Raw genomic sequence first — 57671 nt, forward strand, 5'->3', positions numbered from 1 at the left:
CTTTGCACATACAGTTGCAATCGCAGCTGTTAAAGTTGTTTTACCATGGTCGACGTGACCAATTGTGCCCACGTTAACGTGTGGCTTATTACGTTCAAACTTAGCCTTAGCCATGAGATCTTCCTTTTTAAACTACTCATGCAGGATCACTGCATGAGCACTTGGGTTTAACTATGAATTAGTTTGGGCTTATAGTAATCGAAAGATTACTCGTCGTCACCTTTTTTACCGCCAGACTGGAACTTAGAAATGATGCCTTCAGCCACGTTACGTGGAGTTTCAGCATATTTAGCAAATTCCATAGAGTAAGTCGCACGACCTTGAGACATAGAACGCATATGAGTTGCGTAACCAAACATCTCAGCCAATGGAACTTCAGCACGAATGGCTTTAGTACCACCAGGAAGATCGTCCATACCTTGAACCATACCACGACGACGGTTTAAGTCACCCATGATATCGCCCATGTAGTCTTCTGGAGTTTCTACTTCAACTTTCATGATTGGTTCAAGCAAGATTGGATCTGCTTTCATGAAACCATCACGGAATGCGTAAGAACCTGCCATTTTGAACGATAATTCGTCAGAATCGACATCATGGTAAGAACCGTCGAACAATGTCGCTTTGATGCCCACTACTGGATAACCAGCAAGTACACCATTCTTCATACGTTCTTGGATACCCTTGTCAACCGCGCCAAAGAATTCTTTAGGTACTACACCACCTACAACTTCTTCAACGAATTCGTAGTCTTTACCAGCGTCTTCAGCAAGCGGTTCTAGACGTACGTATACGTGACCGAACTTACCTTTACCACCAGTTTGACGTACGAATTTACCTTCTTGTTCAACTGACTTTTTGATCGTTTCACGGTAAGAAACCATTGGTTTACCAATGTTGGCTTCAACACCGAATTCACGCTTCATACGGTCAACAATGATGTCAAGGTGAAGTTCACCCATACCAGCAATAATGGTTTGACCTGATTCTTCATCAGTACGTACGCGGAATGATGGATCTTCTTTCGCCAAACGACCTAAAGCAACTGACATTTTTTCTTGGTCAGCTTTAGTTTTAGGCTCAACTGCAAGTGCAATTACTGGCTCAGGGAATTCCATACGCTCTAGTGTAATTACGTGGTTTTCATCACATAATGTATCACCAGTCGTTGTGTCTTTAAGACCTACACATGCCGCGATGTCGCCCGCACGAATTTCTTCGATATCTTTACGGTCATTCGCATGCATCTGTACGATACGGCCAACACGCTCACGCTTCATTTTTACTGGGTTATAACACGGGCTACCCGCTTTAAGAACACCTGAGTAAACACGAACGAAAGTCAAGTTACCTACGAATTTGTCATTCATAATTTTGAATGCAAGTGCAGAGAACGGAGCTTCGTCAGACGCTTCACGAGAACCTTCAGATTCGTCTTTGTCGTCAAGGATACCCTTGATCGCTTCAACGTCAGTCGGTGCTGGCAAGAATTCAATTACAGCATCCAACATACGTTGAACACCTTTGTTTTTGAATGCCGAACCACAAAGCATCGGTTGAATTTCGTTTGCCAATGTACGCTTACGGATACCAGCAACGATTTCTTCTTTAGTCAGCTCTTCGCCTTCTAGGTACTTGTCCATGAGTTCTTCTGATGCTTCCGCAGCAGCTTCAACCATGTTAGTACGCCATTCTTCAGCAGTAGCAACTAAGTCAGCAGGGATGTCGCCATATTCGAATTGCATACCTTGAGATGCTTCATCCCAAATGATTGCTTTCATTTCGATTAGGTCAACAACACCCTGGAAGTTTTCTTCTGCGCCGATTGGAACAACGATTGGCACTGGATTACCGCCAAGACGTGTTTTAACTTGTTCAACTGCACGGAAGAAGTTCGCGCCAGTACGGTCCATTTTGTTAACGAACGCAATACGTGGAACTTTATATTTATTTGCTTGACGCCATACCGTTTCTGACTGAGGCTGAACACCACCTACAGCACAGTAAACCATGCACGCACCGTCAAGAACACGCATAGAACGCTCAACTTCAATCGTGAAGTCAACGTGTCCCGGGGTGTCAATTACGTTAATACGGTGTTGTTCGAACTGGTTCGCCATACCTTTCCAGAAGCATGTTACAGCTGCTGAGGTAATGGTAATACCGCGTTCTTGCTCTTGTTCCATCCAGTCCGTAGTTGCCGAACCTTCGTGAGTTTCACCAAGTTTATGGCTCTCACCTGTGTAGAACAAAATACGTTCAGAAGTGGTTGTCTTACCTGCGTCAATGTGCGCAGAAATACCAATGTTACGGTAACGAGAAATTGGGGTTTGACGTGCCATGATTTCTAGCATTCCTAAATTTTGTTGTTTAAAACAGGACGCTTTAAGCTGCATAGCAACTTAAAGCGCTTTGGTGACAAAACCATGACGGTTTTAGCACTTTCCTGAATAGGGCCTGTTTTATCTGCTTAGAAACGGTAGTGAGAGAATGCTTTGTTGGCTTCAGCCATACGGTGCACATCTTCACGTTTCTTAACCGCAGCGCCTTTGCCTTCAGATGCATCAAGCAACTCGCCAGCAAGACGTAAAGCCATAGTTTTTTCAGAACGCTTAGCAGCAGCATCTACTAACCAACGCATAGCTAGGGCAGTACGACGGGATGGGCGTACTTCCATAGGTACTTGGTATGTAGCACCACCAACACGGCGTGCTTTTACTTCGACCATAGGACGAACTTTTTCAAGAGTAGTCTCGAAAAATTCAACTGGGTCTACTTTAGATTTTTCTTGAACGCGGTCTAAAGCACCGTAAACGATACTTTCAGCAATAGATTTTTTACCATCTTGCATTACGTGGTTCATGAATTTAGCGATTGTTTGGCTGCTGAACTTAGGATCCGGAAGGATTTCACGAGCAGCGACTACGCGACGTCTTGGCATTTTAAACTACCTATAAAGATGACACTTCAGGTTTATCCAGCATGAGCACAAAGTGTCATGTGCATTCGCTGGCCTTACTACACGTCGCTTGAATTTCACAAAATTAAATGCAGAAATCAGACAAGCGAGACGATAAAGGATTGCGGTTCTACGTTCTTAAAATTTAATTCTCGACGAATTATTTCTTAGGACGTTTAGTACCGTATTTAGAACGAGACTGGTTACGATCTTTAACACCAGCACAATCTAAAGAACCACGAACGGTATGGTAACGTACACCTGGTAAGTCTTTAACACGACCACCACGGATAAGAACAACACTATGCTCTTGCAGGTTATGGCCTTCACCACCGATGTAGCTAGAAACTTCAAAACCTGAAGTTAAGCGAACACGGCAAACTTTACGCATTGCTGAGTTAGGTTTTTTAGGTGTAGTTGTGTAAACACGTGTACAAACACCACGGCGCTGTGGACAAGCCTTCAACGCAGGAACTTTAGATTTTTCAACTAAAGTCGTACGACCCTTACGGATCAACTGATTTGTTGTTGCCATTTGGCAATTCTCCCGTTAATAAAAAGCCCCAAAAACATACTGCTTTTTGAGGGCATGCAATTGTAATTCAAGATGTAAAATTGGTCAACCTGCTCAGGTCGACCAAATATAATAACAACTATACGCTATGCTGCTATTTTCTCTCAGAATTCATTTACTTTTTCGGATTCTTCGCAGTTTTTTTTGTAACATCTTGAGCTTTAGATGTTGTTGAGGCTGTTTCAGATGCAGAATCAGGATCCTCCTGCCCCTCTAGCCCCTCATTTTCCACGGTCTCCGATTCATTTTCAGCAGTATTATCTGCTTGTATCTCTGCTTCCACGTCAGGATCAAAAGAAGTTTTGGTTAAAGCAGGCTGTTGCGATTGTTTATCTGCCACAGGTTCAACCAATTCATCACTGAGGGCATCTAGACCTTCACTGACTTTTTCATCTTTTTTCACTTCAGCTTCTTCAGAACTGAGATCATTCTTTTCTTTCTTAACCAGTTTGACCTGAGTAATTGTATCATTGCCTTCAATTGCAATATCCTGATCCAGAATTGGCTCGTCTTTTGGCGCCTCGATCGACTGAGATGAACTGTCTAATAATTTAGGTGCAGCCTGTTGCAATAAATTGACTGCTTTTTCATAGGCCGCATAGGGAGACAATTGCGAATCTTGATGCTGAATCAGATATTGTCGAGCATGTGAGAAAGCTTCTTGAGCTTTCTGATTTACATCATCAACAAAACGGTGACTATAAACTGCTCCGATTCCAGCACTTGCCAATGGTGTCAATTTCGTTAATTTTTCTAAAATAGAAATTTTTGGCAGATTGTTCACCCATTCCCATTTCGCCTCGCCTTCATGGTTGTTTAACCATTGCTTTATGGCAGTCATATCATTATCAGAACCTAGCATGGTCTGAAGCTGGGAAATATCGTGGGTTTTAATCGTATTACTCAGCGCTTTTAAGCCCAATAATAAGGTCTGCTTTTCAGCAATCAGGCCAAGGTCTAGCTGTCTAAAAATATGTTGTACGATTTCCTGATCATCTTCTTTGCTCAGGTCAAAACCATAAGAGCGACCGACCTGATAAATGGTACGTAGCGCCATTAACAAAGAAGCCGGAATATCAATCGCTGTACCAAGCACCCCAGAAGCACCGCTGATTGCACCCTGTACCGTTGCAATCCATTTGTTTTGCTCACCCAAAGCCTGTGAAATTCGTTTAGAACGATTGACATCCTGAGTCAACTCTTCCAAGTCTTTTGCTCCCGCTTCATTCAGAATGGCATCGACCGAACTGCTCTGGTTACTAAACTGGTTAAGGCGGTCATAAAAATAGTCTGATACTTTCTCCGTCAGTTCAGGAGAAACAAAATGTGCCACGTTATTGACGGTATTAAAACGGTGTCCTAGAAGTTGGCGAGATACATTTGGCAGATGTTCACGAAGCATTTGCTGTGGATTATCATATTTTTTAGCCGAAAAAACGCTTTTTGTCTTCGCCGAACCGTCAATCACCTGACCGGAATTTGACGGCTTAAGTGCTTTCGTCACCGAGTCTGGTGCAACATGATTCAATAAATCCAATCCGGTTGAACTGAACTTTTTCGCCACTCCAAAGGCATTCGAAATCAGACCATTAGATTGTTTATTATTAGCATTTACCATTTTTTACCTCAGCATTCACGTGCTTGTATTTGATATAAATACTAGGTGTAGTCAGCATTTATCTCAACTTTATTCTGTGTCATTTAGTAAAATCCCTACATGCCGACTCACAAACCCAACCGACTGTCACACGGCATAACATTTGCCATAAGATTTCAAAAGTCTTTCTGCTATCATGTTCTCCATCATGAAATAAGGCTAGAGGCCGGATTTGGCGATTTTATATAGCCCATTTTCTGCCACTGGACGTAGAGCTAAACTATAAGGATCTGTAGATGAAACGTGTTGTCATCACTGGCATGGGTATTAACTCGTGTATTGGTAATACATTAGAGGATGTAAACCATTCTTTACAAAATGGGATTTCAGGAACACGTTTTAATCCGACTTATGCTGAACTCAATTTCAAAAGCCATGTGAGTGCTGCGGCCGAACAGGATTTCGACGGTATTGACCGTAAACTCAAACGCTTTATGGGCGTATGCGCAATGTATGCCTACAATTCGGCACTTGCTGCAGTTGAACATGCCGGTTTAAAACAAGAAGATCTGGCAAATAATCCACGCTATGGTATTGCCGGTGGCTCAGGTGGTGGTTCAACTGCCTCAGTGGTTGAAATGAAAGAACTTCTAGATACCAAAGGTGCGCGTAAAATTGGTCCTTTCTTTGTACCACGCAATATGACCAACACCATTACTGCAAACGTCGGTGTCGCTTTTAAACTACAAGGCGTAGCACATACCATTACCAGTGCATGTGCAACCTCTGCCGATGCCATTGGTTATGCTTATAACCTGATTCAACTGGGCAAACAAGATTTGATGCTGGCTGGTGGCGGTGAAGAAGATCACTGGTCACAAAGCTTATTGTTTGATGCGATGGGTGCGCTTTGCTCTAAATACAACGACACGCCTGAAACTGCATCTCGTCCGTACTCTGCTGACCGTGACGGCTTCGTGATTGCCGGTGGTGGCGGTTTTGTGGTGCTTGAGTCACTTGAGCATGCACAAGCACGTGGTGCAAACATCTTGGCTGAAGTGGTGGGCTATGCGGCCAACTCGGATGGTGCAGATATGGTTGCACCAAGTGGCGAAGGGGCTACACGTTGTATCCTGATGGCACTTGAAGAAGCCAAACAACATGGTGTTGAATCGATTGATTATGTGAATACTCATGGTACATCTACACCTGCTGGTGACGTGACCGAGCTTCAAGCAATGGCACGTGCATTTGGTGAAGATAAAGTTCCACCACTGAGCTCAACCAAGTCTATGACTGGTCACAGCCTGGGTGCTGCTGGCGTTCAGGAAGCAATTTACTCGATCCTGATGATGCAAAATGACTTTATTGCTCCAAACATTAACGTGACCGAGCTGGATGAAGGCGCAAAACCATTTGATATCGTGCTTGAAAAACGTGACGCAAAATTGAATACTGTGATGAGTAACAGTTTCGGTTTCGGCGGCGTAAATGCTTGTCTCATCTTCAAAAAATGGGAAGGCTAAGCCGCCCATTTTAGGGTGACTTGATGGATGCTCCTTCTGATGCTTTCCTTTGGGTAAAAGCATTACATATTATTGCTGTGGTGTGCTGGTTTGCTGCGTTGTTCTACTTGCCACGGCTGTATGTTTACCATGCTATGAGCGAAGATGCCGTAAGCCACGCGCGTTTTCAGGTGATGGAACGCAAGCTGTATCGTGGCATCATGTGGCCTGCCATGCTGGCCACCCTCATTACAGCGCACTTTCTGGTCGATTGGGGTGATGCAACACGTCACTATCATGAAGCTGTATGGTTTTACCTGAAAGTGGGTCTGGTGGGTTTATTGGTGATTTATCATCTGGTATGTGGCCATTACCGCAAAAAACTGATGGAAAATGCCCATTACAAGTCACACAAGTTCTGGCGTTATTTTAATGAAATGCCAACCCTGATCTTATTTGCTGTGGTAATTTTGGTCGTGGTGAAACCGACCTTCTAATTCATAGAGTAAAAATAAAAAAATCCCTGATTCGTCGGGGATTTTTTATGTTTGCCTTCTAGATTTTCACACAGCTATCCTGCTTCAGATTCAGTTCAGACAATTTCTGTTGAGAAAATGGCAGTGCTATACATAACTTTCCATCTTGCTGAAAATAACGTCGCCCTGCTGCATTTTGATTCAATAGCTCTATCTCTATACTGCCTGAATTGACTGCATTAAAAGTCATAATTTTATTGTTTAAGACATGATTCATCACAATATATTTTTCAAAGTTGGGCTTACTGATCTGCGCTAGAACATGTCCAATCGCATTTTTTAGTCGCCATTTAGACAATGAAGAAGGCTCACTTGTCGTAAACCGCTCTTGCAGTTCAACATACGGTGTTTCCGAAAGCATCCAGTACACCTCATATTGTGCTGCAATTGCATTAAAGGTGGTATTGGGTAAATACAGCCATTTTAGCTGTACAGGGCTGATTTCAGAGGCATGTGCCAGATATTGGGTCAGCAAATAATGTCCCATTAATTCATTTTGCAGACTTGCTTTTAAACCCAATTGACCTGAATCCAGATTGTTAAGCATGACTGGATTGCTTTCATTTTTTTGCTCGATCCGAATCAGATCAATCATTTGACTGAGCCAATTCTGCAGCAGCATTTTTTCAACCAAAGACAAGCGGTTCCGGCTAAAGTCTAAAACCTGATGAAATTGCTGTGCATAATCCTGCACTTTAGAGTCTGAATTAAGCTGGATGTGAACCAGTTTCAGCAACTGTAAGTTTTGAATATAGCGATAATCAGGCCCGCCTGCCTGCGGCGGAATCACCAATGAAATATAATCCTGGTGTTCCAATAAATCTGAAAACCGTTGTAAAGGAATACGCTCACGTTCCAGTAAAGCGTGTAGCAATTTTTTATGTTCTACCACCAATACAGAAAACTGCTCAGCTGAATTAGCCAAACGCATTTGCAGATTTTCAAGAAGTTCTTTTTCCTGTTCAGAAAAACCAGCTCGGCTCAGCTGGCGGTTTAATCCTGAGTCACTCTGCAAATTTTCAGCAGCATTCTGATCTCGAATATAATTTGCCCATTCCCGATGGTAACGATAACGACCCAGTGCCTGAGGGTGAACCTCATCTTTGGCAGCAATTCCCAATAAGTAAAAATATGAGTGTTGCTGAACATTCGCCCTATAGATTAAATCTGGCTGAATAAACTTTTTTGCCGTATCCGTTAAAGGCTGATCTGTACGCAGCCATTTTGCAGTGAATACCAACAGAATGGCTATTCCCACAAGAATGCCAAGCGACCATAACCCCAGCCTGTTTTTACTCCATCCCCTCATATAGATCCTTATTTTTAATTATAAATTTTTCTTCAATTCTAAGGGCACAGGACAAAGTTCACAAATGATTCATCACACCATAAAAAAATCCCCGATCAGGCGGGGATTTTTTAAGCTATTTTATTGTGTTTCTAATGCAGCTTTTCTCGCGGCTGCGACACGCGGCCGATACAGTACATAATAAGTCACTGCCAAAATAATCAACCATAATGGACTGATTTTTAATGCATTGAATGTATCTGGCTCCAAACTTAAAATGACCAGAGCGAAAGCCAGAAAAGTTAGTACGATATAGCTCATCCATACCCCACCCGGCATTTTAAAGGTGGAGTTGGCATGCTGTTCAGGGCGTAATTTACGGTAGCGTAAATAACACACCATAATTAAGCTCCAAATACTAATAAACAAAATCACGCACAGCGACGTCGCTAAAGTAAAAGCTTCCAAGGTATTGGGCACAAAGTACTGCAAAGCTGCACCAGCCATAATAAAGGCACATGAGAACATTAAACCCTTGGCTGGTACAGAACGTTTCGATAGATGCGCCAAAGCGGCAGGTGCCTGTTGACCACGCGCCAATCCGAAAAGCATACGACTGGTGGAGAATACACCACTATTCATGGAAGACATGACGGATGACAGGACCACCAGATTCATGATGATCGCCGCCGCACCAATACCGGCATGCATGAACAAGCTGACAAAAGGACTTTGATCCGCAGGAATTTTAGCCCATGGAGTCACTGACATCACTACAAACAATGACAACACATAGAACAAGATAATACGCGTTGGAATCGCATTGACGGCTTTGGGTAAATTTTTCTCAGGATCTTTGGTTTCAGCTGCCATCGTACCGAGCAATTCCACACCCACAAAGGCGAATAAGGCAATCTGGAAGCCTGCCAGGAAGCCATCCGCACCTTTGGGGAACATACCACCCGACCAGACATGGCTAAAGCTTGCAGTACTGCCATCTGGTGCCTGAAACTGGTTCAACACCATAAAGCCGCCAATAAAGATCAGGCCTAAAATGGCTAAAATCTTAATCAGGGCAAACCAGAATTCAATTTCACCAAACAGTTTGACCGTCAGCAAGTTCAAACCCAGAACCAGCAATACACAGCCGACACTGATCAATGCCTGCCCGATGGGGGTAAAGGCCACACCCTCAGGCAACCAGAAACTTAGATAATTAATAATCGCTGCTAAATCGGCAATCCCGACCAGAACCCAACCGAGCCAATAAGACCAGCCAATATAATAGGCCGCGCCCGGACCTATGAGGTCGCGCGCCATATCAATAAATGATTTGTAATGTAAATTAGCCAACAATATCTCACCCAATGCGCGCATCAGGAAAAAAAACATAAAGCCAATAATCATATAAATAAATAAAATTGAAGGGCCGGCCAAAGAGATAGTTTTACCCGATCCCATAAATAAACCGGTACCAATTGCACCACCAATGGCAATTAACTGCAGATGCCGATTGGAGAGCTTGCGTTGTAGCTCATGTTGCGACGGCGCTGCGTCATCTTTAGCGGATGTTGTATTCATGTTTAGTTCCTTTTTTGCATCAGACCCTTGCCCATCTGATCGGATTTCTTCCTGAAATCCTGAATGCAGATGAAGTTCCATTTAAAAAGCTAAATGACCGGATCTAATGTCCTTACAAAATTAAGTTGGGAGATATAAAAATCAAAACAACTCAAGCCTGTGCTGCAATCACTGCAATTTCAATCAGCCAGTCAGGATTGACCAGATCTGCCTGAATGGTGGCACGTGCCGGAGTTCCCTGTCCTTGCAACCAGTGAATCCAGATCTGGTTCACGGTTTGAAAATCTTCAAGATTTTTCACAAATAGTTGTGCCGACAGCAATCGGCTTTTGTCTGTTCCTGCCAGCTTGAGCAACTGATCAATTTTCGTCAGCACTTCCTGCGTTTGACCGCTAATATCCTGACGGGTGCTATCCGGCACCTGCCCTGATAAATACACGGTCTGGTTGTGAATGGTGACAGCACTCATGACCTGATTGCTGTTAATACGCTGGATATCGGTGTGTTCCATCATCATATGTCCTCTCAATTTCTTCCGTTGTTTGGTCAATATTTAGTTTTAGCTTTCGATCCGAACCGGTACACGAGCCGTAATCGCACACATCAATTCATAGCCTACGGTTCCTGAACCGGCCGCGACCTCATCAATTGATAAAATTTCACCTTGCGAAGATTTCCCCCAAAGCACCACTTCACTCCCCACAGTCGCCTGAGGGACAGCGGTCAGATCGACTGTAAGCATATCCATACTGACCCGACCAAGAACTTGAGTTCGCACTGAATCCACCAGAACTGGTGTACCTGTGGCTGAAATGCGCTGATACCCATCGGCATATCCACACGCCACCACACCAATGCGCATCGCCTGCTCCGCAACGAAGTTAGAACCATAACCCACACTTTCATCAGCCTGAATATACTGAAGCGCAATGATTTCACTGCGCAGGCTCATGCAGGGCTGCAGATTCCAGTCATCAATAGTATGGTCAGGATAGTCAGGCGAACTGCCATACAGCATGATGCCACTACGCACAATGTCGGATTGAATGTGGTGATGATGGCGCAGGATGGCTGCACTATTACTGACAGAAGTTTTTCCGGCTAAAGACCCAGTGATTTGCGTGAACATTGAATATTGATAATCAATGCCGTTCTGGCCAAAGCGCTGACCATCTGCATCGGAAAAATGCGTCATATGGCTAACTGAGCGCACATTGCTCAGTGCCTGGACTTGCTTAAAAATATCCGTATATTCGTGGGCCTGAAAACCCAAACGGTTCATACCGCTGTTAAGTTTTAAGTACACATCAAATTTTGCGTCTGGATTGATCTGCTGAAACTGCGTTAACCAGGTGATTTGATGCTGGCTATGTAGACTAAAACTTAAATCTAATGCAGCACAGACGTCTAAATCGTCTACAGCAAAAATTCCTTCGAGCAGTAAAATTTTGCCCTGCCAACCGAGCGCACGCAGACGCTGCGCTTCAGCCAAATCCAGCAAGGCAAAACCATCGGCTGATTGAAATGCTGAATAGACTCGCTCAATACCATGACCATAGGCATTGGCTTTAACCACAGCATAGACTTCTGCATTTGGCGCTGCGGCTTTGGCGATCTTCAGGTTATGCTGCAATGCATCTAAGTGCACTACAGCTTGAATTGGGCGTGGCATAGCTTCTTCCTTGAAACAGCAATTTAGGCCGCGTGTGAATAACGTCCGAGTGAAAGTCCTTCAGTGCTGATTTCGGTTTTATGATTCAACACAATGTCACTGATTAACTTGCCCGAACCACAGGCCATGGTCCAACCCAGGGTGCCATGTCCAGTATTCAGGAACAGATTTTTAAAACGCGTTACACCAATAATCGGGGTACTGTCTGGGGTCATTGGACGTAAACCGGTCCAGAAACTCGCTTCTGCCAGATCCCCGCCTGGGAATAATTCCTGAGTGACCATTTCCAGAGTGGCACGGCGATTGTCTTTCAAATTGTGGTTAAATCCACTTAGTTCGGCCATACCGCCAACACGGATCCGCTGGTCAAAACGCGTGATGGCAATTTTATAGGTTTCATCCAGCACCGTAGATTGTGGTGCAAAGTTGGCATCAACAATTGGAATGGTCAGTGAATAGCCTTTGACTGGATAAACCGGCAAATCCAGATTCAAAGGTTTTAAGAAATCACGCGAATAACTACCGAATGCCAATACATATTTATCAGCCGTCAGCACTTCACCATTGACCACCACCCCCTTAATTTCATCGCCTTCAATCACCAAACGCTCAACATTTTGGTTAAATTTAAACTGCACGCCCAATTCTTTGGCAACATTGGCTAAGGCATTGGTAAATAAATAACAGTCGCCTGTCTCATCATTGGGTAAATGCAAGCCGCCCACCAGTTTATCCTGGGCATGCGCCAGGGCTGGCTCAACTTTGGCCAGATCAGCGCCCAACAACAATTCATGCGGTACGCCGCATTCTCGCAATACCGCAATATCACGTTGCACCATCTCTAATTGCGCTTCGTTACGAAAGACTTGCAAAGTACCTTTAGAACGGTGTTCATAACTGATCCCGGTTTCTTTACGTAATTCACGTAAACAGTCACGGCTATATTCAGCCACACGGGTCATACGTTCTTTGTTAATCGCATAGCTGGCTGGATTACAGTTTTTCAGCATTTGTGCCATCCAGTTCAACTGCCACATACTGCCATCTAAATTAATGGCTAAAGGTGCATGATGCTGGAACATCCATTTCACTGCTTTAAATGGAATGCCCGGTGCTGCCCATGGCGTCGAATAGCCCGGAGAAATTTGTCCGGCATTGCCAAAACTGGTTTCTTCAGCCGGCCCGGTTTGACGGTCGAGCACTGTAACTTCTACACCCTGCTGCGCCAGATAATAGGCACTCGCCACACCGATTACACCACTGCCTAAGACCAAAACGCGCATCTTACTACCCTCAAATTTTTCTAGTTGATTTAACTAGTATATTTTTGGATCAATAGTGAATTTAACTATATTGAGATGATATATTTAGTGAAATAAACATTTTTTTCGGGCAGAATTAAAAAAAAGAGGGAAATATTGATGCGTAAATTAGACCGCATTGATCGCATGATTCTGGATATCTTGCAACGCGATGGCCGGATTGCCATTAGTGAGCTGGCAGCACGTGTGAACCTGTCAACCACACCCTGTTCAGAACGGGTAAAACGGCTGGAGCGCGAAGGCATTATCATGGGTTATTACGCGCGCTTAAATCCGGAACTGCTAGAACGCAATTTGCTGGTCTTTCTGGAGATTAAGCTTTCTGCAAAATCGGGTGATGTATTTGATCAGGTGGCGCGGAATCTGACCGAAATTCCAGAAGTACTGGAATGTCATTTGATTTCCGGTGACTTTGATTATCTGGTCAAGGCACGTCTCAAAGAGATGAGTGCCTATCGGCGTCTGTTAGGCGATTTGCTAAAAAAATTACCTGCTTCTGCTTCCTCACATAGTTATGTGGTCATGGAGGAAGTAAAAGAAAGTCTCTATCTGGATCTTGGCGGGTAATTATTTTTATCTTTCAACATTCAGCGCTCAAGCTGTTTCCAAAAAAATAATGCCCCAAATAGGGCATTATGGTGAACAAGATATTTAGATATTTATTTTCGACTTAAAAATCAGGCCGGAATACGCAATACCTGTCCCGGGAAAATATCATCAGCATCTTTGAGCAATGGGCGATTGGCCTCAAAGATCTTATTGTACTGATTGGCATCACCATAAAATTCTTTCGAGATTTTTGACAAGCTATCCCCCGATTTTACCGTATAGAATTTGCTTTCCGGTTCAGGGCTGCTGACCGTAAGCTGATCATCCACTTTGGCCACATGATCAATATTCCCCACCGCCAGAATAATTTTTTCACGATCGGCCTGACTTTGCACCTGACCTCTGACCGTGGCCAGATCCGAGGTTGAATTATAACTGATGGATAAACCAGTGATCGGAAGACCCAGACCTTTTACATGACCAAGTAATTTATTTGCGACTTCTTGGGCAGAAGGCTCTGCGGGCTGTGCTGCTGCGGCTGGAGTAGTATTTGCTGGTGCGGCCTGCGGCTCTGCGGCAGCTGTATTTTTCTTACCGATACCTTTTACAAAATCAAAAAGACCCATATGGAACTCCATTCTTGTCGTTAATGTCATATCACTCTTATTTTTATAATGAAAATAGCCAAGGCATAGTTAGTCATTGGTGACAGAAAGGTAATCGATTGTAAAATTTCCATTTAGGTGAAAAGCAGACACAAAAAAACCACCGAGAGGGTGGTCTTTATGCTCAGCAAAGCTGAAATCGGCGATTAACCCAGTTTCTTAGAAACATAGTCAATTGCAGATTGAACAGTTGTGATTTCGTTAGAATCTTCATCAGGAATCGTGATGTCGAAATCATTTTCGAAAGACATAACCAGTTCAACTAGATCTAGAGAATCTGCACCTAAGTCATCCATGAAAGACGCTTCGTTTTTAATCTCTTCGATTTTGATACCAAGTTGTTCTGCAACTGCTTGCTTAACACGTTGTTCGATATCGCTCACAGGAATTCTCCTCATTGCTTGTGGCGTTTTTAATGCCGTTAGTTTAATTGAATCTAAAAAATTTGGAAAGTTTATACTTGAGCTTAGCTCATGTATAAGCCCCCATTTACATGCATAACTGTACCAGTAATGTAACTGGCTTTGTCTGAAGCCAGGAAACTTACAGCATTTGCGATATCTTGTGGGTTACCCAAACGGTTTAACGCCACTTGCTCAGTCATTTTTTTACGAATTTCTTCGCTTAACTGTTCCGTCATTTCAGTTGCAATAAAGCCTGGTGCGACCGAGTTAACCGTAATCTGACGGCTACCCATTTCTTTGGCCAAACTACGACTGAAGGCTTCAATTCCGGCTTTGGCAGCAGAATAGTTGGCCTGCCCCGGGTTGGCAAAGTGTGCCACCACAGAGCTGATGTTGATGATGCGTCCGAAACGTGCCTTGGTCATGCCTTTCAGCACACGTTTAGACAGACGGTAAACGGCTTTCAGGTGAATATTTAAAATATCATCCCAGTCATCTTCAGACATGCGAAGCAATAAGTTGTCTTTGGTAATACCGGCATTATTAACCAACGCCAGCACTGGACCATAGTTCTGTTCGATCTCCGTCACCAGTGCATCAATCGCAGCACCATCACGTACATCTAAAACTTTGCCCGCACCATTTTCAGCAAACTGTGCAGATAATTTTTCAGCGCCCGCTTCAGAGGTCGCAGTACCCACGACAAAATAACCATCCTGAATCAACTGTTGTGCGATCGCAGCACCAATACCACGACTTGCACCTGTTACCAAGGCAACTTTCGGTTCCTGTGTCATGCAATTTTCCCTTCTGCCGTCAATACGGTGTTCAATGCATCTTCCAGACGAGATTTGCTATCCAGTGGAAGTGCTTTTTCGATATTCGGTAGGCGTTTCGCCAAGTTACTCAATACATTGCCCGGACCACATTCAACGATGTACTGAATGCCTTCATCTTGAAGGAATTGCAGGGTTTTGGTCCATTGTACTGATTCATAAAGTTGCGCTGTTAAAGCCTGACGCAATGCAGGGACATCAGCCGCAGCTTCAGCGCCTACATTTTGTAATACAGGAATGCATGGCAGCTCAATGGCGGTTTGTTCCAATGCAGGCGCAAACTGTTCTGCCGCAGGTTTCATCAGTGAACAATGCGATGGAACCGATACCGGCAATGCAATCGCCTTAGCGCTATTTTCTTTGGCCAGTGCCATCACTGCTTCAACGCGATCTTTATTGCCTGCAACCACAACCTGCCCTTGGGCATTGTAGTTTGCCGCTTCAACAGAACCTTCACCTGCTGCAGTTGCCTGTGCACACAGCTCAATCACTTTGGCATCATCCAGACCTAAAATAGCAGCCATTGCACCGACACCCTGAGGTACAGCCGTCTGCATCAGTTTACCGCGCAGGTTGACCAGTTTGACTGCATCACCCAGGCTTAGGCTACCCGCTGCCACCAGCGCGCTGTACTCACCCAGTGAATGGCCTGCCAGATATTTCGGTGCCACACCACCAGATTCCAGCCACACGCGCCACAAGGCAATACTTGCAGTCAGCAATACCGGCTGGGTAAATTCAGTTTGATTTAAGTTTTCGCCAGTTTGCGCAATCTGCCACAAATCGAAGCCGACAGCTTCAGAGGCTTCTGCAAATGTCTCGCGAATAGCAGAAAACTGCTCTGCAAGTTCAGCCAGCATGCCGGCTTTTTGTGAGCCTTGACCTGGAAATACAAATGCAGTTTTCGTTGCTTGTGCTGCTTGTTCGAGTTGTGTCGCAGACATAATAAAATCCTTTCATTCAAGAGGTGTCATCTTCAGTTGTAGCAAGAAGACTGGCCAATAAAGCCACCTAAATCATTGTGGAGCGCAATTTAGCATGTAATTTTGCTGGCGGTAATTGCCAAATACAACAAAAAACCGATGCAAGCAAAAATCAAGGACAAAAAAAAGGGAGCTAAATGCTCCCATTTTTTTCTACTAAGCTTGACGCTTAATACATCATCAATTATTCAGCAGATGCTTTAGCGAATAATTGACGACCACGGTAGATACCATCTTTAGATACGTGGTGACGACGGTGAGTCTCGCCAGTAGCTTGGTCTACAGTTAATGCATTCTCGGTTAAAGCGTCATGTGAACGGCGCATGTCACGGCGAGAGCGACTTTTACGGTTTTGCTGAACGGCCATGATGGCTCCTTACAAAGATCGAAAAAATGGATCAGAACAAATTCGATTGTCTTATACACAAGAGTATAACACAAAAATTAGTTAAGTTTACCCTTCAGAGCTGCCAAAACATCAAACGGATTATCTCGTTTTTCTTCGACAACTTCTTCTATGGCAGGCTGATGCTTATGTTCGCAAAACTCATGTTTAGGCGACAACGGCACCAACAATAACAGTTCATCTTCTATCAGCGCGAGCAAATCAGCGGTCGCAGGTGCATCATAGTCACCTTTGGTCGTTGCTTCACTTTCACCTAGGACGATGAAATCAGCATCCTCATCCAAGCGCTCTATCAGTGACTCATCATCCACAAGTGCCAAATGGAACGATGAAACCAGTTCAATCTCTACAGTTTCCAGACAACGCTGGCATTCCATAGGAACTTTTGTTTCAACGTGACCATCTAGCCATGCAATACGATGATAGGCATCCATTGATAGCTTACAGTCTATGTTAATCAATTGATCATCAATTGATCCAACAGCTTCACGAGCGATACGAACAAAGCGGGATAAAGGCAGTTGACCTGACCATTTAAAGCCCTGTTCAGCCCATTTAAACGGCTCAATCTGTGCCGGAAAGGTATTTGCTGACATAATTAAGGCGGCAATTCTACAAATTCATCAGTACTCTGTCAAAGATTAAGATACAATTTTGTACTTATTTCGACAGACCATTTGGGTAACTCAAGTCATGCATCTGTTGCAGCCGCAAACAGAAGTGAATGTTTCATCACTCGTTAGCACAATTCCAAGCCTTGATTCTGACAGTTCAACACAACAAGTGCAACTCTCGCCATGGACGAATTTATCGTCAGAAGCGCAGCAGGTGGACTGGCTCATCTTACACTTTAATCACTGGTTTTCCCATTTAAATGTGACTTTAGTCCGTGGCGAATTTGAACCTGAATATTTTCCTGCCGATGCCGATACTCCTGCCCGGATTCAGTTTGCACATGGATTCTTTAATAGTGCCTTGCATGAAATCAGCCATTGGACAATTGCCGGGGATAAACGCCGGGAACTTCCGGATCTTGGCTACTGGTATGCCCCGGATGGGCGTACAGCCGAGCAACAAGCGCTGTTTGAACAGGTAGAAATTAAACCGCAGGCAATCGAGTGGATGTTTGCCCAGGCCTTTGGGCGTAAATTCCGGGTATCGCTGGATAACCTGACTGGTGACGGTGGTGACGGAACCCGCTTTAAAGATCATGTCTATGCACAAGTGCAGGCTTATTTTCGTGGTGAGGCAAAATTGCCACGGGATGCTCAACGCTTTATTCAAGGTATCTGTGCCTGTACCAGAGGTGGCAAAAGTTTACAATCTGATGAATTTATACGTGAAATGCTTGATTAAATTACACAAATCTACCTTTTTGGTGATTGCCAGACGCTGCCTGAGCGCCACATAATAAGCCATCAGCCCAAGCTTGGAGTAGCCTCTATGCTGCATTTACGCGTACACCCCGATAACCCGCAACCGCGCTTAATCAGTCAGGCGGTAGAACGAATCCGTGCTGGCGATGTGGTGGTCTATCCCACGGATGCTGCCTATGCGATTGGTTGCCAGATTGGGAATAAAAGTGCCATGGAACGCATTGCACAGATTCGCGGACTTGGCCCAAAACATCAATATGCAATTTTGTGCTGTGATTTATCCGATATTGCCACCTATGCCAAAGTGGACAATGCCATGTATCGCTTACTCAAAAACAATACACCAGCAGTCACCACTTTTATTTTACCGGCCACCAGTGAAGTGCCGAAACGCTTGATGCATCCCAAAAAGAAAACCATTGGCCTGCGCATTCCGAGCAATCCGGTGTGTCAGATGCTGCTCAAAGAACTGGGTGAGCCTCTCTTGACCTCTACCCTGATTTTGCCGGACCAGACCGATCCGCTGGATGATCCTTTTGAGATTGAAATGCAATTGGGCAAACGCATTGATGTGTTTATCGATAGCGGTTTAGGTACATTAAGCACCACCTCGATTATTGATTTATCTGGTGATCATCCAGAAATTATTCGTCGTGGCGTGGGTGATGTCAGCGCATTTGAATAAAGAATGCCATCTTATTTCCAGCCGACTGCAGGAGTCAGTCTATGGATTTATTTTATATCCTGCTGAATCAGCATGAATTCTCTGCCCAATATTGTATCTATGCAGAACTGCCTTGGACACTTCAATCCAGGGCCATCATGATCGAAGCATATCCTTCGCCCAGTCCCACTCTAAACATTGATGCTACTGAATATCAGTTTTTCATGAATTTGGCTTTGCTTCGACAGCTATTACAGATCTATTCAAGCCAGAACCTATGCCTGGCAGAGACTTGCCAACGTATGATTGAGTTTGCACTGAGTGAATATCCTTCCTCACCGCGCTGAAGTTCTTAGCACTCAGATAGGTATTAATCATATCGCAGGATACTAAAACAGATACTAAAACATGGATATGGTCATAGCTTCCACCCGTAACACATTGACTCTTTGCCCCGCTTATCTGGCTGTTTTTTTGGGGCCTTCTTTTAAATTGCAAATAAATTCCATTATTTTTTCAAGTTTTTATGCCTTTGACTCCTTATTTAATTTATTTAGAGTTACTTTTCCAGTACAATGACGGCACTTAATTCTATGCTTTTTCTTTCGATGAGATACCGAAGATCAAGCCTTTGCATGCCTTTGAAAATTCGCGTGGCCTATAATTGTAATGACTCAAATTATCCATAACACAATGGAATCTGCTCCGCACATTCGGGTTCTGGATGAATGGCAGGATACTATTCCAGAGGATCTGTATATTCCTCCCGCCGCATTTGAAATCTTGTTAGAACATTTTGAAGGCCCACTCGACTTTTTAATTTACCTGATTCAAAAAAACGGTTTTGACCTGTTGCAAGTCGATATCGCGCCGATTGCAGCGCAATATTTATCCTATATGGATGCAATGAAATCCCTGAATATTGAGCTGACCGCAGATTATATGGTGATGGCTGCTTTATTGGCAGATCTCAAATCGCGTCTGTTATTGCCTAAACCGAAAAGCCTGTCTGCGATTGAGCAAGATCCAAAACAAGAACTGATCGACCGTTTAGAAAATTATTTAAGAATTAAACAGGCAGCAGAACGTCTGGGGCAAATGCCTATTCTGGAACGTGATACATTCCTGACCCATGTCAGTCTGGGCGACGTTCAGCAGAATAATGAAGGCTATTCGATCGATTTACTGCGTGATGCCTTGTTGTGTATTTTTAACCGTCCTGAACCGGTGATTCATCAGGTGCAACAGGAACCGGTACTGCTCGAAGAACGGATTGCCTATATTGAAAGCTGTCTGGAATCTGGCGAAGTCTTATCTTTTGCCGATTTACTCAAACCGAGTCAGGGACGCATGGGGATGGTGGTGACCTTTATGGCAGTGCTGGAGCTGACCCGGCAACAAAAAATTCAGATTATTGCTACAGGTATTGAAGCCCCGCTCGCAGTTCAAGGAGCCAGTCAATGACACTAGAGCTAAATACGCTGTTTTCTGCAGAAGATAATCTGCATGAGGTGTTGATGCAGCTTGAGGCGATTATTTTCGCCAGCGACTCTGCGGTTTCACTGGCGCGTCTGAAAGAGGCTTTTCAGGATCGCTATAGCAAACAGGAATTACGTCAGTATTTACAACAACTTTCCATGTTAATGCATGGCCGTTCGATTGAACTGATTGAAACAGCACAAGGTTATCGTTTTCAAGTGCGTGCAAAATATCGTAATATTATTGCACAGACCTGGCCTGAGCGACCAACTCGCTTGTCGCCGGCCTTACTTGAAACACTTGCAGTGATTGCTTATCACCAGCCGGTGACCCGAGCCGATATTGAACAAATTCGTGGTGTGACGAATAACAGTCAGATTTTGCGTACGCTGTTTGACTGGAACTGGATTAAAGAATCCGGATTTCGTGAACTCCCTGGAAGACCTGCGTTGTTAATGACAACGCCACAATTTTTAAATGCGTTTGGCTTGAATTCTTTAGGCCAATTGCCTCCCCTGCAGGATGCCAAGGAAGCTTTTATGGCCCTCGATGCAAATGCACCGAAGTCATAAATAGGTGAACTGTTGATAATTATTTCTAAGGTTATGCTGTCATGAGTGAAAAATTGCAAAAGGTGCTTGCACGCGTTGGTTTGGGTTCTCGCCGTTATATGGAAGAAGTCATTGCCGCGGGTCGTGTAAGCGTCAATGGGCAAATTGCCCAAGTGGGTGAACGAATCGAACCAGGTGATGAGCTTCGCATCGATGGTCGTAAAGTTGCATTTCAGATTGAAGACGAAATTCGTCGTCGTGTGATTATCTATTATAAGCCTGAAGGCGAAATCTGCTCACGTAGCGATCCTGAAAACCGCCCGACCGTGTTTGAACAGTTGCCTGCGATTCCGGGCGATCGCTGGGTGATGGTCGGCCGTCTGGATATTAACTCGACCGGTCTGTTACTGTTCACCAATGATGGCGAACTTGCCAACCGCTTGATGCATCCATCCAATGAAATCGAACGTGAATACGCAGTTCGTGTCATGGGTGAAGTGACACCACAAATCAAAAACACCATGCTTAAAGGCGTGGTATTAGATGACGGCCCAGCAAAATTCGAATCGTTCTCTGAACTCGGCGGTGATGGTATTAACCGTTGGTTCCAGGTCGTAGTAAAAGAAGGGCGTAACCGTGAAGTACGTCGTATCTTCGAATCACAAGGTCTGAAAGTGAGCCGTCTGCTGCGTACCCGCTACGGTACTGTGATTCTGCCACGCGAACTGCGTACCGGTCGCTGGATTGAACTGGATAAAAACGATATCGACAACCTGACCAAAGCTGTGGAACTGAAACCACGTCAAGGTACAGGCCTGTTTGGTATGGCGAAACGTCGTAACGAGCGTATGCAGGATAAACCGATGGCTGCACGCCGTGGCGGTTTCTTGCGTCAGCAACGTCGTGACAGTGATGAACAACCACAGAATAACCCTGGCCGCGAGCGTCGTGATGACAATGCTTATGGTCGTCGTGACAGAAATGAAAACCAAAATGGTACGCAGTTTGTACGTCGTGACAACCGTGATGGCAATACTCAATTTCCTCGCCGCGAAACTCGTCCAGATCAAGCTTTTGGTCGCCGTGAAGAGCGTGATGAAAATGCGCCGCGTCGTCCATACGGTGTCAATAAAGGCTTTAAAAAGTTTTAATTGATATAAACAAAAAAAGTCAGGCAATTGCCTGACTTTTTTATGCATTATGTATCAGGCACTTTGTGGAATCCCTTGTGGAATGGCACTGAGTAAACGCTTGGTATATTCATGCTGTGGTGACTGATACAATTCATCTGAATTGGCAATTTCCACCAGTTCCCCATGATTCATCACCATGATCTGATCTGAAATATACTTCACCACCGATAAATCATGTGAAATGAAAATATAACTGAGTCCAAATTCATCCTGCAAATCTTGCAGTAAATTCAAGACCTGTGCCTGTACTGAAACATCCAGCGCCGAGACCGACTCATCACAGATCAAAATTTCAGGCTTCAAAGTCAGACAACGTGCAATTGCAATACGCTGACGCTGACCACCGGAAAACTCATGCGGATAGCGATAAAAAGCCTGAGCAGGCAAGCTGACCCGCTCCAACAGATCCAAAGCCATTTGCTTGCGCTCTGCATCATCCTGACCAATTTTATGAATCTGCATCGGTTCCATCAGGATTTGCCCCACGGTAAAACGCGGATTTAAAGAGGCATAAGGATTCTGGAAAATGATCTGGATTTTACGTTGATACTGGTTAAATTCCTTTTCAGACATGGCCAAAATGTCTCGCCCCTGAAACAGCGCTTTACCGCCTGTTGCCTGTTGTAAACGCATCAACAACAAGCCAATGGTGGTTTTGCCCGAACCGGATTCTCCGACCAGCCCCAAGGTTTTACCTTTGGCCAGCTGAAAAGAAACTCCTTTCACCGCCTGAAATTCATCTTTGCCAAACAGACCTTTGCGGCTATAAAAAGATTTTTTCAGATCACGTACATCCAGAATAATTTCTTCTCCGCCCTTGAGTCCGCGTGAGCGTTGCGGAAGTTGAGTATTCAGGTGGATATCGTCCAGCCAGGTTGAACCATCCTGTTTCATAAAATCACTGATCATTGGCAAACGTAACGGACGTTGCGACAATTGTGGACGGCAATGCAATAAAGCCCGGGTATACATATCCTGAGGTCGATCCAGTACGTCCTGAACCAAACCTTGTTCACGAATTTCACCATGTCGCATCACAATCACCTGATCGGCAATTTCCCCCACCAAAGCCAGATCATGGGTAATGAACAGCATCGACATCTGACGGCGCTGACGCAGAGATTCCAGCAAGTCCAGAATCTGCTTTTGAATGGTGACATCCAGGGCTGTGGTCGGTTCATCCGCAATCAACAGCTTGGGTTCACAGGCAATGGCCATGGCAATCATGACCCGCTGCTGCTGCCCCCCCGAAAGCTGCCCCGGATAAGCATCGATTTTAGTTTCTGGCGCAGGGATCCCTACTTCTTTGAGCAATTCCAGAGTACGTTGCCGCGCCTGCTTTTTATTCATACCCAAATGGAGTTGCAGGATTTCTGCAATCTGCATGCCTACCGTAAATACCGGATTGAGCGAGGACATCGGCTCCTGAAAAATCATGGCAATATCTTTACCACACATCTGGCGCATGTCACGGGTTTTGAGCTTAAGCAGATTTTTCCCTTCAAAGATAATCCGGCTGTCTTCGGAAATACGCGCGCTTTCCGTCGGGAGCAAGCCCATGGTCGCCAGTGAAGTAACCGACTTGCCACTGCCAGATTCTCCCACAAGCGCCACAGTTGTATTGGCAGGAATGTCAAAAGAAACCCCTTTCACGGTTTCGATATATTGTTTATTTTCACCTTTAAAACTGACACGCAGATTTTCCACGCGAAGTAACGCAGGTGCTGTACTTGGATTGATTTCAGACATGGTTGCGCTCCTATTTCAGTTTCGGATCTAATGCATCACGGAGTGCATCAGTAAACATCGAGAAAGCCGTCACCAGTATTGCCATGGCAATCGAGGCTGCGGCCAGTTGCCACCATTTCCCTAAAATCAGCTCGCTTTGCGCTTCATTCAGCATGCTTCCCCAAGACACTACTCCGATTGGCACGCCAAAACCGAGGAAGCTGAGAATCACTTCAGATTTGATAAAAGCCACCACCAGAATGGACATTTGTACCAAGGCAATATGACTGACATTCGGAAAAATATGTACAAACATACGCCGTAAATTACTCACCCCAATCGCCTTGGCAGCCAGTACATATTCACGCGCCGTATGTTTCATGTACTCGGCACGAACCAGACGAAAAACCCCAGTCCAGCCGGTCAGACCTAAAATCAGGATGATTGATAAAATCCCTTTCTGTTGCAACACCGCAGCAATTGCCAGAACCAGCAGTAAATAAGGAATTGAAGTAAAGACATTATAAAACCAGTTGAGGAGATCATCGACCCAGCCACCAAAATAACCGGCAAGTGCACCAAGTACGGTGCCAATGATCACAGCGACCAAAGCCGCAACCAGTCCGACCAGAATCGAGGTTTCCGCACCTTTAATGGTTTTCTGTAAAACATCCTGTCCCCATTTATCCGCACCAAAGATCAGACTCTGTTTTAATTCGCTGTCCTGATCCATCAGCTGACCACCGAGCTGCTGGTTAATGACGCGCATGTCTTCTGCCAGCGGATCTGTTACACCATAATAATCAATGCTGCCCCCCATCCTTTGCTCAGCAGCAATTTCAGCATTGAGTTCTGCAATCACCTCTTTTAAAGGATCGACTGGATTGACCGGTAAAACGACCAATTCTGCTTCCTGTTCTTCACCGGAAACAGCCGGCATAGGCGCTGCACTGATAAAACTTGGCGGTGCATAACTGACCGCCACTTCTTTATTCCAGTCCTTGGCAATAAAACCGCTCATGGAAAGCAAAAGTAGCAGCAGATAAAACAGCACCACCAATAAGGAGAACATGGCAATCCGGTCACGTTTCAAACGGCGCATGGCCAGTTGCCATAATCCTGTCGAAGTAGACTCAGGCACGGCTTGAGCGTGTTGCTCTTTTTTAAATATCGCACTCAGCATAATTCACCTACTTCAACTGTACGCGTGGATCGACCCATTTATAGATCAGATCGGCAATCAAGTTGAATATCATGGTCGCAGCGGCAACATAGACCGTAATCGCTTTAATCACCGGGAAATCCGAACGCTCTACGGCAATAATCACTTCACGGCCAATCCCCGGAATACCAAAAAAACGCTCAATCAGGAAAGCACCGATCAGCAGTGCCGGAAGCCCGGCCATCACGTCGGTAATAATCGGAATCGAGGCATTGCGTAGCACATGCACGCCCAGAATCCGGCTTTCGCCCAGACCTTTGGCCCGTGCAGTACGCACATAGTCCTGATTGACTTCATCCAGTACGAAACTGCGGTACAGACGTAAGGTCGGGGCAATACTCACCACCAGCATAATCAGTACAGGCAACAAGGCGTATTTGAAAAGATTGTCAGCGAAATTATCACTCCAGCCCTGCACCGGAAACCAGCTCAGCTCATAAGCGAGGAAGTACTGAAACACAATGATATAGACCAGAATACTGATCGACATACCGATGGTACACAGCATCATGATCATGCGATCGGTCAGACTGCCGCGAACTGACGCCACACCCAAGGCCAAAATGATGGAAATAATGGTTTGCAAAATGGTCAGTGGAATCAGAATGGTCAGTGAGGGTCCCAGACGCGTACTAATAATTTGCGCCACCGACTCGCCGGTACTCCAGCTCACCCCATAATCAAAGGTTAAAATCTGCTTGATGAAAATCCACAGTTGCACATAATACGGTTGATCCACCCCAAGCTGTTGCCGGATGTTTTCAATCTGTTCTGCATTGGCCATTTTACCGGCGAGGATATAGGCAGGATCGCCCCCCACCCAGTTAAACAGCAGGAAGATCAGCAAAATCACCCCGAGCATGGTGGGGATCATTTGCCAGAGCCGTCGAATAATATATGCCAGCATCGCTTGCCTTCCTTAATTTTTTCCAGAGATTTCATTAAAGAAAGCTTTGCTGTCTGGATCACGACCCAGAAAGTCTTTCACCATCTGCTCGCCATGTTTTTGTCCGCCTTGCGCCAAGACCGTATTGCGATAATGCGCACCGACTTTTTTATCCATCAACTGATCGCCAAAGGCAGAGAGCATATCTAGCGCAATCACCTCGGACCACATATAGCTGTAATAACCTGCCTGATAGCCGCCCATCACATGCCCGAACTGTCCCGGGAACTGCTGACCGGGTACATAACCCAAGGCAGTTTTGCTTTCCATCTCTTGCCATAATTTTAATGGGTCGGTCTTGAGGGCATCTTTACTGTGTAAGGCCATATCGTACTGCGCATATAAAGTCTGACGCGCATAATGCAGACCGCGACCATAGTTTTTTACGTCTTTGAGACGCTCAGTCATGGCAGCATCGACACGTGGACAAGCCGGTTCACAATAATCGGCCACTTTTGATAAGGTTTCCAGACGGCGTGCCCACTCTTCATACATCTGTGAAGGTGCTTCCACCAAGTCACGCTCTACCGATGTACCAGACTGTTCGGAATAGCGGGTTTTCGATAAAATCCCGTGTAAGGCATGCCCCATTTCATGCACAAAGGTTTCCAGCTCGTTGCTGTTCAAACCTTTGCGGTTGAAGTTGGTGACCAGTACCGACACCGGACGACGCTGATTCAGGGTACTGCCACCATAGGCGCCCCAGACGGCCGCATGTCCATATTTACCTTCACGGGGGTATTTATCGACATATAATCCGCCCAAGAATTCACCTGAGGCAGTGTCATGTACCGCATAATATTCCACTTCATTGTGCCAGGCCTTGACTTTCATCGGCCTGAAATCAATCCCGTACAGTTCTGATGACACAGCAAATAACCATTTTTGTGCTGCTTCGGTCGGGAAGTAATCGCGCAGTTTTTCCTGATCGACCTTATATTTGGCCTGACGCAGTTTTTCACTCCAATAGCCCTGATTCCAGCGAGTAATATCTGCTTTCTCTCGTGGAACTTTTAAAGTCTCGGCTTTGAACTGGCGTAACTCCTCTACATCTTGCTTCTCTAAAGGTGCAACTTTGCTATATACATCCTCTAGAAAAGAATTCACCGCTTCAGGGGTTTTTGCCATACGAAATTCAAGGGCTGAATGTGCATAGCTTTCTTTATCAAAAAGTTGAGCCATCTCATAACGCAGATCAATGGCTTTTTTCATAAATTGCAGGTTTTGCTCTGTCCCACGGCGGGTATAAGCTGTCTGGTAGCGTTTGCGTGCTTCATCACTTTCTGCCAGCTCCATAAATGGCTGGTATTCCGGATAGTCAAAGCCAAGCAGATAATTGCCTTTTTCATTTTTCTTTAACCCCGCCATATAGCTGTCTGGCAGACCTTTCATTTCTGCTGGGGTAAATTCGCCTTTATGCGGATTATCACGTACATTTTTGGCGAAATCCTGAGACAGCTTGGTCGATTCTTCGATGATGTCTTTCAGGCGCTTTTGTTTTTCTGTACTGAGTTGTACCCCGGTTTTTTCAAACTGCTCCAGAATATCTTGCAAGAATTTTTGATCAATCGGATCGCTGGCCTTCAGTTTCTTGAACTGGGCATACAGTTTCGGATTCTGGTACAGCGTGGTCTGGTACTTGCTGATTTTCAGCTCACAGTCATCTGCTGCCTGACGCAATGCAGGGTCTGGATCGACATTACTATACAATCCGACTGCTGCACCAAAATCCCGGGCTTTGGCATGCAATTCATCCCATTCAGCCAGATAAGGCCCTGCCTTGGCCTTATTTTTAATTTTCTGATTTTCAAATATCTGAATATCTTTTTGCATGCTGGCCAGATTGGCATCACATAAAGATGGAATCTCTGCTGCCTTAAATAATGGCAGCAGCTGCGCTTGAGTCTGTGCCGCTACCCCCTGATATCCCCCCATTATGACTAAACATAAGCTACTTAATTTTAAAGACTTCGATTTCATATTTATCTCCAGATTTTTCTTACTTTTTGCTATCAATATCGATGTACATCCACTCTGAAGACAGAATCGGATGGTTTTTATAACCAATGACCCGGGGTTGCGACAAGACATTACGATAGGTGCTATATAGCATCAGTACCGGCATATTCACTTCCAGAATCCGGGACATTTTGCGATAGATTGCATCACGTTCAGGACTGGCTGGCATACTTTGGGTTTGCTCATACAGGCGGTCAAATTCAGGATGTTTGAAGCAGGCATTGTTGGTGACATTGACATTTTTGCCATAAAAAAGCTGCATAAAATTGTCGGCATCCGGATAGTCTGCAATCCATGCCGAGCTTTTAAACATGGTCTTACACTGTTTTTCCAGCTTGATCGCCTCGGCAAATGGCATGGCTTTACTGACCATCTTGATCTGAATATTGTCCAGGGCTTTTTTCCAGAATTCTGCCTGTTGCTGACCACGACTGGTATTACCGACAATCAGTTCAATCTCTAAAGGCTTACCATCGGGTTGTCTGCGCCAGCCATCGGCCCCGACTTTGTATTGATAACGGTCAAGCAGCATATTGGCCGCCTTGACCGAATAGGGAATACTGCTTTTATAATCCGGTGAATAACCAACCACCCCGGGTGGTACCGGCATCTGTAACTTATTGGCATCGCCCTTGAGCAAGACACTGATCATATTGTCGGTAGAGTAAGCCATGGCCATGGCACGACGTAGCGCAATTTTTTCCTTGCTGAACCCACCAACCACAGGATTCTGCATATTCCAGTAATGGTAGCCAATCAGCGGATCGGTAATCCTAGATAACTGAACCCCTTTTTGTTTTAAGGAAGGTTTGAGTAGCCCATTTTCAAGCGCCTGAACCACCATGTCGCCGTCGATTTCAGTCATGTCCAGTTCATTTTTATTAAAGGCCAACCAGCGTGACTGGGCTTCTTCAATGACCCGGATATCAATCGTACCAATTTGCGGCATTTTTTTGCCTTGCAATGCATCCACAATAGGCTGGTCTTCGCTGCTACTGGCTTTAAAATTCCAGACAAAACCCCGGTAGTTCGGACTGGCTTTTAAAATAATGCGTGAACCCGGAGTCCAGCGTGACAATAAATAAGGGCCTGTACCGACTGGTTTGTCCATCGCAAAGCCTGCTTTATTACGGTACTTTTCAACAACTTCACGGGCAACTGCAGCTGCTGGGCCATGTGCCAGTAACATCGGAAAGTTTTGATCCGGTTGGGTCAGTTTCAGAATCAGGGTATAACGGTCTGGCGTTTGAATGCCTTCAAAGGGGTTTTCATAGACTTTGCCATTCTTTTTGCCTAAGGCGACCCATGCTTCCAGCCCTTTAATCCGGCCATCCAGCAACCAGCTATTTGGTGAATGCAAGTTGGGATCGATCAGACGTTTTAATGAATAGGCATAATCATAAGCCGTCAGTTCACGTTTCTGACCTTTAAAAACGGGATCATCGGCGAAGTAAATGCCTTTTTTGATTTTGATGGTATAAGTGAGACCATCTGCACTGACTTCTGGCATGGCAACCGCGGTATTAGGAATCAGCTTGGCTGGGGTTGCCAGATAGTCATAGCTAAACAGGTTTTCAAAAATCGCGCTATTAACCCGGGCTGAATAGGCATCGTGCGTTGCGGCGGGATCAAATCCGGTTTCTGCCACCGGAAAAACATCCCGAATCACCTTGTTAGGATCTGCAGGATTAATGGCCCATGCAGAAACGATCCCCGAGCAGAGCAAACTTCCCAGCAGAACACTACCCGTCAGTTGCTTGAATTGCTTTGATAAATTTCCCTTCATCATACTCTTCATCTAAATAGGTTTATTTTTTGACTGGTTCAATATCGAGATATTGCCAAACGGAGTTCATGATTGGATGTGCCTTAAAGCCTTGAACCTGAGGATGGATCAGCCAGTTACGCACCCGGGTATTGTGTAAAATCCAGGGATTATCGGCTTCGATTTGCCGGTTCATTTTTTCATAATAGGGCGTACGCTGATCTGGTGGCAGTTTCATAGCAGCCTGATACAGAGCATCATAGGCTTTTGAGGTATAGCAGCTCAGGTTGCCCTGCTGTGCATTTGGGCCATATAAGAGTTGAGCAAAATTTTCACCCTCCGGATAATCTGCAATCCAGGCGCCGCCCCACAGCATATGTTTACATTGCGTGGCTTCTTTCAGGTTGTCGGCGAAATTGCTGATTTTAAATTCAATACGTATACCAACTGCATCCAGATTTTTTTTCCATAATTCGGCTGCAATCACTGAAGAGCTGGAACTGGTCGAGTTCATTTTCAGTGTCAAAGGTTTGCCATCAGGCAAAGTCCGATAGCCATCTGCACCTTTTTTATAACCGAAACGGTCGAGCAGCTTGTTAGCCAAGAGGGGATTATAGGCAATACTATTTTTATAAGCTGGATTATACCCATTCACGCCTTCGGGAATGGTAATTTCAGCTTTATCTGCATGTCCCTTATACAGCTGTTTAATGGCTTCATTCTGGTTATAAGACAAGGCGATTGCCCGACGCAGAGCGATTTTTTCTAGTGAATTTCCACCGACCACAGGATCGCGCATATTCATGATGGTATAAGTGATTTCTGCATCTTTATTTGGATAATGCAAAATGCCTTTTTGCTTGTATTCATTTTTGAGCTGCTTATTGACCAAGGCCTGTTCAGCACCACTTGCAGTGAGCCGGTCATAATCCATTTGACCCGATTTCAGCGCCAGCCAGCGCGATTGTTCTTCTTCAATAATACTGACCTTGACCCTCCCAATTTGCGGCATTTTTTTGCCGCTCATTTCTTTCACCAGACGTTGATCCCAGGCCGTATTTTCACCCTTAAAATTCCAGCTAAATCCCCGGTAATCTGGATTGGCCTTTAATTCAATCCGGCTACGCGGCACATATTTATGCAATTGATAGGGCCCTGTCCCGACTGGATGCTGACCTGCACGCGCGCCATAATGCTCAATGACTTCTCTAGCGGTACCGCTAAAAGTGACATAGGCCATGATATAAGGGAAATTAAAGTCGGAACGCGTGAGCGTGATTTGCAAGGTATATTGATCAAGTGCCTTTAGTCCTGCAATTGGCGCATCGTAATTAAATTGACCAGAACTTTTGGCTTGCTGAATGGCAGCATCTGCACCGAGAATTTTGCCCTCAATAAACGAAAAGGTCGGCGAATGATTTTTAGGATCCATCACCCGCTTCATGGAGTAAATATAGTCCTCGACAACCAGTTCACGTTTTTTGCCCTTAAATGCCGGATCAGCACTAAAGTAAATTCCAGGCTTAATCTTGAAGGTATAGACTTTGCCCTCCTGCTCGATCTTGGGTAAGGCTTCCGCAGTGTTCGGGGTTAAAGTGGCGGGTCGTGCCAGATAGTCGTAGCGTAATAAGGGTTCAAAAATCGCTTCGGCAATACTGCCACTATAAAAATTATAGGTCTTGACCATATCAAAACCGTCATCAGGCGCTTCAAATGCAATATTTAAAACTTTATCTGACTGCGCAGGCGATTTTGCCAAGACCGCCTCCCCCGATCCGATGGTCAGTGCTAAAACGGTCATCTTTAACATTGCTGATTTCAAAGTCATACCTATTTTTATCTTAATGTTTTATTGATCTAGGAAGTTCTTAACCTAACGCCCTATATTTGTTGCAATTTATGAATCAAAGCTGAATAGAGAAATTAAATTGGACAAAGCAAATCTCATATCTTCAAAAACAACTATTTTTTCAACTTCTACCGAGAAAATTTATTTTTATGCACTTGCCCTTATTCTGCCTAACCAAATATTTTTAATGAACCCTTTATGTCATTTTTATCTTTAAAACGCCGATTCGTCTTCTCTTCACACAAAGATAAATAAGCTTTTTTTTAGAGAATTCACATGGCCTTGATCTTAGAACCCAGAAATTCATAATAACCAACTGCTCACTAAATGTCTCTTTATGCAATCATCCTATTCTTTGTGCAATGTTTATCAACCCCACATTGTCCCAACTGAAACCAGAATAGTATTACCCTCAATTTCTACCCCATAAAAAAAACCCAGCATATGCTGGGTTTTTTCTCAATCCGATTTTACATCTGTGATTGAATATAATTTTGCAAGCCAATCAGTTCAATTAAACGCAACTGTTTTTCTAACCAGTAGGTATGGTCTTCTTCAGTATCTGACATTTGCTGGCGCAGCATATCACGGGTGATATAGTCACCTTTTTCTTCGCACAGCTTGATGCCTTGTGCCAGTTTTTCCCGCACATGGTATTCAAGTTTCAGATCGGCTTTCAGGCAGCTTACGACATCTTCACCAATCTCAACGTCATCGCGTTGCATGTTCGGTGTACCTTCAAGGAACAATACACGGCGGATAATCGCATCCGCATGCTGGGCTTCTTCCTGCATTTCATGGTCGATACGTTCAAAGATTTTGGTTAAACCCCAATCTTCATACATCCGAGAGTGAATCAAGTATTGGTCACGAGCAGCCAGTTCGCCACCGATCAACATATTTAAATAATCTACGACTTCTGGATTACCGCGCATTTGAATTACTCCCTGCCTTTATCTGGCTATTATGGAGAAACTCAAAAGATTTTGCAAAGCCTAACATTGGTTAAATATATGATTTTTATATAATTAAAATGAGAAGTACTTGCATTTACAGTTCGATCCAGACTAATTCCCATTTATAAAACAATACTTTGCACTGTCACGACTATTCACTTTAAGCAGAATCTGCCGGATAAATGCATCAGTTAAGATTTGTAAGTATTCATTAAAACCCGCAAGATTGCTTATTTTTGTATAAACATCACCGATTTGGCGTACTTAATGCATAAATTTCGCTTATCATTCAGACAAATTTAAAACAACAACGGTTTAAATATGACACATCCACATACAACAGCACCTGTTCTGGTCACCGGTGCATCGGGTTATATTGCCAGCTGGGTTATCCAGAAATTACTCACGCAAGGCTATACTGTACATGCCACGGTACGTGACCTGAACAAAAGCAAAAGCTTTGCCCATTTAGAAAAAATTGCCGAGAACAGTCCAGGCACCCTCAAATTATTTCAGGCCAATTTACTGAGCCCAGGTTCTTTTGATGCTGCCATGCAAGGCTGTGAAATTGTGTTTCATATGGCATCGCCCTTTGTGGTCACCAATTATAAGGATGCGGTCAAAGATATTATTGAACCTGCGATTTTAGGCACTGAAAATGTCCTGAAAAGCGTCAACCACACCGAATCCGTGAAACGTGTGATTGTTACCTCGAGTATTGCCTCTACTTATGGCGATGCCATTGATATTCTGCAAACTGAAAATAACAGTTTTGATGAATCACACTGGAATAGCACCAGTTCGGAAACTCATCAGCCTTATCCTTATTCCAAAGTCATGGCAGAACGTAAGGCTTGGGAAATGGCAGAAGCACAGGATCGCTGGCAGCTGGTCTGTATCAATCCAGCGCTGGTTTTTGGTAAATCCCTCACTCCCAATACCCAGTCTGGCAGTGTCGAAGTACTGCAACAGTTTGCCAATGGCATGACTTTGCTCGGCGTTCCACCGATGTGGAATGGCGTGGTCGATGTGCAGGATGTGGCCGAAGCGCATCTTCGTGCCGCGTTTAAGCCGGAGGCGCAAGGACGTTATATCATTTGCAGTGAAAGCCTGAGCCTGCTGGAAATGGGGCAGATTTTACGAGCACATTTTGGCAATAAGTTCCCCTTCCCGCGCAATCAGTTACCAAAGGCGGCCTTTAAACTGTTTGGACCATTGGCAGGTTTTAGTCCCAAGTTTGTGGAACTGAACATGGGTTATCCGATCTACTTCAATGCGCAAAAGAGTCAGGATGAACTGAGCATTCAGTATCGTCCGGTACAAGAAAGTCTGGTCGAGCATTTCCAGCAATTACTCGATGATGGCGTAGTCAAAAAATATATTCCTTAATCGTACTAGCTCAAACCTGATCTGACAGTTACCGATTTTTTTATTGTATCTGTCAGATTAAATTTGAGCGACTACACCGACTTATGCGCCCACAAGCTCACTATTCCTGCCTAAAAACAAGCTAAGCAGAAGTCCAACGCGCATTTTTCCACGCTTGCTGTTGCTTTGCATCTAGGAAAGTCCAAGCCACAAAACGACTCTCTTTTTGCCCCTGCGTCATTTTAATGGTTTTTAAATCCACTGCACCGCACTTACGCAAGGTATTTAACAGCATAGGCAATGTGGTTTTCTTAGAAACCAGTGTACTAAACCAAAGACATTGCTCAGCAAATTGTGTGCTCTCTTGTACCATCTGGCAAACAAAGCGTTCTTCTCCACCGTCACACCACAGCTCGTTCTTTTGTCCGCCAAAGTTTAACACCACTTTAGACCGATCAACCGGTTTGCCAAGTTTGCGTAATTTTTGCGTTGCTGTGGCATTTGCTTCATCTTGCGAAGCATGAAATGGTGGGTTACACAGGGTCAAATCAAAACGATCTGAAGGTTTAATCACGCCTTTGAAAATATTGCTCGGTGTCTTTTGCAATCGAATCTGAATCCCCTTTTTGAGATTTGGATTTGCCTCCACAATAAATTGAGCACTTTTAACCGATGCAGGATGAATGTCTGAGCCAACAAATTTCCAACCATAACTACGATGACCAATAATCGGATAAATACAGTTCGCGCCCACCCCAATATCTAATACGTGAACGGCGTGTCCTATTGGAATCTGACCTTTATTGCTATCACTCAACAAGTCCGCCAAATAGTGAATATAGTCGGCTCTACCCGGAATAGGTGGACAAAGATAATCTTGAGGAATATCCCAATATTGAATACTATAAAAATGCTTGAGCAATGCTTTATTGAGCATTTTCACAGCTTGAGGATCAGAAAAGTTGACTGAAAGATCGTTATATTGATTCGGGCTGACAAAAGGCGCAAGTTCCGGACAACTCTTGATTAACTGAGGAAAATCGTAACGACTGCGATGCAGATTTCGTGCATGTAATTGCGATTTTTGTTGCAGAAAAGATTTCTTTGCTTGAGCCATGTGTATGTCAATCATCAACGGGAGAACAGAATCAATAAGGCAGGATCTATACCTGCAAATGAATCGATATTGTACGTGAATTCAACTCACATTGCCGAACCCGTCCTTGTATTTGTCTATCCTCCCCCCTCTCATTCACCTATAGTTTTGAACTAGCAATAAAAAAGACACCTCAAGACTCATCATCCTTGGTGTCTTTTTTATTTGAGTCATTGTTTAGAACTGATTAGTCTTCGATTTGCCCATGCTCTTTCATCAAGGCAATAAACTGTTCTTCATTAATCACAGCTATCCCGAGCTTTTCTGCCTTGTCCAGTTTGGAACCGGCTTTTTCACCCGCCACCACACATTTGGTTTTGCTCGATACACTGCCGCTGACTCGCGCGCCTAATGCTTGAAGCAACTGAGTCGCTTCATCACGCCCCATGGTGCTTAATGTTCCGGTGACCACCCAACTTTCACCATTGAGTGGTTGGCGTGTTGGCGCAATGGGTGCATCCCAGTGAATGCCGGCAGCCAGTAAACGATCCAGAACTTCCAGATTATGCGGCGCCTGAAAGAAATCAATAATCCATTCTGCGGTAATATCCCCCACATCTGGCGTTTTTTTGAGTGCTTCGATATCCGCGATACGTAATGCATCCAAGGTCTGGAAATTATTGGCCAGCATGCGCGCTGTAGTTTCACCCACGCCACGAATACCGAGTGCATAAATAAAAGCGGCCAGTGTGGTTTTCTTACTGTTCTCAATAGAATCTATTAAATTCTGAACAGATTTTTCACCCATTTTTTCAATCTGTAGCAGCTGCTCACGATGTTCATGCAGGTGATAAATATCCGAGACATCTTTCAGCAGATTTAGATGCAGCAAAGATTCTGCCCAGCGATCGCCCAGACCCTCAATATCCATGGCTTTACGTGAAACAAAGTGACGAATCGCCTCAATACGCTGCGCTGCACAATACAGCCCACCCGAACAACGTGCCAAGGCTTCGCCTTCCGGCATCACCACCGGTGAATCACAGACTGGACATTGCTCAGGTAAATGCACTTCAACGGCATCCACCGGGCGGAATTCCGGCCAGACTTTTTCCACTTTAGGAATTACATCGCCACTGCGGTAAACACTGACCGTATCGCCAATGCGTACATCCAGACGGTGAATTTCACCAATATTATGCAGGGTCACATTGGATACCGTGACGCCGCCCACCGCCACCGGATTCAAACGTGCCACCGGTGTCAGAGTTCCGGTACGACCCACCTGCCAGTTAATATTTTCGACCGTGGTCAAGGCTGCAACTGCCGGAAATTTATAGGCCGTGGCCCAACGCGGCTCCCGGCTCAGAAAACCGAGTTGCTGCTGCTGTTTCAGGTCATTGACTTTAACCACCATGCCATCGATTTCTACACTGAGACTGGCACGTTCCTCAATAATCTGTTCATAGACTTTTTGCACGTCCTGAATACTGTCACAGATAAAGTGGCGCTCACCTACAGCAAAACCAAACTGACTCAGCCATTCCAGACTGTCCGACATGCTGCGTTGACCATGATGCGGTACACACTGCGCAATTCCATAAGCATAAAAAGCCAGTGGCCGTGATGCGGCAATATTCGGATCGAGCTGGCGCAAACTTCCTGCCGCGGCATTACGCGGGTTGGCAAAGGTCTTTTCACCTTTTGCTGCATTGGCGGCATTCAGTTTTTCAAAGCCCGATTTCGGCATCAATACTTCGCCGCGTACTTCCAGCAAATCGGGAATGATGCCATTTACTGCTGATAACAGCTTCGGCAGGTTACGAATGGTCCTGACATTCTGGGTAATATCTTCACCGGTTTCCCCGTCACCGCGGGTCACACCACGGGTCAATACACCATGCTCATACCACAGGGAAATGGCCAGCCCGTCAAATTTCAGTTCCACATCATATTCGATTTTTTGATTCGGCAAACGCTCTTCAATACGGCGGGCAAAAGCAAAAAGATCGTCCTGATGAAAGACATTGCCTAATGACAGCATCGGAATGGCGTGAGTAATGCTCACAAATTTTGAAAGTGCCTGCCCGCCGACTTTATCGGTCGGGCTATCCGGCTGGATCAGATCGGGATATTGTTGTTCTAAAGCTTTGAGCTGATGAAAGAGCTGATCATATTCACTGTCTTCAATGCTCGGTTGATCCATCACATAATAAGCATGATTATGCTTGGCAAGCAGTTGAATCAGTTGACGCATTTGCGCAATGACAGTGGCATCTTGGGTCATAATTTCACCATAAAAAAGGGCGGAAAATCCGCCCTGTAGAATATTCAGCTTTTGGCTATTATAAAAATTGCAGTCTACAGATTCAACTTGCAGATCGAACAAAACCACTTAAACTTCTGTAGGTTGACCCGCGCGATAATCAATCGCCTGATGGCGCCAGAATTCACGTAATTGTGGGGTAAGTTCCTGCTGGTTCTGATCGTAGACCAGACCATCGACTTCACGGGCAATTAACCGTGAAATACTGTCCATGGTATCAAAGGCATTTTGTACATCGCTATGCGGCAAAGCCAGGAAGAAGGCCAGACCTTTGACTTCCTGAGTCGAGAGAGTTTCCAGATCAAAACCTTCCATGCCGGTATCCGTCATTTGCAGTACCGAAAACAGCAGTTTTGAATCATCTTCACTATAGCGGTGGAAACAGGCCAGTTCGCCATAACGCAGACCATATTTCAACAAGACTTTCAGTGTTTTATCACCTGAAAGTACACGGCCTTGCGGATAGATATGCAAAGAAATAATCGTTTCAGCATTGGATAATGCACTTTCTTCATCCACTATTTTTTGCTCATGCAGATGGGCATCCAGAATACTGCTTTCATCATTAAATTCAGAAATTTCTGCTTTTTCGATGTTGCTGTTCAGACTAAATTCGACAGCGGTATCTTTATCTTCCGTCTGGTTATTTTCCGCTTCTACTTCGGCCGGCTTTTGCTCCACTGATGTTTCGGCTGGTTCTGTAGTTGCAGAGCTTGCCACCACTTCAGCTTCGGTCATTGGACTCGGCTCGACTGCTGCAGCTGTCTCAAGCACTGCTGGCTCAACCAAGGTCGGTTCAGGCTTGCGAAATGCCGAAGGTTTTTCAGGAGCCTTTTCTTCTACGCTCAGGCTCGGCTCTATACGTTGTGCCGGATCTGCGTTCTGCTTTGCCAGTTGCGATCGTACATGCCGAGGAATGACAGGGGTCTGGCTATCCGGATCGATATGCAGGTTAGCATCCAGTGAAGGGACTGCCTCTACAGGTTTTTTGAGCAGCATTCTGATGCCCAACAGCATGATGATAATTGCAATAACAATCCCGATAATGGTGGTGATTTCCATATTATACCTCCGCAGCTAAGCCGTATTCTTTTGCCTGTTCCAAATTTACTGTCACTAATTTTGAGGTTCCCGGTTCAGGCATGGTTACACCTAAAAGATCAGTCGCCATCATCATTGCAAGTTTGTTATGGGTAATATAAATAAATTGCACGTGTTCAGAAAGCTCTTTGACTAAATTACAAAAACGTCCCACATTGGCATCATCTAGCGGTGCATCGACTTCATCGAGTACACAAAAAGGTGCCGGATTTAAGCGAAAAATCGCGAATACCAGTGCCAATGCAGTTAAAGCCTTCTCCCCACCGGAGAGTAATGCCAAGGAGCTATTACGTTTACCCGGTGGTCGGGCCATCAGTTTTACACCCGATTGCCATCCATCTTCAAGACTTAAACTCGCCTCGCCCCCTTCAAATACTTTCGGGAACAGGTTTTGCAGTTCGGCATTGACTTGATCAAAAGTGTGCATAAACAGTTTGCGGGTTTCCTGATCAATACTTTTCATCGCAGCTTGTAGCTGTTCCACAGTATTTTCCAGATCCTGCATCTGGTGGCTCAGTTCCTCATAGCGTTTCGAGACTTCTTTATATTCTTCAGAAGCCGCCAGATTCACTGCACCGAGCTTATCGAACTGCACCTGAGCTTTTTCCAGTTTCGCCTGATGGGTTTTGACATCAATAGTTAAACCGCTGATGACTTCATGATTCAGTTCTTTTAATTGTTCTGAATAATGCTGCAAATCAGATTTGGCTGCCTGCCAGGCCAGACGTTTGGCTTCCAGTGCTGTACGCAGTTTTTCATCCTGCTGCTGGAAACTGTGACGCTGTTCAGTTAATTGCTGCTGTTTGCTCTGCACCTGATTTAATTCGATCTGCCAGTCGGCCCAGGTTTTTTGCAGCTTTTCAGTGATCTGCGCCTGTTCATTAAACTGGCTCTGTAAAGCAGGCAATTCCAGCTGTACCGGATCGACAAATTTCTTGGCTTGCTCGATTTGTAGATTAATTTGTTGATACTGTTCTATTAAAAATACCTGATCTTTTTCCAGCAATTCAATCTGCTGCTGACTCTGTACGCTTTGACGGCGCAGCAGTTCCAGTTCCTGCTGCGCTTGCTGGCTAAGCTGCTGCGAGTCATCTAACTGAGTGCTCAATGCTTCCAGCTGGAATTGCAGGGTTTTATAATTTGGTAGCGCTTGTTCCAGCTTGATATTCAAGGCATGCAGGTCAATTTCCAGATCGTCTTTCTGCATGGCATCTTCTTCAAGTTGCTCATCGAGTTGTTGCAGCTGATGCTGTAATTGCTGCTTCTGTAATGCGAAAGCCTGAGCACTACTTTGAACTTTGGCAATATTGACATCGAGTTGTTGCAGTTGCTTTTGTGTGTGCTTGTACTGCTCACTGATCGTTTGAATCTGGGTTTTTAACTCCTTCATCCGAAGATTCAGTTCAGGCAGTTGCTCTTCAGCCTGACTAAGTTGGCTATTCAGTGCTGATAACTGAAGCTCGATTTCCTCCAGACGGATACGATGACTCAATGCGCCCTGAGCGGCTTGGCTCGATTCATCATAATCCAGCGCAATCACCCAATCAGGCCCAACCTGATAGCCATCCAGACTGAGTAGGGTCTGACCTTGCAAAAGCCCAGTTTGAAGTTTCAAGGCTTGCGCTAATGAATCTACAACTGCAACCTGCTGCCACAGTGAATACTGTGGAGATTCAATCCAGTCGGCCAGACACACCGTATTGGCAATCTGAATTTTATCCTGTACAGCATATGGCTTTAACTGACGCGCCCGATCTTCAAGAAAGTTTTCACCCTCTGCCAGAATCTGGGCAGACAGCCATTTTGCCAGAAACTTTTCGATCAGCTTTGCTTGGTCTTTGCCTGCATCGTTGAGCTTAAGCACATGCATCAGCTGTAGTGCATCGGCCTTGGCATGTGGATTGGCTTTAATCAGTAATTGACTGAGGTTGTTCTGTTCTGAATGCAGCACCTGAATTTCAGATTTTAACTGCATCAAGCACTGCTGCTGTTCTGTCTGCTCGGTCTGAACTTGGGCCAATTGATCTTGCAATACAGTGCGTTGCGCTTCACATGTGAATAGCTGCTGTTCAATCTCAGTCTTGTCTTGTTGATATTGTTCCAACTCATCTTGTTGCGCTTGATGCTGAATCTGTATGCTCTGTTGCTGTACGGTCTGTTTTTGCTGTTCAATCCGCTCAATATTCTTGGCCAGTTGCTCGCTTTGAGCCAGCATCTGTAATTTACGCTGCTGCTGCTGTTCGACCTGAATTTTGATCTGGGCAAATTGTGCCGCGACTGTTGTATGTTGTGATTTGAGATCAGCCAGATTTTGGCTCTGCGCCTGATTCTGGCCATCTTGCTGCTGCAATTGTGCTTGCTGATCTTCAGCTTGCTGCTGCAAGGTATCAAGTTGCAGTTCAATCAATTGCAAACGCTCTTTGGTCTGGGCTTTTTGCTGTTCCAGCTTGACCAGACTGGTGGAATTTTGCTCGAGCAAAGACTGTTTTTGCTGCAAGGTCATTTCCAGTTCGGCCAGTTTCTTCTCGGCCTGTTGCCATTCACTTTGCAAAGGTGTGGATTGCTGAATCAGACGCTGAAACAGTTCACTGGTAGTTCCCAAATCATGTTCAACCGTGGTCAGTTCGGAACGCACCAGCTTAAAGTTTTCCCCGAGCGTATTCATCTCCACGGTATATTCTTGTTGCAAGCGCTGGCTTTGTTCACATTGAAAAGACAGGATTTCAATCTTGATGCTGCGGATCTGTGTTTCCAGTTGCTTATATTGAATCGCGCTTTCAGCCTGACGTTTCAGGGTTTTTAACTGAGATTTCAGTTCAGAGGCAATATCTTCCAGACGCGACAGGTTTTGCGTGGTGTGATCCAGATGCAGCATGGTTTCACGGCGCCGTGCCTGATAACGCGAAACCCCGGCAGCTTCTTCAATATAGACCCGCATTTCATCCGGTTTGGCATCGACCAGACGGTTAATCATGCCCTGTTCAATAATCGCGTAAGAACGTGGCCCCAGACCGGTGCCCAGAAAAATATCGGTAATGTCACGACGACGGCATTTGCTGCCATTCAGGAAATATTCAGACTTGCCATCGCGGTTGACCTGACGGCGGACTGCCAGTTCATTATAGGCATTATAAGCACCGCCCAGTTTGCCATAGGTATTGTCAAAGCGCAGTTCTACACTGGCCATACCCACCGGTTTACGCTTGGCAGTTCCGGTAAAAATCACGTCCTGCATGCTGCCACCACGCAGCTGGCGCGCACTGGACTCGCCCATGACCCAGCGTATGGCATCAATGACGTTGGATTTACCACACCCGTTCGGTCCCACCACCGCAGTACGATTATCTTTAAAATGTAAAGTGGTACTGTCGGCAAAAGATTTAAAGCCTGAAAGTTTTAAACTGCTTAAACGCATAGTGTCCTGATTTAACGTCGTGAGCGTCTGGCCCACGCGAGTTCAATTTGTTTCATCCGTGTCAGAGATTCCAACACAAGGTTGCGTAAGTGTCGACAAAAATCTTCCATAAATAAAGCGGCCTGATGGGTTTTTCGTATCAAAATTGCTTCAGTGACCAGTTTAAATAAGTCGAAAGATTCCTGTAACTCGCGTCTGGAAATATTCAGGGTCAGGAAATAGCTACGCCGCAAGCAAGGTAACAGTTCCTGATAGTAGCGCATCAGATAGGGATTTCCGACCATCTCATGTTGCTGGGCCATGCCCTGAAAGATCAGATCATAAAACTTTTCTGTATGTCCTTGGCGAGTTTCTGCTTCTAATTGTTCTAATAATAGCTGAATGCGCTCGGCTTCATGACTCCGCCAGGTTTCAGCCATACGATGCACCATCTGCCCCAGCAATAAAGAGGTAATATCAAATAGGGCACGCACCTGCAAGGCCGACATTTCCGAGACAATGGCACCGCGACGCGGATAAATTTCAATCAGCTGGGTGCGTTCCAGCAACAGCAGGGCTTCACGAACCGACCCTCGACTGACATCCAGCTCCGAGGCAATCCTGAGTTCCTGTATACGTTCGCCTTCGACCAATTCGCCGCGAATAATCTGTTCGCTAATGTGTTTGGCAATCTGCTCAGACAAACTGTGTGCTTGTTCTAATGGCATACCGTTCCTGTCTTTATTTTTATGGATACTGGTTCAGCCCATGATTTGGGCTATATTGCTATTAGACAGAATTTTTTCGATGAATACTGTGACATTGTCAGACAATCTTGTGTCTCTACAGCCAACTCAAGTTCATAAAAAAGGAGAATAGTGAACCATTCTCCTTAGGTGATACATCAGTTCAACCTAAAAACTTAAATCAGGCCATAAAACCTTGATAAATAAAATACAGGCCGACGGTGGTCAGTAAAGCCGCAAAACATTTTTTCAGTACTGCAGGTGAAAGTAAATGTGCCACTTTTGCACCGAGTTTGGCGGTAAAAAAACTCATCATGCTGATGCCAATAAAGGCATAAATATGGATATAGCCAATCGTATTTGGTACTGCGACCTGGGCCTGTTGACCAAACCAGATAAAGCCCAGTGCGCCTGCCACGGCAATCGGCAATCCACAAGCCGCAGAGGTCGCCACGGCTTTTTGCATCACGATGCCACAGCGATTCAAAAACGGGACTGTCAGACTACCGCCACCAATCCCAAAGATCGCCGATGCCACACCAATCCCACCGCCCGCAGCGAGTTGTACTGGGGTTGAAGGCAATTTTTTATTCGGATCGACCTGAACATTGGCGCCTTTAAACATTCTAAATGCCACCCAGACTGCAAAGAACCCGATCAACAGCTGCAAGCCTTGACCAGATAAATAGTCAGCAATCCCTGCGCCCAGGAAGGAACCAATAATCAAGCCGGGTGCCAGATTACGAAATACCGACCACAACACGGCACCTCTTTGATGATGCGCCATGACAGAACTGATCGAGGTGACAATAATGGTAGCCAGAGAAGTCCCCACCGCCATGTGCATAATCACGCTGGGATCGTACTGGAGCTGGGTAAAAACAATGTACAGAATCGGCACAATAATCAAACCACCACCAACCCCAAACAGGCCAGCGGTAAATCCTGCAATTGCACCAATCAATAAATATATGATTAACTCCATAACGATATTTACCACGTTTAGATTCAAATGGATGTAGAAACTCGTGAACTGCAACAACGATTAAGCGATGCAGGCCAGCTTCCGGAAGTATTGCTCATCAAACCGATTACCACATCGACCAATGACGATGTGCGGGAATTGGCAACCAAGGGGGTACAGCAGGTTCTGGTCTGCAGCCATGTGCAGACCCAAGGCCGTGGACAGCGCCAGCGTCAGTGGATTTCACCTGAAGGGAATATCTATTTAAGCACATTGCTGCATACACAAAAACCCATCGATGGCCGTTTGGCTCTGGAAATTGCGTTAAATATCCTGCAAATGCCCAGTCTACAAGGGCTGGACTTGCAAGTAAAATGGCCGAATGACCTGTATAGCGTCAAAGGCAAATGGGGCGGCATTCTGGTAGAACCGATTTCACCTACGCAGGTGGTGGTCGGGGTCGGGATCAACCTCAGCCCAATGTCTGCTGAGGTTCCCGAGCAGCAAGTGACCTCATTGAATGAGTTGGGCCTGCATCCGGGTTCACGCATTCAGCTGATTGCAGAACTGTATCTGGCGATTCAGCAAGCCGGACAATGGTTTAGTTATGGCAGCCAGAATCTGTCTGGTCGTTTCAATCGACATGCCGCTTTTATCCAAGAGAGGGTTGAATTTACCGATCTGCAAGGGCAATATTCAGGAAAATTTCTGGGTATTCAGGATGATGGCGCTGTTAAAATCGCAACTGAAACAGGTGTCCACATCTTTTACCAAGGTCAATTACGGCTCAAAAATAATCCTTGAACAGGCATAATCCATGAAGAAACTATGGCTAGATATTGGCAATACCCGACTCAAATACTGGATTACCGAACAAGATCAGATCATTGAACATGCAGCGGAATTACATTTACAATCCCCTGCCGATTTGTTACTTGGCCTGATCCAGCACTTTAAAACGCTGGATCTGGATCAGGTCGGATTGTCTTCGGTTCAGGACAAAACCAATAATGAGCGCATTCTTAGTATATTAGATGGTCTGCATATTCCAGTGATTTTTGCTCAGGTGCAGGCCCAATATGCTGGCCTGATTTGTGGCTATGATGAACCGGCACAACTGGGGATTGACCGCTGGCTACAGGTACTTGCTGTCGCGACCCAGCCTCATGAGAATTATTGTGTGATTAGTTGTGGTACAGCGCTGACCATTGACCTGATTCAAGGACAACAACATTTAGGCGGTTTTATTCTGCCAAATTTATATTTACAACGTGATGCACTGATTCAGAATACCAAAGGTATTAAAATTCCGGATGCCGCATTTTCTGAGCTCAATCCCGGACGCAATACCATCGATGCAGTACATCATGGCATTCTGCTCGGTCTGCTCAGCACCATTGAAAAAGTGCTGCATGATTTTCCGGCACAGCTGGTACTAACCGGTGGAGATGCTCCACTGTTTGCCCAACATCTTGAGCCGTATCAGCCGAGGATTGAACCTGATCTTCTGCTTAAAGGTTTGCAGCATTTTGCGGCTCATTTGCCAGATACAGTTTCATGATTTCTAGCAATTGAGGAAATTCGGTAAATCCATCACATTTGTTAAAATGTCCGGCTTTTTTAATCTCAAAAATTTGAGCATTTAAGCTGTGGGCCAGGCGCAAGGAAACCGGTGCAGGTACAAAAGGATCATTACTGGAGATCAGTATGACCGCGCGTTTATAGCTATACGGCAGGTTGTTCAGATCCAGTCGTGTCGCCTGCAGCATTTTATTCAGTTCCGACCAGGCCACCAGCGGTGTATCGAAAGCTGAAACCAGAATAACCCCGCCGATCTTGCGGTGCTGCTGGAGATAATGTTGCTGTAAAAAACTTAAAACACTGAGTCCACTCAGGCCATGGGCAACTAAAAAAGTATGCTCATCCAGGTGTGGAATATGCAGTTTCAGATTCTGCTGCCATTCTTCTAGATCAGGCTGAAAAGGATTGGCCAGCATAATCCGTTTTGAATCAACACCGACATTTTTGAGTTGGCGACTCAGCCACGGATACCAATGGTCATTTGAGGTGGCCTGATAATCAGGCACGATATAGACTTTATTGATTATATTTTTCATCGTGTTTTACTTATTATAATTGAGCACAAAGTGCTTTGGCAAAAACTACTATTAAACAGTCTGAAGATGAAATTCAAGTAACTTTTTGCATCCCATCTCAGACTCAATTTACAAATTGAACGAATCCAACAACCTGCTTAAGATTCAGCTTTAATCAGATAAGGCTCAATCACTTTCCAGAGTTCTGGCAGATCGGTACAGCCTTCTGAATCGATAAAATGTCCCTGATGCTTGGCACTCACCACAATCGCATCCAGACTGTCTGCCTGTTCCAGGCTAAATTCAGGCTCCACCCGATCATCGCCTTCAGAATAAATCACCACACGTTCTGCCACCTGCTGTTTAAGCAGATCAAAATCGATCTCAGCGGCATCAATAAACGGATTGACTTCATCTAAACGACCCAAGCGGCCATTAAATCCTGCGATCAATACCAATTGCTGAATCTTTTGCTGTTTTAATTCTCTGGATAAGTAATGCAATACAGCCACAGTTCCCAGGCTATGCCCGATAAAAATACTGTCTTCATCAATCCCCTCAATCTGCTCACGCATTTGCTGGTCCCACACCTCTAGCTTGGGTGTGGTCGATGGGTCAAGTCGCAGTACTTTTAAGCTGACATTTTCCTGTTGGGCTTTTTCCTGAATCCATGGAAACCAGTTTTCTTCAGGGCTTGCAGTATAACCATGGACGATGATCACTTGAGCCATTTTAAATTTCTCTTTGTTTTGTGCTGATGTTCCTGAGTCTGCCTGATTGGATTTTTATTTTGGGTAAGTAAATGTTGTTTTGTTTAAACCGGTTTTCTGATTGATACATAATAAAAAAGGCGCATTTCGCGCCTTTTTTAAATCAGAATCTTATTTCTTGTCATTGCCGCCGAACAGTGGACCCATGCCACCGCCGCCGCCAAACTGTTTCTGCAAACCACCGAGTGATTTCATCATTTTTGCCATACCTGACGGATTGGCAAATTTCTTCATCATCTTGGCCATTTGCGCATGTTGTTTAATCAACTTGTTGACTTCCGCCACTTCCATACCACAACCTGCTGCGATACGTTTTTTACGGCTTGGGTTCATCAAGTCTGGATTACGGCGCTCTTTGATGGTCATCGACTGGATAATCGCTTCCATTTTCTTGACCTGCTTTTCAGGATTGGCCTGGGCCAACGCATCTTGCAGACCGGCATTGCTCATGCCAGGAAGTTTGTCCAGGAAGCCCATCATGCCGCCCATCTTGTTCATCTGCTCAAACTGCATCAGCATATCTTCAAAGTTGAAGCTGCCGCCTTTTTGCAGTTTTTTCGCCATTTTTTCGGCTTTTTCTTTGTCGACCTTGCGCTCAAGTTCTTCGACCAAAGAAAGGACGTCACCCATACCCAAAATACGCTGTGCGATACGTTCAGGATGGAATGGCTCCAAGGCATCAAGCTTTTCGCCCATACCCAAGAATTTGATTGGCTTACCGGTAATGGCACGCACAGACAGTGCCGCACCACCGCGTGCATCACCATCGGTTTTGGTCAGGATCACACCGGTTAAAGGCAAGGCATCATTAAAAGCTTTGGCCGTATTCGCCGCATCCTGACCGGTCATGGCATCGACCACGAACAGGGTTTCAGTCGGGTTAATCGCCGCATGCAGCTCTTTAATTTCGTCCATCATGTCATTATCGACATGTAAACGACCGGCAGTATCGACAATTAACACATCAGCAAACTGGATTTTTGCCTGTTCAATCGCACGATTTACAATCGTAATCGGTTTTTCGTCTGCGCTAGATTCCAGGAAAATCGCACCGACTTCGCCTGCAACCGTTTGTAGTTGCTTGATCGCTGCGGGACGATAGACGTCGGCAGAAACCATTGCCACTTTTTTCTTTTGACGTTCTTGTAAAAAGCGTGCCAATTTTGCTGCAGTGGTGGTTTTACCTGCACCTTGCAGACCTGCCAGCAGGACAACGACCGGTGGTTTTGCGGCAAGGTCAAGGCTTTCATTGGCCGCGCCCATCATTTTGGTCAATTCGTCATGAACGATTTTGACAAAAGCCTGTCCAGGAGATAACTGAGTCATCACTTCCTGGCCCAATGCCTCTTCCTTAACTTTCGCGATGAATTCACGAGTTACAGGTAACGCAACATCGGCTTCAAGAAGCGCCATACGCACTTCACGTAACGTATCTTTAATATTGTCTTCGGTTAGCTGCCCTGAGCCAGTAACATTTCTTAAACTCTGCGTGAGTCGTTCTGTTAAGGTATCAAACATTGCAAAATCCGCTTAAAATAGCCATGAGCAAAAAATTGTTTCTTAAAATAGAAAATTTATGCATAGAATGCTATAGGATACTGTAGTTCGCAGCGAATTTATATAAATGAATATTCATCACCCTTAAAAAGGTTTGACATGGTTAGCCTCCCCTTGGTTTATACGATCTTAGCATTAGTCGCTTATACCGCTTCATTCTGGTATCTGTTCATTCATTTAATGTCTAAACGTAGCCCCAATCAATGGTTTGTCGGCTTAACCGCGCTGCTCGGACTAGTATTGCACGCGCTGGTTTTATATGGCGATATGCGTACTCCGATTGGCATCAATTATGATGTCTTTGCCCTGTTTTCCTTTACTTCGGGCTTGATGCTGTTACTCAGTATTATTTACAGTACATATCGTCCAATTATCGCCTTGAATCTGATTGGTATTCCCGTGGCCGCCACGGGTCTAATTCTCGGCTTTGTCTTTACCCAGCCGGCTAAAATCATTAGCCAAAATTCTCTGGGCCTGGACATTCATATTATTTTGTCTTTGTCTGCCTACGCCGTATTGCTGATGGCCACCATTCAGGCTGTGATTTTGCGTTTGCAGGATCGTGAACTCAAGAAAAAGCAAAAACGCCGGGTCTGGGTCAGCCTGTTACCGTCTTATCAGGACATGGAATCACTGCTCTTTGATATGCTGATGACCGGTTTCGTCTTATTGACGCTTGCTTTAGGCTTTGGCTTTTTTACCATTGATAATTTCTTTGCCCAGCATCTGGCACATAAAACAGCCTTTAGTATTATTTCCTGGCTGGTTTACGGTTCACTGTTAATCGGGCACTGGAAGTTTGGCTGGCGTGGCCAGAAAGCCGTACGCTTTACCCTGCTCGGCTTTGGCTTGCTGGCACTGGGTTTTATTGGGTCTAAATTTGTGCTGGAAATGATCTTGGGGCGATAATTCTGAGCCTTGAAATATTCAATTCATTGTTCAATGAAAAGGCTTTAGCTTGAGTATTCTTTAAAGGATTATACGCCCCGCACGCACTGATAATGGCCAGCGAATCACTCTAGGCAATTCTGGATCTTCCCATTCTGGCAATAAGGCATCTGCCAGTACATTCAGTGGATTATGTCCGAGTGCTTGAGTTGCTGCTTTCACGGCTGACCAGGTACTCATATAAACAATCAGCTGATAAAAATTCCACTCCACCTCAAGCATAAGTGGTGAAATTGAAATTTCCTGAAATGGAAATGGTAGATTTTTATATCCTTCATCTACATGGCGACCATTCAGGCCGTGATCTTGCGGCTTCAGGATCGTGAGCTCAAAAAGAAGCAAAAACGCCGGGTCTGGGTCAGTTTATTACCTTCTTATCAGGACATGGAATCATTGCTCTTTGATATGCTGATGACCGGTTTTGTTTTACTTACGCTCGCTTTAAGCTTTGGCTTTTTCACCATCGATAATTTCTTCGCCCAACATCTGGCACATAAAACTGCGTTCAGTATTATTTCCTGGCTGGTTTACGGTTCACTATTAATCGGACACTGGAAGTTTGGCTGGCGTGGCCAGAAAGCCGTACGCTTTACCCTGCTCGGCTTTGGCTTGCTGGCACTGGGTTTTATTGGTTCTAAATTCGTGCTGGAAATGATTTTGGTACGTTAACATACGCTAACCTAAAGCCCACACTACGTTTGAGTGCCGTCATCAAAATGTCATATTCAAAAATTATGGTTAAAGTGCATTAAAAATACACCAAGGATCATGATGATAAAATTACTTTCAGGTTTAGCACTACTTTGTTTATCCAGCGCAAGTTTCGCAGATTATCACTGTCACGGTAGCATTAAAGATCGCACGATTGATGACAATGTCAGTATCAGCCAAAACTGTCAGATTGATAATGCCACCATTAAAGGCAATGTCATGTTGTATCAGGGTGCTCAAACAGTAATTTCAAATACTGCGATTGATGGCAATCTGGAATCGAAAGGACGTTTTAGCTCGGTTCTGGCACAACATAATCGGATTGACGGCAATATCCAGCTAGAAGGCGGTCAGACGATTCAGCTCACTGCCAATCAGGTAGAGGGTGACATCCAGCTGAAAAAGAATACCCAAAAAATTACTGTAAATGACAATGTGGTTGACGGTAATTTGCAATGCGAATCCAACCGCATTCAACCGATCGGTGGCAATAACCGGGTCAATGGTGACAAAGAAGGTCAATGTCGCCGTTTATAATTTTTATAAATGAAATAAAAAACTTGGCTGATACGATCATCAGCCAAGTGCTAAATTAATGATTCTTTTTAATTTGATATTCCGCATCAAAGGCCTGATAGTTCAGGCGATCTGCTGAATCTTCAGACAATGGTTCAACTTCCTGCATCGAAGAAAGACAGCGTTCTGTCAGCTGAATATATTCCTGCGTTCCCTTGCTTTTCCAGGCGATTTCTTTGGCGTCCAAGGGACGAATGACCCGCGCCGGACTACCGAGCACCAGTGAATTTTCCGGGATCTGGGCTTTAGCTTTAACCGTGCTATTGGCACCGATAATGGTATTTCCACCAATTTCGGCTTCATCCAGAATCACGCTGTTCATGCCCACCAGTACATTTTTGCGAATGATACAACCATGTAAAATCGCGCCATGTCCGATATGGCCATATTCTTCGACCAGCGTGACGCTACCGGGAAAGCCATGGATGGTACAGGAATCCTGAACATTGGCATTTTTTTGGATGTGAATCCCGCCAAAGTCGGCTCTCAAGGTGGCAAAAGGGCCGATATACACACCCTCTTCAATGACCACATCCCCAATCAAGACGGCTTGCGGATGCACATAAGCACGAGGGCTGACCACAGGAATCACACCATCAATGGCATAACACGGCATTATTTTATTCCTTTAAAAATGCAGAATTAGATTAGCTGACGGCTTCGAGTCGCAAACCACCAAAACGTTTATAAAATTGTGGATGTACCGGCGGCATCGAACCTTCCGAAGTTCGGGCGATCTCCATAAAGAACTCATCCCCTGCCGCAACCACGGTTTGATATAAATTACTGCTCAGATTACGGGCATTCAGGGAAAGCCAGTTGGATGGCAATAATTCAAAAGGCAGATTTGGATCTTTTAATAAAATCCGGCGGAATTGATGAATCAGTAAAATACGCAACTGAAATGCCTGTAGCGGATCTAGCTCATCTTCCTGTTCCACCAGATGAAAAAATTCCCGAAAATCGGTGATAAATTTTTCATAACGCTGATGTAATTCCTGCACCGGCCAGTTGGTAGCAACCATGCGCTTCACAGTTGGATAAGATTCCTGCCAGAGCTGTAAGGTTTCGGCTTTAAACACCACCACCTGATCGGTCATTTTCAAATTCAGCAGCAGGTTTTGCAGTTTCTGGTGGTCACAGCCCGGATAGGCCATAACATTGGTGGCGATATTGGCAAAGCCCAGCCATTCCAGTTCTTTTTTCAGAATCAGTTTATTGTCCAGTTCCACTGAACTGAGCAGCACCAGATCCCATTTCTGATCCCATTCCTGATGGCTAAAACTATAAATCTTTTGGTCAGCCATAATAAAACGCTGGCGGCTGCTTTCGGTCACGCGGTAATAACTGGTACGGCCAATTTTTTCAGACATCAGCCAGCCATTTTGGACCAGACGGAATACAGCGGTCCGTACCGATCGTTCATTAAATCCGAAGACATCCATAAGCTGAATCAGGCTGGCCAGACTGATAATCCCACCGCGGTGAAAAATACAGTCACCGAAGATGGTCATGATTAATGAGGTTCCGCTGAGTGCTTCAGTTTGAATAAAGTCATCAATTATTTGTTTTAATTTCGGATTCATTGCGTTTAACTTTACCTTATAGAAACTGGATGATAGACCATTTGGCTATCATCCAATAGTACTTCATGCAGACTTGCGGATATCAAAAACGCGCTGTGCCTTACCTTCAGAGCGTGGCAGACTTCCTTCAGGCAACACTTCGACACTTACCGTGATTCCGACCATGGTTTTAATCTGGCCCTTAAGCTGAGTTGCCAGCTGGTGCGCCATAATGTCACTGCTATCTTTACGCATTTCGGTACGGATATGCAATGTATCCAGATGTCCCTGTTTGCAAATCTGGATTTGGTAGTTCGGAATCAGTTGCTGGATCTGTAAAATCTGCTCTTCAATCTGCGATGGGAAGACATTGACCCCACGGATAATCATCATGTCATCACTACGGCCGACAATCTTGTCCATACGGCGCATGGTACGTGCCGTGCCTGGCAATAAACGGGTCAGGTCGCGGGTACGGTAACGGATCACCGGCATGCCTTCTTTGGTAATAGTGGTAAATACCAGTTCACCTAGCTCACCGTCTGCCAGCACTTCGCCAGTTTCAGGATGAATGATTTCAGGATAAAAATGATCTTCCCAAATGGTTGGGCCATCTTTGGATTCGAGACATTCCATTGCAACACCTGGCCCCATCACTTCAGATAAACCATAAATATCCAGCGCATCAATGCCTAGACGCTCTTCAATTTCCTTGCGCATTTCATTGGTCCATGGTTCTGCACCAAAGACGCCGGTTTTAATTGAACAGTTTTTGGCTGTGCCAAATTTCTTCTCAAGCGCTTCAATAATATTCAGGCAGTAAGAGGGCGTGACCATCAGTGCTGTCGGTTTAAAGTCATGAATCAGTTGTGCCTGTTTATCGGTTTGTCCGCCAGACATTGGGATCACGGTTGCACCCAAGCGTTCAACGCCATAATGCGCGCCTAGACCGCCCGTAAACAGACCATAACCATAAGACACCTGAATGATATCTTTACTGCTCAAACCGGCTGCACGCAGGGAACGCGCCACCACGTCAGACCAGACATTAATATCATTCTGGGTATAACCAACTACGGTCGGCTGACCGGTGGTGCCAGAAGATGCGTGCACACGTACAATCTGTTCCTGTGGCACAGCGAACATGCCAAACGGATAGTTATCACGTAAATCCTGTTTGGTGGTAAACGGGAATTTAGCCAGGTCTTCCAGAGAGTTAAAATCGTCTGGATGCACGCCAGCATCATCAAATTTCTTTTTATAAACCGGACTGTTCTGATAAGCATGTTGCAAAGTCTTTTTCATACGCTGTAGCTGGACACTGCGTAACTCATCAACCGATACTTTTTCAATTTTTTCCATTGCATTGTTATTCATATTCTTACTCCTGACGCAGTCTTCCTGACCACGGTTTAATTCATTGATTGAATGATGTGTTTAATCCATATTTTCTAAAACCAGTGCAACACCTTGACCAACACCGACACACATAGTGCAGAGTGCATATTTTCCATTACGACGTTTCAGTTCTTTCATGGCCGTGATCACCAGACGGGTGCCACTCATACCTAAAGGATGGCCTAAGGCAATAGCACCACCATTCGGGTTGATTCTGGAATCATCGTCTTGCAAGCCGAGTTCACGAATCACAGCCAGCGATTGCGCTGCGAATGCTTCATTCAGCTCAATCACGTCCATCTGCTCCAGACTCAGGCCAGTCTGTTTCAGCACTTTCTGTACCGCTGGCACCGGCCCAATACCCATATATTTAGCTTCGACACCGGCGCTGGCCATCCCGATCACTTTAGCTTTCGGGCTCAAACCATACTGCTCGGCAAACTGCTGATTCCCAAGTAATACGCAAGCCGCCCCGTCATTGACACCCGAAGCATTGCCAGCGGTGACTGAGCCGCCTTCTTTACGAAATGGGGTTTTTAAGGCGGCCAGATTATCCAGCGTCGTCTCTGCGCGCGGATGCTCATCTTGGGAAATGGTCAGAGTGCTTTTCTTCGGACCTTTGACCTCTACTGGCAGAATTTCTTCGGCAAAAATACCCTTCTGCTGGGCTACTGCGGTTTTCTGTTGGCTGTGATAGGCAAACAGGTCCTGGTCTGCACGGCTAATCTGATACTTTTCAGCGACGTTTTCGGCCGTTTCCGGCATGCTGTCAACGCCAAACTGTGCTTTAAATTTTGGGTTGATAAAACGCCAGCCAATTGTCGTATCATAAATTTCAGGGGTACGGCTAAAGGCAGTTGTAGGTTTGGATTGCACGAAAGGCGCTCGGCTCATGGATTCTACGCCACCCGCCAAAATAAACTGTGCTTCACCCGATTTGATGGCACGGGCTGCAATTCCAATGGCATCCAGACCTGAAGCACATAAACGGTTTATGGTGAGTGCTGGAACAGATTCAGGCAACCCTGCGAGTAAAGCAGCCATACGCGCCACGTTGCGGTTATCTTCACCGGCCTGATTGGCACAGCCTAGGATCACTTCATCCAGTTCTGCCCATGGCAAGGTAGGATGCTGATCTTTCAGATATTGAATCGGTAGCGCTGCCAGATCATCAGCACGAATGCTGCTCAGTCCACCGGCATAGCGTCCGATCGGGGTGCGAATTCCAGCAAAAATATAAACCTGTTCCATGATTCTTCCTTTTAGCCAGCAACGCGTAATGGTTGCTGCTGAGTTTTCTGTGCATGTCCCTGCACCGCTTTCTTTGCTAAATATATACTAGTTCTATAGCGGTCTTCACCATAAATACGATACATATTTTCTAAAATTTTTAAAATTGTGTAATATCCAATTTTATCTGCCCATTCGAATGGACCACAAGGATAATTCACGCCATATTTCATAGCAGAATCAATATCTTGTTCTAATGCAATATCATGCAATACCGCTTCACAAGCTTCATTCACTAACATGGCAATACTACGTATAACATAAAGACCTGGATGATCCTTAGACCAAATAGGTATCATATCCATACCTATGAGGAATAGCTCCACTGCCTGGCGCTGTTCAGCACTACACGCAGGCGATGCAACGACTGGAATCGCTTGGGCATTTGTCCAATCTGCATGCCAGTCCATCAACACCACAGACTCATGCGGATAAGCCAGTTCAACCGACTCGCCGAGCGATAATCGCAGGGAAAGATCACCAATCAGGATTTCATTCTGTTCTGCCGCCTGAAAACTCAGCTCTACATGAGAGGCCTGTTTTAAACGTTCAATCAGTGCTGCTGAGTGCAGCCATTCACCTTTTACCGTGACTTTGAGCTTATTCAGCGACTTGGCATAACACACTGGCAATTCATATACAGGTGCAGGCTTGGACTGCGTGTAATCATAAAAACCCTGACCAGACTTGCGGCCATAACAGCCGGCATCGACCAGCTCTTTTTGAATCAAGGATGGGCGGTAGCGTGGTTCATAGAAAAATTCCTGATAGACACTTTGCGTGACCGAGAAATTCACATCCTGCCCAATCAGATCTGTAAGTTCACACGGCCCCATGGCAAAACGGCCACATTCGCGCATGATGTAATCGAGCTGTTCCGGGGTGGTGGCATTTTCCTGCAAGGCACGAAAGGCCTCGGCATAATAAGGTCGTGCGACACGATTGACGATAAAACCGGGGGTCGATTTGGCTCGCACCGGAACCTTGTTCCAGTCCTTCATCAGATCAAATACTGCATCGGCAATCGCTGCTGAGGTTTTCAGTCCGCGGATAATCTCGACCAGTTTCATCACCGGCGCCGGATTAAAGAAATGCAGACCAATCACTCGCTCTGGATGTGGAATCGCCGAGGCAATGGCGGTAATGGAAATCGAAGAAGTATTGGACGCAAAAATCGTCTGTTCCGGGCAAATGGTATCCAGCTGTTGAAACAGGTTTTGTTTGACTTCTTTCTTCTCTACAATGGCTTCAATAATTAAGCCCGCATCGGCAAGCTGCTGAATATCCTCTGCCACAATCAGATTGGCGAAAGTACTTTCCAGCAATTGCTGGGTCATTTTGCCATTCTGTACGCGCTTACTGAGCTGTGCCTCTAAAGCAGTTAAGGCACTCTGAACTTTGCTGCGATCGAGGTCAAACACATAAGTCGGATGCCCGTGCATGGCCGCCAGTTGCGCAATCCCGATGCCCATGGTTCCAGCACCGACCACAGCAACTTTGACTTGCTCTAAATTGATCTGTTGCATGATTTAGCATCCTTTATATTCAGGGGTACGTTTCTGCATAAAGGCTTGTACACCTTCTTTATAATCGCTTGAACGTCCAGCCAGACGTTGCAGGTCACGCTCCAGAATGAGCTGCTCATCCAGATTATTGTCGGCTGCGGCATGAATGGCTTTTTTGATTAGTGACAGGCCATAAGTCGGTTGCTTGGCCAAATGCTCGGCCAGTTTTTTCGCTTCCACTTGCAGTTGCTCATCTTCAACCATCTGCCAGATCATGCCGAGCTGTACTGCGCGCTCAGCCGGAATTTTATCACCGAGCATCGCCAGACCCATTGCCTGAGCACGCCCGACCAGACGCGGCAGGAACCAGGTACCGCCTGAATCTGGCACTAAGCCAAGACGGCAGAAGGCCTGAATAAAGGAAGCAGATTTTGCTGCCACTACAATGTCACACGCCAAGGCGATATTGGCGCCTGCCCCTGCCGCCACACCATTTACCGCACAAATCACCGGTTTTGGCATTTCAGTAATCAGTTTGATTAAAGGGTTGTAATATTTTTCAATCGACAGACCTAAGTCCGGTGCATCGGCATTTGGATCGACCACACGATCATTCAAATCCTGACCGGCACAGAAACCACGGCCTTCAGCTGAAATCACTACGGCACGAATCTGGCTGTCTTTGGCCCAGGCCTTGATGACCTTGGAGACTTCCTGATGCATGGTTTCATTAAAGCTGTTGAGCTGTTTTGGACGGTTAAAGGTCAGGTAGCCCACTGCATTTTTTTCTTCGACAATAATTGTTTGATAATCCATTACACACCTCTAAATTCTGGTTTTCTTTTTTGTAAAAATGCATTGATGCCTTCCTGGCGATCTTGGGTCGCCGCCAACCAGACAAAATGCTGACGTTCCAATTTCAATCCCTGACTTAAAGTCACTTCATGAATCGACTTTAAAGATTGCTTGATGGCGCGAATGGCCAGCGGTGCCTGCTTGGCAATTTTTTCTGCCAGTTCCAGTGCGTATTGCACGGTCAGTCCTGCCGGACAGATCTGGCTGCTAATGCCATGTTGCAATGCAGTCTGTGCCGAAATCATTTCACCGGTCATGGCCCAGCGCATCGTCAATTGCTGACCCACCAGGCGGGCCAGGCGCTGTGTTCCACCCGCACCCGGCAGCATGCCCAATCCAATTTCAGGCAAGGCAAACTGGGCATTTTCACCCGTTAAAATCATGTCACCATGCAAAGCCAACTCCAAACCTGCACCAAGGGCATAACCATTCACGGCCATGATTAAAGGCTTGGAGAATTCATCAATTTTTTTCCACAGCAGTGGGCGCTGATCTTGCTGAATGCTGACTACATCAAGCTGCACCAGTTCATTCAGATCGGCACCGGCAGCAAAGCATTGCGTATTTCCGGTGATGACCACGGCTTTCACAGCAGCATCTGTTTCCAAGTCTTGTAAACAGGCTGCAATGTATTGCAAGGTGGCATTGTTTAAGGCATTACGCTTTTCCGGGCGATTCAGCTCAATCAGTACTACACCTGGCTTGGGTGAGCTGGTTTTAATGTAGGTCATCCTTGAACTCCTGCTGTTCTCAGTGCTGTAAATTCAGCTTTTATTCATC

53 protein-coding genes and 3 pseudogenes (1 of these 56 running past the window's edge) are annotated in these 57671 nt (G+C 45.3%); 15 read left to right on the forward strand and 41 right to left on the reverse strand.

The window, feature by feature from the left end; all coding sequences use genetic code 11:
- The 5 genes from LOZ91_RS11245 to LOZ91_RS11265 all read right to left on the reverse strand — a co-directional run.
- Nucleotides 1-114, reverse strand: a 114-nt coding sequence (locus LOZ91_RS11245; RefSeq protein WP_244782822.1) for a GTP-binding protein, incomplete at its 3' end; no start/stop codon positions are given.
- A gap of 92 nt (nucleotides 115-206) precedes the next feature.
- The gene (fusA, locus tag LOZ91_RS11250) at nucleotides 207-2342 is read right to left on the reverse strand and encodes an elongation factor G (RefSeq protein ID WP_005096016.1); all 2136 of its coding nucleotides are present in this window, start codon (nucleotides 2340-2342) and stop codon (nucleotides 207-209) included.
- Nucleotides 2343-2470: 128 nt separating this feature from the next.
- On the reverse strand, nucleotides 2471-2941 hold the full coding sequence (gene rpsG, locus LOZ91_RS11255; protein WP_004279240.1) for a 30S ribosomal protein S7: 471 nt from the start codon (nucleotides 2939-2941) through the stop codon (nucleotides 2471-2473).
- A gap of 178 nt (nucleotides 2942-3119) precedes the next feature.
- On the reverse strand, nucleotides 3120-3494 hold the full coding sequence (gene rpsL, locus LOZ91_RS11260) for a 30S ribosomal protein S12 (RefSeq protein ID WP_002050319.1): 375 nt from the start codon (nucleotides 3492-3494) through the stop codon (nucleotides 3120-3122).
- A 154-nt stretch (nucleotides 3495-3648) separates the two neighbouring features.
- Nucleotides 3649-5151: an EcsC family protein gene (locus LOZ91_RS11265; RefSeq protein ID WP_100534694.1), complete on the reverse strand. Its 1503-nt coding sequence runs from the start codon at nucleotides 5149-5151 to the stop codon at nucleotides 3649-3651.
- Between the two features lie 275 nt (nucleotides 5152-5426).
- Between LOZ91_RS11265 and LOZ91_RS11270 the strand changes: the two genes are divergently transcribed.
- Together LOZ91_RS11270 and hemJ are read left to right on the forward strand one after the other, a co-directional pair.
- On the forward strand, nucleotides 5427-6656 hold the full coding sequence (locus LOZ91_RS11270; protein WP_005096011.1) for a beta-ketoacyl synthase N-terminal-like domain-containing protein: 1230 nt from the start codon (nucleotides 5427-5429) through the stop codon (nucleotides 6654-6656).
- A 23-nt stretch (nucleotides 6657-6679) separates the two neighbouring features.
- Nucleotides 6680-7132: a protoporphyrinogen oxidase HemJ gene (gene hemJ, locus LOZ91_RS11275; RefSeq protein ID WP_005096009.1), complete on the forward strand. Its 453-nt coding sequence runs from the start codon at nucleotides 6680-6682 to the stop codon at nucleotides 7130-7132.
- A gap of 58 nt (nucleotides 7133-7190) precedes the next feature.
- On the opposite strand, the gene LOZ91_RS11280 is transcribed toward hemJ, so the two are convergent.
- The 5 genes from LOZ91_RS11280 to LOZ91_RS11300 all read right to left on the reverse strand — a co-directional run bounded on the left by LOZ91_RS11280 (nucleotide 7191) and on the right by LOZ91_RS11300 (nucleotide 12995).
- Nucleotides 7191-8429, reverse strand: a complete 1239-nt coding sequence (locus LOZ91_RS11280) for a hypothetical protein (protein ID WP_244783215.1) — start codon at nucleotides 8427-8429, stop codon at nucleotides 7191-7193.
- 171 nt (nucleotides 8430-8600) lie between these two features.
- Nucleotides 8601-10040 (reverse strand): amino acid permease, encoded by a 1440-nt coding sequence (locus LOZ91_RS11285; RefSeq protein WP_074384173.1) that lies wholly within the window; start codon nucleotides 10038-10040, stop codon nucleotides 8601-8603.
- Nucleotides 10041-10191: 151 nt separating this feature from the next.
- Nucleotides 10192-10557: a RidA family protein gene (locus LOZ91_RS11290; protein ID WP_171509124.1), complete on the reverse strand. Its 366-nt coding sequence runs from the start codon at nucleotides 10555-10557 to the stop codon at nucleotides 10192-10194.
- Nucleotides 10558-10599: 42 nt separating this feature from the next.
- The gene (gene alr, locus LOZ91_RS11295; RefSeq protein WP_244783216.1) at nucleotides 10600-11712 is read right to left on the reverse strand and encodes an alanine racemase; all 1113 of its coding nucleotides are present in this window, start codon (nucleotides 11710-11712) and stop codon (nucleotides 10600-10602) included.
- Between the two features lie 23 nt (nucleotides 11713-11735).
- Entirely contained in the window at nucleotides 11736-12995 is a 1260-nt protein-coding gene (locus tag LOZ91_RS11300) for a D-amino acid dehydrogenase (protein WP_005095996.1), read from the reverse strand.
- Between the two features lie 138 nt (nucleotides 12996-13133).
- Here LOZ91_RS11300 and LOZ91_RS11305 point away from each other — a divergent pair, with 138 nt between their 5' ends.
- Complete coding sequence (locus tag LOZ91_RS11305; RefSeq protein ID WP_005095994.1) at nucleotides 13134-13601, forward strand: Lrp/AsnC ligand binding domain-containing protein; 468 nt, start codon at nucleotides 13134-13136, stop codon at nucleotides 13599-13601.
- A 110-nt stretch (nucleotides 13602-13711) separates the two neighbouring features.
- Here the strand turns inward: LOZ91_RS11305 and lysM are convergent, their stop codons facing one another.
- From lysM to LOZ91_RS11335, 6 genes are all read right to left on the reverse strand, one after another.
- On the reverse strand, nucleotides 13712-14209 hold the full coding sequence (gene lysM, locus LOZ91_RS11310; protein WP_005095992.1) for a peptidoglycan-binding protein LysM: 498 nt from the start codon (nucleotides 14207-14209) through the stop codon (nucleotides 13712-13714).
- A 185-nt stretch (nucleotides 14210-14394) separates the two neighbouring features.
- A complete protein-coding gene (gene acpP / locus LOZ91_RS11315; protein WP_004646101.1) occupies nucleotides 14395-14631 on the reverse strand; it encodes an acyl carrier protein in 237 nt (78 codons plus the stop codon).
- Between the two features lie 83 nt (nucleotides 14632-14714).
- Nucleotides 14715-15449, reverse strand: a complete 735-nt coding sequence (gene fabG, locus LOZ91_RS11320) for a 3-oxoacyl-ACP reductase FabG (RefSeq protein WP_005095990.1) — start codon at nucleotides 15447-15449, stop codon at nucleotides 14715-14717.
- Nucleotides 15446-16432, reverse strand: a complete 987-nt coding sequence (fabD, locus tag LOZ91_RS11325) for an ACP S-malonyltransferase (protein ID WP_005095987.1) — start codon at nucleotides 16430-16432, stop codon at nucleotides 15446-15448. Before fabD ends, fabG begins: the two co-directional genes overlap by 4 nt.
- 223 nt (nucleotides 16433-16655) lie before the next feature.
- Nucleotides 16656-16838 (reverse strand): 50S ribosomal protein L32, encoded by a 183-nt coding sequence (rpmF, locus tag LOZ91_RS11330; RefSeq protein ID WP_004279227.1) that lies wholly within the window; start codon nucleotides 16836-16838, stop codon nucleotides 16656-16658.
- A 77-nt stretch (nucleotides 16839-16915) separates the two neighbouring features.
- The gene (locus LOZ91_RS11335; protein WP_074384127.1) at nucleotides 16916-17473 is read right to left on the reverse strand and encodes a YceD family protein; all 558 of its coding nucleotides are present in this window, start codon (nucleotides 17471-17473) and stop codon (nucleotides 16916-16918) included.
- Nucleotides 17474-17570: 97 nt separating this feature from the next.
- On the opposite strand from LOZ91_RS11335, the gene LOZ91_RS11340 reads away from it, so the two are divergent.
- The 6 genes and pseudogenes from LOZ91_RS11340 to rluB form a co-directional block, all read left to right on the forward strand.
- On the forward strand, nucleotides 17571-18233 hold the full coding sequence (locus tag LOZ91_RS11340) for an elongation factor P hydroxylase (RefSeq protein ID WP_244783240.1): 663 nt from the start codon (nucleotides 17571-17573) through the stop codon (nucleotides 18231-18233).
- 87 nt (nucleotides 18234-18320) lie between these two features.
- Nucleotides 18321-18938, forward strand: a complete 618-nt coding sequence (locus tag LOZ91_RS11345) for an L-threonylcarbamoyladenylate synthase (RefSeq protein ID WP_005095982.1) — start codon at nucleotides 18321-18323, stop codon at nucleotides 18936-18938.
- A gap of 41 nt (nucleotides 18939-18979) precedes the next feature.
- Nucleotides 18980-19264, forward strand: coding sequence for a hypothetical protein (locus tag LOZ91_RS11350; protein ID WP_005095980.1), 285 nt, complete (start codon nucleotides 18980-18982; stop codon nucleotides 19262-19264).
- A 322-nt stretch (nucleotides 19265-19586) separates the two neighbouring features.
- Nucleotides 19587-20381 (forward strand): segregation/condensation protein A, encoded by a 795-nt coding sequence (locus tag LOZ91_RS11355; RefSeq protein ID WP_100355517.1) that lies wholly within the window; start codon nucleotides 19587-19589, stop codon nucleotides 20379-20381.
- Nucleotides 20378-20968, forward strand: coding sequence for an SMC-Scp complex subunit ScpB (gene scpB / locus LOZ91_RS11360; protein ID WP_180001052.1), 591 nt, complete (start codon nucleotides 20378-20380; stop codon nucleotides 20966-20968). The genes LOZ91_RS11355 and scpB overlap by 4 nt, the downstream gene beginning before the upstream one ends.
- Before the next feature lie 41 nt (nucleotides 20969-21009).
- Nucleotides 21010-21867, forward strand: a pseudogene (gene rluB / locus LOZ91_RS11365) (23S rRNA pseudouridine(2605) synthase RluB); the annotation flags it as partial.
- Between the two features lie 285 nt (nucleotides 21868-22152).
- Here the strand turns inward: rluB and LOZ91_RS11370 are convergent.
- The 7 genes from LOZ91_RS11370 to bfr form a co-directional block, all read right to left on the reverse strand.
- Complete coding sequence (locus tag LOZ91_RS11370) at nucleotides 22153-23889, reverse strand: ABC transporter ATP-binding protein (protein WP_100355518.1); 1737 nt, start codon at nucleotides 23887-23889, stop codon at nucleotides 22153-22155.
- Nucleotides 23890-23899: 10 nt separating this feature from the next.
- Nucleotides 23900-25051 carry an ABC transporter permease gene (locus LOZ91_RS11375; protein WP_159138574.1) on the reverse strand — a complete coding sequence of 384 codons (1152 nt, stop codon included), beginning with the start codon at nucleotides 25049-25051 and terminating at the stop codon, nucleotides 23900-23902.
- A gap of 7 nt (nucleotides 25052-25058) precedes the next feature.
- Nucleotides 25059-25997 carry an ABC transporter permease gene (locus LOZ91_RS11380; protein WP_005172401.1) on the reverse strand — a complete coding sequence of 313 codons (939 nt, stop codon included), beginning with the start codon at nucleotides 25995-25997 and terminating at the stop codon, nucleotides 25059-25061.
- A 12-nt stretch (nucleotides 25998-26009) separates the two neighbouring features.
- A complete protein-coding gene (locus LOZ91_RS11385; protein ID WP_244783217.1) occupies nucleotides 26010-28016 on the reverse strand; it encodes a M3 family metallopeptidase in 2007 nt (668 codons plus the stop codon).
- A gap of 19 nt (nucleotides 28017-28035) precedes the next feature.
- Entirely contained in the window at nucleotides 28036-29841 is a 1806-nt protein-coding gene (locus tag LOZ91_RS11390; protein ID WP_244783241.1) for an ABC transporter substrate-binding protein, read from the reverse strand.
- A gap of 22 nt (nucleotides 29842-29863) precedes the next feature.
- On the reverse strand, nucleotides 29864-31621 hold the full coding sequence (locus LOZ91_RS11395; RefSeq protein ID WP_244783218.1) for an ABC transporter substrate-binding protein: 1758 nt from the start codon (nucleotides 31619-31621) through the stop codon (nucleotides 29864-29866).
- 518 nt (nucleotides 31622-32139) lie between these two features.
- A complete protein-coding gene (gene bfr / locus LOZ91_RS11400) occupies nucleotides 32140-32604 on the reverse strand; it encodes a bacterioferritin (RefSeq protein ID WP_005095949.1) in 465 nt (154 codons plus the stop codon).
- Nucleotides 32605-32946: 342 nt separating this feature from the next.
- Here bfr and LOZ91_RS11405 point away from each other — a divergent pair, with 342 nt between their 5' ends.
- Nucleotides 32947-34014, forward strand: coding sequence for an aldehyde reductase (locus LOZ91_RS11405; RefSeq protein ID WP_244783219.1), 1068 nt, complete (start codon nucleotides 32947-32949; stop codon nucleotides 34012-34014).
- Nucleotides 34015-34135: 121 nt separating this feature from the next.
- On the opposite strand, the gene rlmF is transcribed toward LOZ91_RS11405, so the two are convergent.
- From rlmF to LOZ91_RS11435, 6 genes are all read right to left on the reverse strand, one after another.
- A complete protein-coding gene (gene rlmF / locus LOZ91_RS11410; protein WP_100357348.1) occupies nucleotides 34136-35110 on the reverse strand; it encodes a 23S rRNA (adenine(1618)-N(6))-methyltransferase RlmF in 975 nt (324 codons plus the stop codon).
- A gap of 226 nt (nucleotides 35111-35336) precedes the next feature.
- The gene (ligA, locus tag LOZ91_RS11415) at nucleotides 35337-37376 is read right to left on the reverse strand and encodes an NAD-dependent DNA ligase LigA (protein WP_244783220.1); all 2040 of its coding nucleotides are present in this window, start codon (nucleotides 37374-37376) and stop codon (nucleotides 35337-35339) included.
- 108 nt (nucleotides 37377-37484) lie between these two features.
- Nucleotides 37485-38477: a cell division protein ZipA C-terminal FtsZ-binding domain-containing protein gene (locus tag LOZ91_RS11420; protein ID WP_244783221.1), complete on the reverse strand. Its 993-nt coding sequence runs from the start codon at nucleotides 38475-38477 to the stop codon at nucleotides 37485-37487.
- Between the two features lies 1 nt (nucleotide 38478).
- Nucleotides 38479-41931, reverse strand: a complete 3453-nt coding sequence (gene smc, locus LOZ91_RS11425; protein WP_244783242.1) for a chromosome segregation protein SMC — start codon at nucleotides 41929-41931, stop codon at nucleotides 38479-38481.
- 11 nt (nucleotides 41932-41942) lie between these two features.
- Complete coding sequence (locus LOZ91_RS11430) at nucleotides 41943-42638, reverse strand: GntR family transcriptional regulator (protein WP_005095938.1); 696 nt, start codon at nucleotides 42636-42638, stop codon at nucleotides 41943-41945.
- Nucleotides 42639-42837: 199 nt separating this feature from the next.
- Nucleotides 42838-43641: a sulfite exporter TauE/SafE family protein gene (locus LOZ91_RS11435; RefSeq protein WP_005095936.1), complete on the reverse strand. Its 804-nt coding sequence runs from the start codon at nucleotides 43639-43641 to the stop codon at nucleotides 42838-42840.
- Between the two features lie 27 nt (nucleotides 43642-43668).
- Between LOZ91_RS11435 and LOZ91_RS11440 the strand changes: the two genes are divergently transcribed.
- Together LOZ91_RS11440 and LOZ91_RS11445 are read left to right on the forward strand one after the other, a co-directional pair.
- Nucleotides 43669-44424, forward strand: a complete 756-nt coding sequence (locus tag LOZ91_RS11440; RefSeq protein WP_100355526.1) for a biotin--[acetyl-CoA-carboxylase] ligase — start codon at nucleotides 43669-43671, stop codon at nucleotides 44422-44424.
- A gap of 13 nt (nucleotides 44425-44437) precedes the next feature.
- Nucleotides 44438-45181, forward strand: coding sequence for a type III pantothenate kinase (locus LOZ91_RS11445; RefSeq protein ID WP_100355527.1), 744 nt, complete (start codon nucleotides 44438-44440; stop codon nucleotides 45179-45181).
- Here LOZ91_RS11445 and LOZ91_RS11450 read toward each other — a convergent pair.
- The 3 genes from LOZ91_RS11450 to ffh form a co-directional block, all read right to left on the reverse strand.
- Entirely contained in the window at nucleotides 45132-45737 is a 606-nt protein-coding gene (locus tag LOZ91_RS11450; protein ID WP_180096801.1) for an alpha/beta hydrolase, read from the reverse strand. The two genes, LOZ91_RS11445 and LOZ91_RS11450, sit on opposite strands and share 50 nt — an antisense overlap.
- Before the next feature lie 137 nt (nucleotides 45738-45874).
- Entirely contained in the window at nucleotides 45875-46447 is a 573-nt protein-coding gene (locus LOZ91_RS11455) for an alpha/beta hydrolase (protein ID WP_005095930.1), read from the reverse strand.
- Nucleotides 46448-46597: 150 nt separating this feature from the next.
- Nucleotides 46598-48004, reverse strand: coding sequence for a signal recognition particle protein (gene ffh, locus LOZ91_RS11460; protein WP_005095929.1), 1407 nt, complete (start codon nucleotides 48002-48004; stop codon nucleotides 46598-46600).
- A gap of 138 nt (nucleotides 48005-48142) precedes the next feature.
- Here ffh and ccsA (LOZ91_RS11465) point away from each other — a divergent pair, with 138 nt between their 5' ends.
- On the forward strand, nucleotides 48143-48952 hold the full coding sequence (gene ccsA, locus LOZ91_RS11465; RefSeq protein WP_244783222.1) for a cytochrome c biogenesis protein CcsA: 810 nt from the start codon (nucleotides 48143-48145) through the stop codon (nucleotides 48950-48952).
- Between the two features lie 60 nt (nucleotides 48953-49012).
- Here the strand turns inward: ccsA (LOZ91_RS11465) and LOZ91_RS11470 are convergent.
- Nucleotides 49013-49279: pseudogene (locus LOZ91_RS11470) on the reverse strand (class I SAM-dependent methyltransferase); the annotation flags it as partial.
- On the opposite strand from LOZ91_RS11470, the pseudogene ccsA (LOZ91_RS11475) reads away from it, so the two are divergent.
- Nucleotides 49274-49660: pseudogene (gene ccsA / locus LOZ91_RS11475) on the forward strand (cytochrome c biogenesis protein CcsA); the annotation flags it as partial. The pseudogenes LOZ91_RS11470 and ccsA (LOZ91_RS11475) sit on opposite strands and share 6 nt — an antisense overlap.
- Before the next feature lie 102 nt (nucleotides 49661-49762).
- Nucleotides 49763-50239 (forward strand): hypothetical protein, encoded by a 477-nt coding sequence (locus LOZ91_RS11480; RefSeq protein WP_244783223.1) that lies wholly within the window; start codon nucleotides 49763-49765, stop codon nucleotides 50237-50239.
- A gap of 55 nt (nucleotides 50240-50294) precedes the next feature.
- On the opposite strand, the gene LOZ91_RS11485 is transcribed toward LOZ91_RS11480, so the two are convergent.
- From LOZ91_RS11485 to paaE, 8 genes are all read right to left on the reverse strand, one after another.
- A complete protein-coding gene (locus LOZ91_RS11485; RefSeq protein ID WP_005095918.1) occupies nucleotides 50295-50894 on the reverse strand; it encodes a hypothetical protein in 600 nt (199 codons plus the stop codon).
- A gap of 31 nt (nucleotides 50895-50925) precedes the next feature.
- Nucleotides 50926-51864 (reverse strand): phenylacetic acid degradation operon negative regulatory protein PaaX, encoded by a 939-nt coding sequence (gene paaX, locus LOZ91_RS11490; RefSeq protein ID WP_244783224.1) that lies wholly within the window; start codon nucleotides 51862-51864, stop codon nucleotides 50926-50928.
- A 63-nt stretch (nucleotides 51865-51927) separates the two neighbouring features.
- Nucleotides 51928-53220 (reverse strand): phenylacetate--CoA ligase PaaK, encoded by a 1293-nt coding sequence (gene paaK / locus LOZ91_RS11495; RefSeq protein ID WP_244783225.1) that lies wholly within the window; start codon nucleotides 53218-53220, stop codon nucleotides 51928-51930.
- 60 nt (nucleotides 53221-53280) lie between these two features.
- Entirely contained in the window at nucleotides 53281-54492 is a 1212-nt protein-coding gene (gene pcaF, locus LOZ91_RS11500) for a 3-oxoadipyl-CoA thiolase (protein ID WP_244783226.1), read from the reverse strand.
- Nucleotides 54493-54503: 11 nt separating this feature from the next.
- Nucleotides 54504-56057, reverse strand: coding sequence for a 3-hydroxyacyl-CoA dehydrogenase (locus LOZ91_RS11505; RefSeq protein ID WP_244783227.1), 1554 nt, complete (start codon nucleotides 56055-56057; stop codon nucleotides 54504-54506).
- A 3-nt stretch (nucleotides 56058-56060) separates the two neighbouring features.
- Complete coding sequence (gene paaG / locus LOZ91_RS11510; RefSeq protein ID WP_244783228.1) at nucleotides 56061-56852, reverse strand: 2-(1,2-epoxy-1,2-dihydrophenyl)acetyl-CoA isomerase PaaG; 792 nt, start codon at nucleotides 56850-56852, stop codon at nucleotides 56061-56063.
- A complete protein-coding gene (locus LOZ91_RS11515) occupies nucleotides 56852-57622 on the reverse strand; it encodes an enoyl-CoA hydratase-related protein (protein ID WP_244783229.1) in 771 nt (256 codons plus the stop codon). The genes paaG and LOZ91_RS11515 overlap by 1 nt, the downstream gene beginning before the upstream one ends.
- A gap of 40 nt (nucleotides 57623-57662) precedes the next feature.
- A protein-coding gene (paaE, locus tag LOZ91_RS11520) for a 1,2-phenylacetyl-CoA epoxidase subunit PaaE (protein ID WP_244783230.1) crosses the window boundary here: on the reverse strand, nucleotides 57663-57671 show its 3' portion. The gene runs 1050 nt beyond the window's last position; the window shows 9 of its 1059 coding nt (coding positions 1051-1059); the start codon falls outside the window, past its right edge — the gene reads right to left on this strand; the stop codon is at nucleotides 57663-57665.

It is taken from the genome of Acinetobacter sp. F-1, assembly GCF_022869025.1.
Lineage (GTDB): Bacteria > Pseudomonadota > Gammaproteobacteria > Pseudomonadales > Moraxellaceae > Acinetobacter > Acinetobacter pseudolwoffii.

Bases quoted from the DNA above. Each gene is read 5' to 3' on its own strand.
- fusA (WP_005096016.1), bottom strand. From the start codon at position 2,342: ATGGCACGTCAAACCCCAATTTCTCGTTACCGTAACATTGGTATTTCT.
- rpsG (WP_004279240.1), bottom strand. From the start codon at position 2,941: ATGCCAAGACGTCGCGTAGTCGCTGCTCGTGAAATCCTTCCGGATCCT.
- rpsL (WP_002050319.1), bottom strand. From the start codon at position 3,494: ATGGCAACAACAAATCAGTTGATCCGTAAGGGTCGTACGACTTTAGTT.
- LOZ91_RS11265 (WP_100534694.1), bottom strand. From the start codon at position 5,151: ATGGTAAATGCTAATAATAAACAATCTAATGGTCTGATTTCGAATGCC.
- LOZ91_RS11270 (WP_005096011.1), top strand. From the start codon at position 5,427: ATGAAACGTGTTGTCATCACTGGCATGGGTATTAACTCGTGTATTGGT.
- hemJ (WP_005096009.1), top strand. From the start codon at position 6,680: ATGGATGCTCCTTCTGATGCTTTCCTTTGGGTAAAAGCATTACATATT.
- LOZ91_RS11285 (WP_074384173.1), bottom strand. From the start codon at position 10,040: ATGAATACAACATCCGCTAAAGATGACGCAGCGCCGTCGCAACATGAG.
- LOZ91_RS11290 (WP_171509124.1), bottom strand. From the start codon at position 10,557: ATGATGATGGAACACACCGATATCCAGCGTATTAACAGCAATCAGGTC.
- alr (WP_244783216.1), bottom strand. From the start codon at position 11,712: ATGCCACGCCCAATTCAAGCTGTAGTGCACTTAGATGCATTGCAGCAT.
- LOZ91_RS11300 (WP_005095996.1), bottom strand. From the start codon at position 12,995: ATGCGCGTTTTGGTCTTAGGCAGTGGTGTAATCGGTGTGGCGAGTGCC.
- LOZ91_RS11305 (WP_005095994.1), top strand. From the start codon at position 13,134: ATGCGTAAATTAGACCGCATTGATCGCATGATTCTGGATATCTTGCAA.
- lysM (WP_005095992.1), bottom strand. From the start codon at position 14,209: ATGGGTCTTTTTGATTTTGTAAAAGGTATCGGTAAGAAAAATACAGCT.
- fabG (WP_005095990.1), bottom strand. From the start codon at position 15,449: ATGACACAGGAACCGAAAGTTGCCTTGGTAACAGGTGCAAGTCGTGGT.
- fabD (WP_005095987.1), bottom strand. From the start codon at position 16,432: ATGTCTGCGACACAACTCGAACAAGCAGCACAAGCAACGAAAACTGCA.
- rpmF (WP_004279227.1), bottom strand. From the start codon at position 16,838: ATGGCCGTTCAGCAAAACCGTAAAAGTCGCTCTCGCCGTGACATGCGC.
- LOZ91_RS11335 (WP_074384127.1), bottom strand. From the start codon at position 17,473: ATGTCAGCAAATACCTTTCCGGCACAGATTGAGCCGTTTAAATGGGCT.
- LOZ91_RS11340 (WP_244783240.1), top strand. From the start codon at position 17,571: ATGCATCTGTTGCAGCCGCAAACAGAAGTGAATGTTTCATCACTCGTT.
- LOZ91_RS11345 (WP_005095982.1), top strand. From the start codon at position 18,321: ATGCTGCATTTACGCGTACACCCCGATAACCCGCAACCGCGCTTAATC.
- LOZ91_RS11350 (WP_005095980.1), top strand. From the start codon at position 18,980: ATGGATTTATTTTATATCCTGCTGAATCAGCATGAATTCTCTGCCCAA.
- LOZ91_RS11355 (WP_100355517.1), top strand. From the start codon at position 19,587: ATGACTCAAATTATCCATAACACAATGGAATCTGCTCCGCACATTCGG.
- scpB (WP_180001052.1), top strand. From the start codon at position 20,378: ATGACACTAGAGCTAAATACGCTGTTTTCTGCAGAAGATAATCTGCAT.
- LOZ91_RS11370 (WP_100355518.1), bottom strand. From the start codon at position 23,889: ATGTCTGAAATCAATCCAAGTACAGCACCTGCGTTACTTCGCGTGGAA.
- LOZ91_RS11375 (WP_159138574.1), bottom strand. From the start codon at position 25,051: ATGCTGAGTGCGATATTTAAAAAAGAGCAACACGCTCAAGCCGTGCCT.
- LOZ91_RS11380 (WP_005172401.1), bottom strand. From the start codon at position 25,997: ATGCTGGCATATATTATTCGACGGCTCTGGCAAATGATCCCCACCATG.
- LOZ91_RS11385 (WP_244783217.1), bottom strand. From the start codon at position 28,016: ATGAAATCGAAGTCTTTAAAATTAAGTAGCTTATGTTTAGTCATAATG.
- LOZ91_RS11390 (WP_244783241.1), bottom strand. From the start codon at position 29,841: ATGAAGGGAAATTTATCAAAGCAATTCAAGCAACTGACGGGTAGTGTT.
- LOZ91_RS11395 (WP_244783218.1), bottom strand. From the start codon at position 31,621: ATGACCGTTTTAGCACTGACCATCGGATCGGGGGAGGCGGTCTTGGCA.
- bfr (WP_005095949.1), bottom strand. From the start codon at position 32,604: ATGCGCGGTAATCCAGAAGTCGTAGATTATTTAAATATGTTGATCGGT.
- LOZ91_RS11405 (WP_244783219.1), top strand. From the start codon at position 32,947: ATGACACATCCACATACAACAGCACCTGTTCTGGTCACCGGTGCATCG.
- rlmF (WP_100357348.1), bottom strand. From the start codon at position 35,110: ATGGCTCAAGCAAAGAAATCTTTTCTGCAACAAAAATCGCAATTACAT.
- ligA (WP_244783220.1), bottom strand. From the start codon at position 37,376: ATGACCCAAGATGCCACTGTCATTGCGCAAATGCGTCAACTGATTCAA.
- LOZ91_RS11420 (WP_244783221.1), bottom strand. From the start codon at position 38,477: ATGGAAATCACCACCATTATCGGGATTGTTATTGCAATTATCATCATG.
- smc (WP_244783242.1), bottom strand. From the start codon at position 41,931: ATGCGTTTAAGCAGTTTAAAACTTTCAGGCTTTAAATCTTTTGCCGAC.
- LOZ91_RS11430 (WP_005095938.1), bottom strand. From the start codon at position 42,638: ATGCCATTAGAACAAGCACACAGTTTGTCTGAGCAGATTGCCAAACAC.
- LOZ91_RS11435 (WP_005095936.1), bottom strand. From the start codon at position 43,641: ATGGAGTTAATCATATATTTATTGATTGGTGCAATTGCAGGATTTACC.
- LOZ91_RS11440 (WP_100355526.1), top strand. From the start codon at position 43,669: ATGGATGTAGAAACTCGTGAACTGCAACAACGATTAAGCGATGCAGGC.
- LOZ91_RS11445 (WP_100355527.1), top strand. From the start codon at position 44,438: ATGAAGAAACTATGGCTAGATATTGGCAATACCCGACTCAAATACTGG.
- LOZ91_RS11450 (WP_180096801.1), bottom strand. From the start codon at position 45,737: ATGAAAAATATAATCAATAAAGTCTATATCGTGCCTGATTATCAGGCC.
- LOZ91_RS11455 (WP_005095930.1), bottom strand. From the start codon at position 46,447: ATGGCTCAAGTGATCATCGTCCATGGTTATACTGCAAGCCCTGAAGAA.
- ffh (WP_005095929.1), bottom strand. From the start codon at position 48,004: ATGTTTGATACCTTAACAGAACGACTCACGCAGAGTTTAAGAAATGTT.
- ccsA (WP_244783222.1), top strand. From the start codon at position 48,143: ATGGTTAGCCTCCCCTTGGTTTATACGATCTTAGCATTAGTCGCTTAT.
- LOZ91_RS11480 (WP_244783223.1), top strand. From the start codon at position 49,763: ATGATAAAATTACTTTCAGGTTTAGCACTACTTTGTTTATCCAGCGCA.
- LOZ91_RS11485 (WP_005095918.1), bottom strand. From the start codon at position 50,894: ATGCCGTGTTATGCCATTGATGGTGTGATTCCTGTGGTCAGCCCTCGT.
- paaX (WP_244783224.1), bottom strand. From the start codon at position 51,864: ATGAATCCGAAATTAAAACAAATAATTGATGACTTTATTCAAACTGAA.
- paaK (WP_244783225.1), bottom strand. From the start codon at position 53,220: ATGAATAACAATGCAATGGAAAAAATTGAAAAAGTATCGGTTGATGAG.
- pcaF (WP_244783226.1), bottom strand. From the start codon at position 54,492: ATGGAACAGGTTTATATTTTTGCTGGAATTCGCACCCCGATCGGACGC.
- LOZ91_RS11505 (WP_244783227.1), bottom strand. From the start codon at position 56,057: ATGCAACAGATCAATTTAGAGCAAGTCAAAGTTGCTGTGGTCGGTGCT.
- paaG (WP_244783228.1), bottom strand. From the start codon at position 56,852: ATGGATTATCAAACAATTATTGTCGAAGAAAAAAATGCAGTGGGCTAC.
- LOZ91_RS11515 (WP_244783229.1), bottom strand. From the start codon at position 57,622: ATGACCTACATTAAAACCAGCTCACCCAAGCCAGGTGTAGTACTGATT.